The organism is Collinsella sp. AM40-7AC (assembly GCF_003468125.1).
GTDB classification, from domain to species: Bacteria; Actinomycetota; Coriobacteriia; order Coriobacteriales; family Coriobacteriaceae; genus Collinsella; species Collinsella aerofaciens_O.
In genome coordinates this window covers 1-57,671 of record NZ_QSGK01000010.1, presented here as the reverse complement: position 1 = coordinate 57,671, position 57,671 = coordinate 1, and the positions used below count along the sequence as shown (strand labels likewise).

47 protein-coding genes and 1 tRNA gene (1 of these 48 running past the window's edge) are annotated in these 57,671 nt (G+C 59.9%); 18 read left to right on the top strand and 30 right to left on the bottom strand.

Translation table 11 applies throughout. The annotated features are described in order from the left end of the window. Positions 1–1,028: the 5' portion of an arginine--tRNA ligase gene (argS, locus tag DW892_RS08605; protein ID WP_117766929.1), read on the bottom strand. Its footprint begins 826 nt before the window's first position; only the first 1,028 of its 1,854 coding nucleotides appear in the window; it begins with the start codon at positions 1,026–1,028; its stop codon lies beyond the left edge, outside the window. A gap of 342 nt (positions 1,029–1,370) precedes the next feature. Between argS and DW892_RS08600 the strand changes: the two genes are divergently transcribed. Then, positions 1,371–1,856: a CarD family transcriptional regulator gene (locus DW892_RS08600; protein WP_006235480.1), complete on the top strand. Its 486-nt coding sequence runs from the start codon at positions 1,371–1,373 to the stop codon at positions 1,854–1,856. Positions 1,857–1,958: 102 nt separating this feature from the next. After that, positions 1,959–2,558 (top strand): HD domain-containing protein, encoded by a 600-nt coding sequence (locus tag DW892_RS08595; protein ID WP_117637809.1) that lies wholly within the window; start codon positions 1,959–1,961, stop codon positions 2,556–2,558. Between the two features lie 59 nt (positions 2,559–2,617). On the opposite strand, the gene DW892_RS08590 is transcribed toward DW892_RS08595, so the two are convergent. Beyond that, a complete protein-coding gene (locus DW892_RS08590; protein WP_117766927.1) occupies positions 2,618–3,904 on the bottom strand; it encodes a glutamate-5-semialdehyde dehydrogenase in 1,287 nt (428 codons plus the stop codon). A 112-nt stretch (positions 3,905–4,016) separates the two neighbouring features. Here DW892_RS08590 and DW892_RS08585 point away from each other — a divergent pair, with 112 nt between their 5' ends. Then, entirely contained in the window at positions 4,017–5,435 is a 1,419-nt protein-coding gene (locus DW892_RS08585; protein WP_117766925.1) for an alpha/beta fold hydrolase, read from the top strand. A 261-nt stretch (positions 5,436–5,696) separates the two neighbouring features. Here the strand turns inward: DW892_RS08585 and proB are convergent, their stop codons facing one another. The 5 genes from proB to DW892_RS08555 all read right to left on the bottom strand — a co-directional run bounded on the left by proB (position 5,697) and on the right by DW892_RS08555 (position 10,161). Beyond that, a complete protein-coding gene (gene proB, locus DW892_RS08575; RefSeq protein ID WP_117766921.1) occupies positions 5,697–6,824 on the bottom strand; it encodes a glutamate 5-kinase in 1,128 nt (375 codons plus the stop codon). A gap of 79 nt (positions 6,825–6,903) precedes the next feature. Next, positions 6,904–8,409 (bottom strand): nicotinate phosphoribosyltransferase, encoded by a 1,506-nt coding sequence (locus DW892_RS08570; RefSeq protein WP_117641006.1) that lies wholly within the window; start codon positions 8,407–8,409, stop codon positions 6,904–6,906. A gap of 84 nt (positions 8,410–8,493) precedes the next feature. Continuing rightward, positions 8,494–8,934 (bottom strand): hypothetical protein, encoded by a 441-nt coding sequence (locus DW892_RS08565; RefSeq protein ID WP_117635034.1) that lies wholly within the window; start codon positions 8,932–8,934, stop codon positions 8,494–8,496. A 64-nt stretch (positions 8,935–8,998) separates the two neighbouring features. Next, a tRNA-Ala gene (locus DW892_RS08560) sits at positions 8,999–9,071 on the bottom strand. 151 nt (positions 9,072–9,222) lie between these two features. Continuing rightward, the gene (locus DW892_RS08555; RefSeq protein ID WP_117641031.1) at positions 9,223–10,161 is read right to left on the bottom strand and encodes a radical SAM protein; all 939 of its coding nucleotides are present in this window, start codon (positions 10,159–10,161) and stop codon (positions 9,223–9,225) included. A gap of 525 nt (positions 10,162–10,686) precedes the next feature. Between DW892_RS08555 and DW892_RS08550 the strand changes: the two genes are divergently transcribed. Together DW892_RS08550 and trpS are read left to right on the top strand one after the other, a co-directional pair. Then, on the top strand, positions 10,687–11,886 hold the full coding sequence (locus DW892_RS08550; protein ID WP_117641032.1) for an MraY family glycosyltransferase: 1,200 nt from the start codon (positions 10,687–10,689) through the stop codon (positions 11,884–11,886). A 161-nt stretch (positions 11,887–12,047) separates the two neighbouring features. Then, positions 12,048–13,097 (top strand): tryptophan--tRNA ligase, encoded by a 1,050-nt coding sequence (trpS, locus tag DW892_RS08545; RefSeq protein WP_089572045.1) that lies wholly within the window; start codon positions 12,048–12,050, stop codon positions 13,095–13,097. Positions 13,098–13,482: 385 nt separating this feature from the next. Here trpS and DW892_RS08540 read toward each other — a convergent pair whose 3' ends face one another. The 5 genes from DW892_RS08540 to pckA form a co-directional block, all read right to left on the bottom strand. Continuing rightward, positions 13,483–13,803, bottom strand: coding sequence for an MGMT family protein (locus DW892_RS08540; protein ID WP_089572047.1), 321 nt, complete (start codon positions 13,801–13,803; stop codon positions 13,483–13,485). Positions 13,804–13,882: 79 nt separating this feature from the next. After that, positions 13,883–14,737, bottom strand: a complete 855-nt coding sequence (locus tag DW892_RS08535) for a DegV family protein (RefSeq protein ID WP_117641033.1) — start codon at positions 14,735–14,737, stop codon at positions 13,883–13,885. Between the two features lie 119 nt (positions 14,738–14,856). Next, the gene (locus tag DW892_RS08530) at positions 14,857–15,306 is read right to left on the bottom strand and encodes a MarR family winged helix-turn-helix transcriptional regulator (protein WP_022093866.1); all 450 of its coding nucleotides are present in this window, start codon (positions 15,304–15,306) and stop codon (positions 14,857–14,859) included. A gap of 172 nt (positions 15,307–15,478) precedes the next feature. After that, on the bottom strand, positions 15,479–16,198 hold the full coding sequence (locus DW892_RS08525) for a B3/4 domain-containing protein (protein ID WP_117641034.1): 720 nt from the start codon (positions 16,196–16,198) through the stop codon (positions 15,479–15,481). Positions 16,199–16,425: 227 nt separating this feature from the next. Then, positions 16,426–18,096: a phosphoenolpyruvate carboxykinase (ATP) gene (pckA, locus tag DW892_RS08520; protein ID WP_187365016.1), complete on the bottom strand. Its 1,671-nt coding sequence runs from the start codon at positions 18,094–18,096 to the stop codon at positions 16,426–16,428. 379 nt (positions 18,097–18,475) lie between these two features. On the opposite strand from pckA, the gene DW892_RS08515 reads away from it, so the two are divergent. Further along, on the top strand, positions 18,476–20,050 hold the full coding sequence (locus tag DW892_RS08515; protein WP_233524980.1) for a lipopolysaccharide biosynthesis protein: 1,575 nt from the start codon (positions 18,476–18,478) through the stop codon (positions 20,048–20,050). 196 nt (positions 20,051–20,246) lie between these two features. Here the strand turns inward: DW892_RS08515 and DW892_RS08510 are convergent, their stop codons facing one another. Further along, the gene (locus DW892_RS08510) at positions 20,247–21,086 is read right to left on the bottom strand and encodes a metallophosphoesterase (protein ID WP_117629084.1); all 840 of its coding nucleotides are present in this window, start codon (positions 21,084–21,086) and stop codon (positions 20,247–20,249) included. A gap of 253 nt (positions 21,087–21,339) precedes the next feature. Here DW892_RS08510 and DW892_RS08500 point away from each other — a divergent pair, with 253 nt between their 5' ends. Continuing rightward, positions 21,340–22,941, top strand: coding sequence for a potassium/proton antiporter (locus tag DW892_RS08500; protein ID WP_117766915.1), 1,602 nt, complete (start codon positions 21,340–21,342; stop codon positions 22,939–22,941). Positions 22,942–23,267: 326 nt separating this feature from the next. Here DW892_RS08500 and DW892_RS08495 read toward each other — a convergent pair whose 3' ends face one another. The 11 genes from DW892_RS08495 to DW892_RS08450 form a co-directional block, all read right to left on the bottom strand. Next, positions 23,268–23,459, bottom strand: coding sequence for a hypothetical protein (locus DW892_RS08495; protein WP_117583757.1), 192 nt, complete (start codon positions 23,457–23,459; stop codon positions 23,268–23,270). A 27-nt stretch (positions 23,460–23,486) separates the two neighbouring features. After that, on the bottom strand, positions 23,487–24,839 hold the full coding sequence (locus DW892_RS08490; RefSeq protein ID WP_117639679.1) for a hypothetical protein: 1,353 nt from the start codon (positions 24,837–24,839) through the stop codon (positions 23,487–23,489). 93 nt (positions 24,840–24,932) lie between these two features. Continuing rightward, positions 24,933–27,314: a protease Lon-related BREX system protein BrxL gene (gene brxL, locus DW892_RS08485; protein ID WP_187365015.1), complete on the bottom strand. Its 2,382-nt coding sequence runs from the start codon at positions 27,312–27,314 to the stop codon at positions 24,933–24,935. An 11-nt stretch (positions 27,315–27,325) separates the two neighbouring features. Then, a complete protein-coding gene (pglZ, locus tag DW892_RS08480) occupies positions 27,326–30,034 on the bottom strand; it encodes a BREX-1 system phosphatase PglZ type A (protein ID WP_117766913.1) in 2,709 nt (902 codons plus the stop codon). Positions 30,035–30,057: 23 nt separating this feature from the next. Beyond that, positions 30,058–31,026, bottom strand: a complete 969-nt coding sequence (locus DW892_RS08475) for a hypothetical protein (RefSeq protein ID WP_117766911.1) — start codon at positions 31,024–31,026, stop codon at positions 30,058–30,060. A 153-nt stretch (positions 31,027–31,179) separates the two neighbouring features. Further along, positions 31,180–31,638, bottom strand: coding sequence for a hypothetical protein (locus tag DW892_RS10325; protein WP_147346272.1), 459 nt, complete (start codon positions 31,636–31,638; stop codon positions 31,180–31,182). 42 nt (positions 31,639–31,680) lie between these two features. Next, positions 31,681–32,178, bottom strand: coding sequence for a hypothetical protein (locus DW892_RS10510; RefSeq protein WP_187365014.1), 498 nt, complete (start codon positions 32,176–32,178; stop codon positions 31,681–31,683). 9 nt (positions 32,179–32,187) lie between these two features. Next, entirely contained in the window at positions 32,188–34,674 is a 2,487-nt protein-coding gene (gene pglX, locus DW892_RS08465) for a BREX-1 system adenine-specific DNA-methyltransferase PglX (RefSeq protein WP_117766909.1), read from the bottom strand. 66 nt (positions 34,675–34,740) lie between these two features. Then, the gene (gene brxC, locus DW892_RS08460; protein WP_158567048.1) at positions 34,741–38,406 is read right to left on the bottom strand and encodes a BREX system P-loop protein BrxC; all 3,666 of its coding nucleotides are present in this window, start codon (positions 38,404–38,406) and stop codon (positions 34,741–34,743) included. A 55-nt stretch (positions 38,407–38,461) separates the two neighbouring features. Further along, complete coding sequence (locus DW892_RS08455) at positions 38,462–39,154, bottom strand: DUF1788 domain-containing protein (protein ID WP_117766905.1); 693 nt, start codon at positions 39,152–39,154, stop codon at positions 38,462–38,464. Between the two features lies 1 nt (position 39,155). Continuing rightward, on the bottom strand, positions 39,156–39,806 hold the full coding sequence (locus tag DW892_RS08450; protein WP_117637787.1) for a DUF1819 family protein: 651 nt from the start codon (positions 39,804–39,806) through the stop codon (positions 39,156–39,158). Between the two features lie 460 nt (positions 39,807–40,266). Here DW892_RS08450 and serC point away from each other — a divergent pair, with 460 nt between their 5' ends. Beyond that, complete coding sequence (gene serC, locus DW892_RS08445; protein ID WP_117766903.1) at positions 40,267–41,391, top strand: 3-phosphoserine/phosphohydroxythreonine transaminase; 1,125 nt, start codon at positions 40,267–40,269, stop codon at positions 41,389–41,391. A 72-nt stretch (positions 41,392–41,463) separates the two neighbouring features. After that, a complete protein-coding gene (locus tag DW892_RS08440) occupies positions 41,464–42,627 on the top strand; it encodes a phosphoglycerate dehydrogenase (protein ID WP_117766901.1) in 1,164 nt (387 codons plus the stop codon). 350 nt (positions 42,628–42,977) lie between these two features. Here DW892_RS08440 and DW892_RS08435 read toward each other — a convergent pair whose 3' ends face one another. After that, positions 42,978–43,784: a hypothetical protein gene (locus tag DW892_RS08435; protein ID WP_147349863.1), complete on the bottom strand. Its 807-nt coding sequence runs from the start codon at positions 43,782–43,784 to the stop codon at positions 42,978–42,980. Between the two features lie 397 nt (positions 43,785–44,181). Here DW892_RS08435 and DW892_RS08430 point away from each other — a divergent pair, with 397 nt between their 5' ends. Together DW892_RS08430 and DW892_RS08425 are read left to right on the top strand one after the other, a co-directional pair. Beyond that, positions 44,182–45,402, top strand: coding sequence for a M20 family metallopeptidase (locus DW892_RS08430; protein WP_117766899.1), 1,221 nt, complete (start codon positions 44,182–44,184; stop codon positions 45,400–45,402). Positions 45,403–45,442: 40 nt separating this feature from the next. Continuing rightward, on the top strand, positions 45,443–46,132 hold the full coding sequence (locus tag DW892_RS08425; RefSeq protein WP_117766897.1) for a DUF1015 family protein: 690 nt from the start codon (positions 45,443–45,445) through the stop codon (positions 46,130–46,132). Between the two features lie 131 nt (positions 46,133–46,263). Here DW892_RS08425 and DW892_RS08420 read toward each other — a convergent pair whose 3' ends face one another. The 3 genes from DW892_RS08420 to DW892_RS08410 form a co-directional block, all read right to left on the bottom strand. Continuing rightward, positions 46,264–46,899: a histidine phosphatase family protein gene (locus DW892_RS08420; RefSeq protein ID WP_117766895.1), complete on the bottom strand. Its 636-nt coding sequence runs from the start codon at positions 46,897–46,899 to the stop codon at positions 46,264–46,266. A gap of 17 nt (positions 46,900–46,916) precedes the next feature. Then, positions 46,917–47,459, bottom strand: a complete 543-nt coding sequence (locus tag DW892_RS08415) for a histidine phosphatase family protein (protein WP_117583773.1) — start codon at positions 47,457–47,459, stop codon at positions 46,917–46,919. Positions 47,460–47,541: 82 nt separating this feature from the next. Beyond that, a complete protein-coding gene (locus tag DW892_RS08410; protein WP_117563980.1) occupies positions 47,542–48,213 on the bottom strand; it encodes a nitroreductase family protein in 672 nt (223 codons plus the stop codon). 233 nt (positions 48,214–48,446) lie between these two features. Between DW892_RS08410 and DW892_RS08405 the strand changes: the two genes are divergently transcribed. Both DW892_RS08405 and DW892_RS08400 read left to right on the top strand, forming a co-directional pair. Beyond that, on the top strand, positions 48,447–49,049 hold the full coding sequence (locus tag DW892_RS08405; protein ID WP_117583774.1) for an HdeD family acid-resistance protein: 603 nt from the start codon (positions 48,447–48,449) through the stop codon (positions 49,047–49,049). Beyond that, entirely contained in the window at positions 49,050–49,532 is a 483-nt protein-coding gene (locus DW892_RS08400; RefSeq protein ID WP_055252057.1) for a DUF188 domain-containing protein, read from the top strand. 164 nt (positions 49,533–49,696) lie between these two features. On the opposite strand, the gene DW892_RS08395 is transcribed toward DW892_RS08400, so the two are convergent. After that, positions 49,697–50,785, bottom strand: coding sequence for a putative manganese transporter (locus DW892_RS08395; protein WP_055252059.1), 1,089 nt, complete (start codon positions 50,783–50,785; stop codon positions 49,697–49,699). 171 nt (positions 50,786–50,956) lie between these two features. Between DW892_RS08395 and DW892_RS08390 the strand changes: the two genes are divergently transcribed. The 5 genes from DW892_RS08390 to DW892_RS08370 all read left to right on the top strand — a co-directional run bounded on the left by DW892_RS08390 (position 50,957) and on the right by DW892_RS08370 (position 56,778). Further along, positions 50,957–51,925 (top strand): 3'-5' exonuclease, encoded by a 969-nt coding sequence (locus tag DW892_RS08390; RefSeq protein WP_117766893.1) that lies wholly within the window; start codon positions 50,957–50,959, stop codon positions 51,923–51,925. 639 nt (positions 51,926–52,564) lie between these two features. Further along, the gene (locus tag DW892_RS08385; protein ID WP_118377124.1) at positions 52,565–53,686 is read left to right on the top strand and encodes a hypothetical protein; all 1,122 of its coding nucleotides are present in this window, start codon (positions 52,565–52,567) and stop codon (positions 53,684–53,686) included. Positions 53,687–54,075: 389 nt separating this feature from the next. After that, positions 54,076–54,444, top strand: a complete 369-nt coding sequence (locus DW892_RS08380) for a helix-turn-helix transcriptional regulator (RefSeq protein ID WP_117766889.1) — start codon at positions 54,076–54,078, stop codon at positions 54,442–54,444. Between the two features lie 63 nt (positions 54,445–54,507). After that, positions 54,508–54,726 (top strand): cation transporter, encoded by a 219-nt coding sequence (locus DW892_RS08375; RefSeq protein WP_089572082.1) that lies wholly within the window; start codon positions 54,508–54,510, stop codon positions 54,724–54,726. 99 nt (positions 54,727–54,825) lie between these two features. Beyond that, the gene (locus tag DW892_RS08370; RefSeq protein ID WP_187365013.1) at positions 54,826–56,778 is read left to right on the top strand and encodes a heavy metal translocating P-type ATPase; all 1,953 of its coding nucleotides are present in this window, start codon (positions 54,826–54,828) and stop codon (positions 56,776–56,778) included. A gap of 279 nt (positions 56,779–57,057) precedes the next feature. Here DW892_RS08370 and DW892_RS08365 read toward each other — a convergent pair whose 3' ends face one another. Then, positions 57,058–57,447 (bottom strand): metal-dependent transcriptional regulator, encoded by a 390-nt coding sequence (locus DW892_RS08365; protein ID WP_117766887.1) that lies wholly within the window; start codon positions 57,445–57,447, stop codon positions 57,058–57,060. Positions 57,448–57,671 lie beyond the last annotated feature (224 nt).

Below are 57,671 nucleotides of genomic sequence, written 5' to 3'. Positions count from 1 at the left end.
TCGGTGGAGCGGAACCACAGGGCGCCGTCCTTGGTGTAGAGGTAGCCCATCTTGTCGAGCTTCTCAAAAGCGCGGTCGACGGCGGAGGTGCCGGCGGTCTCGCCCTCGGTGTCCTTCACATACAGCGAGCGCTCGGAGTACCAACGGTCAAAGTCGCAGTTGACGGCGTGGCAGAGGTCGCGCATGTTGTCGACCATCTTCACGTAGCCGCGCTCACGGAAGCTCTCCATACGCTCCTGCGGATCGGCGTCGACCCACTTGTCGCCGTCGGTGCGCCAGAACTCGGCGGCCTCGTCGATGATGTAGTCGCCGCCGTAAGAGTCCTTGCCCAAGGTCTCGGCAAAGTTGTCCTGATACGGATGGGTCTCGGGGTGCTCGTCGTTCTCGTCGGCAACAAAGGCGTCACGGTCGGCGATCAGCAGCTTGTGAGCCTCGTCGATATCAACGCCCTGCTTGGCGATGATGTCGGCGAGCTGCATGTAGCGCGTGCTGATGGAGTTGCCGAAAGTGTTCATCTGAGAGCCGTGGTCGTTGATGTAGAACTCACGCTGGATGTCGTAACCGGCGTGGTCCATGACGCGGCAAAGGGAGTCGCCCAGAGCAGCCCAGCGGCCGTGGCCGATGTGCATGGGGCCGACGGGGTTGGCGGAGACGAACTCGACCTGAGTCTTCAGGCCGCCGCCGACGTTGGACTTAGCAAAGTCCATACCCTTCTCGCGGGCCTCGCCAAAGATGGCGTTCTTGACGGCGACGGAGAGGTAGAAGTTGATGAAGCCGGGGCCGGCGATCTCGACCTTCTCGATCGCGGGGTCCTCGGGCATATGGGCAACGACGGCCTCGGCGATCTTGCGCGGGGCGCAGTGAGCCAGCTTGGCGGACTTCAGAGCCATGGTGGAAGTCCACTCGCCATGAGAAGTATCAGCCGGTCGCTCGATAGCGCAATCGTCAAGTTCAAATGCGGAAAGGTCGCCGGCCTCCTGGGCCGCAGCAAGCGCAGCGCGTACCAGCTCTTCAATCTTCTCGGGCATAGATCCTCCTTGTGTTAAAGCCCCCGAGCTCTTGGTCACTCGTAGGGCAAAAGCCAGAGTTTGTAGCACTCTATCACAAGCAGTAGCTACTGTCGCAGGGTAAAGTTAATCGATATTGCATATGCACAAAAATGACTACAGCTCGCACAGGACCATTCAAAGATAGCGGTCTGCCTGCCGATTGTGCACCTGCCGAAAATGCATAAACATGTGCATGAGCTGCTCGGAATATCGAATACTCTTACCTATCGGAGTTGTGTGCTTTTCCTGCATAAAGTAATGGTTTGCGCACGTCAACGTGGTATTCTAGACATACGCAAATTCGTATAAGTTGGAGGTAGCATGTTCTCAATCGGTCAACACGTCATTCATCCGGGCCAGGGAGTCTGCACCGTCGTCGGTTTTAGGGACGACACGCCGCAGCCCATGTTGTTGCTCGAGACCAAGCAGGGACATGCGCAGACGATTCTCATGTACCCCGTGGCGCAGGCCGACCGCCTACATGCCGCCATCTCTCAGCAGGATGCCGAGCACCTGCTGAGCCACTACGACGAGCTGGAGTGCGACACCTTTACCGAGCGCAACAGCTCGCTTGAAGAGACACACTTTAAGCAGCAGCTCAAGCTGGGCGCGCCCGAGACGGTCCGTGTGGCCAAGACGATGATGCACCGCATCCGCCAGGCCGAGGAAGCTGATAAAAAGCCCAGCTCCTACTACATGCGCGTACTCAAGGAAGCCAAGCGCCGCTCCATCGAGGAGTTCGCCGTGGCCCTGGGCGTCACCGAAGAGGCCGCCGAAGCCCGCCTAGCCCAAGCCGCCCTCAACTAACCTGTCAAAAACCACCACAAAGGGGACAGGCACCTTTGTGGTGGTTTTCTTGTTCTAGTAGTATTCAATCTCATCGATACCCACGAGCACAAGGAGTCTGTTATGGCAGAGACGCTTACCGCCGGAATCACCCGCGACCGCGCATTTGAACTGCTCAACGAGCACAACAAGGATCCGTTCCACATCACCCACGGCGAAACGGTCGAGGGCACCATGCGCTACTTTGCGCGCGAGTTCGACCCCGAGAACGAGGAGTTCTGGGGCATCGTCGGCCTGCTCCACGACCTGGATTGGGAGGAGCATGAGGACGACCCCATGAACCACACCATCTACGCTGCCGAGATCCTCGAAGGCGAGGGTGCCTCTCCTGAGCTCATCCGCGCCATTCAGTCGCACACCTCTGATTTCAACACCTCGCTGCCCAAGCCCGAACTGCAGATGGAGAAGATCCTGTTTGCCTGCGACGAGCTTACCGGCCTGATCGGAGCCGCGGTTATCATGCGCCCGAGCAAGAGCGTCATGGACTTTACGACCAAGTCGCTCAAGAAGAAGTTCAAGGACAAGCGCTTTGCCGCCGGATGCTCGCGCGACGTGATTTCGCAAGGCGCTGAGATGCTGGGCTGGGAGCTTCCCGAGCTCTTTGACCGCACCATCGCGGCTATGCAGTCCTTCGCTCCCGATCGCGACGCCTTCCAGGCCTAGCACCAAAACCACCACAAAGGGGACAGGCACCTTTGTGGTGGTTTTTGTTTGCGTGGGCGTTAGGGGCGGACCTGACCGGTGCCGCGAAGCTTGTATTTGTAGGTGGTGAGGGCCTCGGCGGCAAAGGGTCCGCGGGCGTGGAGCTTTTGGGTCGAGATGCCAATTTCGGCGCCCAGGCCAAACTCGCCGCCGTCGGTAAAGCGCGTGCTAGCGTTAGCGTACACGGCCGAGGCATCGACCTCATCCAAGAAGCGCTCGCAGGCGTCTGCGTCCTCGGCGATGATGGCCTCGGAATGCATGGTGCCATAGCGGTTGATGTGCGCGATGGCCTCTTCCTCGTTCGCCACGACCTTCACGCTCATCTCGAGGGCCAGATACTCGCGGCCCCAGTCCTCCTCGGTTGCGGCAACGTAAGCATCGCCCTCGGCAAGACCGGCGGCAACGCAAGCGGCACACGTGGCCTCATCGCCGTGAATCAGCACATCGTGGTCGTGCAGCACGGCAACGACCGCAGGCAAAAACACATTGGCCACAGCATGGTCGACCAGCAGCGACTCGGCGGCATTGCACACGCCTACACGCTGGGTCTTGGCATTAACGATAATGTTGAGCGCCTTATCAAAGTCGGCGGACTCATGCACGTAGATGTGACAGTTGCCCGTGCCCGTCTCGATCACCGGCACGAGAGACTCGCGCACGCAGCGCTGGATCAGGCCTGCACCGCCGCGCGGAATGAGTACGTCGACAATACCGCGGAGCTTCATGAGCTCGCCAGTGGCCTCGCGGTCGGTGGACTCGATCATCGACACGGCCTCGCGCGGGAAGCCCTTGGCCTCGAGCGCATCGGCCAGCAGCTCAGAAATCATGGCACACGAGTGATAGGCCAGCGAGCCGCCGCGCAGAATGCAGGCGTTGCCGGTACGGATGCAGATGCCCGCGGCGTCGGCCGTCACGTTGGGGCGCGCCTCGTAGACCATAGCGACCAGGCCCAGCGGCACACTCACACGGGTCAGGTCCACGCCACTTGCAAGCACGCGGTGGTCGAGCACGCGGCCCACGGGATCGGGCAGCTCGGCGAGCTTTTCCAGGCCGGCGGCCATGCCCTCGACGCGCTCGGGCCTCAGCAGCAGACGATCGAGCAGTCCGGCCGAGGTACCCGCATCGCGCGCGGCGGACATATCGAGCTCGTTGGCGGCAACGATGGAGTCGATACCGTTGCGCAGCGCTGCGGCCATGGCGCGCACGGCCTCCTGGCGCTGTTCATCGCTCGCCGTGGCAAGCGAGGCCGACGCTGCCTTGGCGGCAACGGCAAGATCGTGGACATACGTGGCTATATCGACCGACATGGGCGGCCCTTTCTCCTAGAAGTTTGCAACCATGGTAGCCGATTTGCGCATGGCCTCGCCCGCGGCGGTAGAATTGGTCAACCCGAAACACCGCAACGAATGGAAGCATTACATGGCCCTCATCACTTCGTACCACGTCCCCGGCCTTTACGTCGAGGACCACAGCATCGACGTCCCCCTTGACTGGCGCGGCCTGGAGCCGATGCTCCTGGCCGTCGGCAGCACCATGCGCCGCGGCGCTATGCCGGCGCCCATCGCCGGCGCGCACGAGAGCATCAAGCTCTTCTACCGTGTGGTTTGCGCGCCCGACCGCATCAACGACGATCTGCCGCTGCTCCTGTTTTTGCAGGGCGGCCCCGGCGGCGAGAGCCCGCGTCCGCTGTCGCCCACAAGCGACGGCTGGATCGAGGAGGCCGTCAAGCACTTCCGCGTGGTCCTTCCCGACCAGCGCGGCACCGGACGCAGCAGCTGCGTGGACGGACGCACGATCAAGGCACTGGGTGATCGCGCAACGGCCGCCGGCGCCGATACAGCACGCTCGCAGGCGGACTTCCTCAAGCGTCACCTCGCCAGCTCTATCGTGCGCGATTTTGAGTACCTGCGCCTGGTAGGCTTTGGCGGCAGGCCCTGGGTCACACTCGGGCAGAGCTACGGCGGCTTTTTGACGCTGAGCTATCTGTCGCTCTTCCCCGAGGGCGTGGCGGCAAGCTTTACCTGCGGCGGCATCCCCCACGTGCCGGCGAGCGCAAGCGAAGTCTACGCGCACACCTTCCCGCGCATGGTCGCCAAGACGCAGCAGTATTACGACCGCTACCCTGCCGACGTCGAGCGCGTGGCAGCCCTGGCCGATGCGCTCGAGGCTCAGAAGCCCGTGCTGCCCGACGGCTCGCCGATGACGGTCGAGCGCCTACAGCTCATGGGCAGCGACTTTGGCATGAAGCCGAGCTTTGAGCGCATGCATTGGATTATCGATCACGCTTTTGTTGACGGCGACGGCACGCTGACCTGCGGCACCTCGGTATCCGACAGCTTTTTGATGCGCGCCTTCGAGCGCACCAACACGCGCACGAATCCGCTGTACTGGACGCTGCAGGAGTTCATATACGCCGACGGTGACACCATGCCCATTGGCTGGGCCGCGGCTGAAGAGAAGGCACAGCGCGCCGAGTTTGACACCCTCGCGCGCCCGCTCATGTTTACCGGCGAGGCCATGTTCCCGTGGATGTTCGAGCAGATGCCCGAGCTCAAGCCCTTCAAGCCCGCCATGGACCTGCTGATGGAAGACACCAGCTGGGACAAGATCTACGACCCGCAGCGACTGGCGTGCAACGAGGTGCCCCTGCAGGCCGCGGTGTATTTCGACGACATGTACGTCGACTCGGGCATGCAGCTCGATACGCTCAGCCGCGTGGGTAACTCGCATGCCTGGGTGACCAACGAGTTCGAGCACGACGGTCTACACGGTAGCGTGGTGTTCAAGCACCTCTTCAACGAAGCCCTCAACCGCGGAGACCTGCGCCAAATCTTCTAGCAAAGGAGCGTCCCCACCTGCCGGCACAAAAGAAACATCCCCAAGTGCCGAACAAGTGCCGGCAACGACAATGCCGCAGGTAGAGGACGGAAAGCGAAAACGCCCCTTAGCAGTGGCTTTAAATCGTAGGTCGAACAAAAGAAGCGAGCGCCGCCCAGAGCGAACAAGTTGGCATGAAAAAGGCGAGGCATAGACCTGATGGTCATGCCTCGCCTTTTGAATGACAAATTGTCGCTCTGGGCGGCGCGCAGCGTCGACCCGTTAGGCGAAGACGATTAGATTATCCCTGTGTATCGCGGGCTTCTCGGCCAGGTCTGCGAGCAGGCGGTTGCTGGCGATCTGGTCCTGGCGGCGACCGGCAGCAAGCTCCAGCACGTCCGAATCGGCTTCGGCGATACCGCGGGCGACGACCATACCGCTCGGATCGCACACATCGAGCACATCGCCCTCGGCAAACTGGCCATCGACCTCGCGAATACCCACCGCAAGCAGGGAAGAGCCACGGCTGACCAGCGCCTTCGCAGCACCATCATCGACCGTCACCGAGCCATGTGCCTTGTCGCCCAGCGCGATCCACAGCTTGCGGGGTGCGATGTCCAGACGCTCCGCCGGCGGATCGAACAGCGTGCCCACGCTCTCGCCGCGGGCGAGACGCACGAGCGCATCGGGCTCCTCGCCCGAGCAAATCACGCTCTGAATGCCCGCCGTCATCAGGATGCGGCTCGCGCGGATCTTGGTAATCATGCCGCCCGTGCCCACCGATGTGGAAGAATCGCCCGCCGAGGCAATAATCTTGGCATCGATCTTATGCACGACAGGAACAAACTCGGCCGTGGGGTCTTCATGCGGATTGGCAGTATAGAGACCATCGATGTCCGAGAGCGTCACGCACAGATCGGCAGAAACCAGGCAGCTCACAAGCGCCGCCAGCGTGTCGTTGTCGCCAAACTTGATCTCATCGACGGTGACGGTATCGTTCTCGTTGACGACCGGCACCACACCCAGCTCCACCAGGCGAAGCAGGGCGTCGCGCGCGTGCAGGTAGGACGTGCGGCGCGCCGTGTCGTGACGCGTGAGCAGCACGAGCGAGGTGAGCAGGTCGCGCGCATGGAACTCCTCGTCGTAGGCCGACGAGATGATGCACTGACCGGCCGAGGCGCAGGCCTGCAGGCTCGGCAGGTCACCGACCGGCTTGCGGTCGAAGCCCAACACGGGATAGCCACAGGCGATAGCGCCCGAGCTCACCACAACCAGACGCCAGCCGAGCTTGCGCAGCGCTGCGGCCTGATCGGCAAGTCCGCCGATAAAGGCGCGGTTGACCTTGCCATCGGCACCCACCACCGTGGACGAACCGATCTTTACCACCATCGTTTTATAAGAAGTCGTCATACGTCAAACCAATCAACTGTTCAGCGAACGGCCGAGCCGGCGGCCAGGGAAGCGTGACTCGCCCCTACCGCCCAAGGAATTAGTGGGCCCAGGGAAAGGCAGAGGCCGCGGCCATGTTCTTACGCACGAGCTCGTCGCGCACCTGAGCCAGGCCCTGCTCCATACCCACCACATAGGTCTGCGGGTACAGGAAGCGCTTGAAAGCTGCGTCCAGATGGTCGAGCGCCCAAGCACAGCGCTCGCGCGCGTCCTGGATGCTCTCACGCGGAGCCACCGCACTGCCATCGCGCACGATCGGCACCAGCAGCTCGCGATACTCAAGTTCGGACACGTCGGTCACCAGGGCGGCATCGTTCACGGCCACAAGGGTATTGCCGCGCGCGGCGCCCTCCCCTGCCAGATGGTCCTCGTCATAAATCATGTCGCAAACCGGGCCGCCAAAGCCGTCGTAATAGCGTCGTACGCGCTGAACACCGGGAATTGTGCGCTTGTAGGGCTGCTCGGAGAGCTTCACCACCGGCGTCCACGGGTCCGTCTCACTCGCACGGCGGGCGGAAAGCTTGTACACGCCGCCCAGCGCCGGCTGGTCATAGCAGGTCGCAAGCTTGGTACCCACGCCAAAGCTATCGATGGGCGCGCCCTGGTCGAGCAGTGACTGAATCGTGTACTCATCCAGATCGTTAGAAACCGAGATCCCCACATAGGGCAGGCCCTCGGCATCAAAACGGCCACGAACATACTTGGAGAGCTTGGCGAGGTCGCCCGAGTCAATGCGAATAGCCGACAGACGCTCGCCCACCGCCTCCATCTCCTTGGCAACCGTAATGGCATGCTCGCAACCCTCGCGTACGTCGTAGGTGTCGATGAGCAGCGTGCAGTTCTTGGGACTCGACTTAGCAAAAGCCCGGAATGCCTCGAGCTCGGAGTCGAAGCTCATCACCCAGCTGTGCGCATGCGTGCCAAAGACGGGAATACCGTAGCGGCGGCCGGCGAGCACATTGGACGTAGAGGAGCAGCCGGCAACGTAGCTCGCGCGCGCGACGGCCAAGCCGCCATCGGGACCCTGAGCGCGGCGCAGGCCAAACTCGGCAACGGGACGGCCGTCCGCCGCCAGCACCACGCGCGCCGTCTTGGTGGCGACAAGCGTCTGGAACCCAACGATGTTGAGCAGCGCCGTCTCAAGCAGCTGGCACTCCAGCGCGGGGCCGGTGACGCGAACCATGGGCTCGCGCGGAAAGACGAGCTCGCCCTCGGGCACGGCGTCGATGTTTACATGCGCACGAAAATCGCGCAGGTAGTCGAGGAATCCAGGCTTGAACATCGCGCCGCCGGCCGGGGCCTGGAGCGAGGCGAGGTAGTCGATGTCCTCGGGCGTAAAGCGCAGATTCTCGACCAGCTCGGGCAGTTCGGCGGTGCCGCACATGACGGCATAGGCGCTGCCAAAAGGATGGTCGCGGTAAAACGCGGTAAAACAACCCTGCTCATTGGCCTTGCCGCTCTCCCACAGGCCCTGGGCCATAGTGAGCTCGTACAGATCGGTGAGCATTGCAATGTCGGTGGGATGCGAGATGTCGGTCAAAGCCATGGGGCGACCTTTCGGATGCGTTATGCAGAGGTTGAGGGTTGGAAAAGGGCAGAGTGTTCGGGCATGGCACCCAGCGCGAATGGGCTAGAGCAGGCCCATACTGGTCAGGATCGTGTAGCCCATAAAGATGACAAACGCGATGAGGGCAAGGACAATGATGATTTTTTGAGCCGGCGCCATGCCAGGGATCTCGTTCTCGCCCGTAGGCTCCTTGGAGGTGACCATGCGCTGGGCAAAGGTCATCTCGTCACGGCTCGGCTTGGGCTCGACGGACTTGGAACGAGCGACCTTTTTAGGCTGAGGTTTAGGTGCGGTGGGCGCGGGCTTCGCGGCGGCGGGCTTGGGCGCGGGGGCGACGTTCGCGGCGGCCTCCTCGGCCTTCGCACGCTCGGCACGCAGGGCGGCCAGCTCCTCACGCTCGCGGCGTGCCTCTTCCTGGGCCTCGCGACGAGCTTTCTCGGCGCGGAGCTCTTCCAACTCGGCGCGTTCCTCGGCAGACAGTGGTTGGGACTCAAGCTTGGCCATGGTACAGCCCTTTCTTTTAAAAAAAGCCGCCGACACAATGTCAGCGGCTTATCAAATCCAAGGGTGGAGACGAAGGGAGTCGAACCCTCGGCCTCTGCCATGCGACGGCAGCGCTCTCCCAACTGAGCTACGTCCCCAAGACAAGTTGATATTTTACCTACGGCTCGCCAACTGTCAACGCCCAATACCCAGTCTTTTTGGGACGCGGCTATTTTGACAACTTTTCGAGCAGGCGATCCTCTCGATGATTTTTTAATCCCCGTCCCAGAAAAATCATCGGCGAGCGCACTACTTTGCGCTGGTGAGGACGCCGGTGGTGTCGAACGCCGGGGTGAAGCTCTCGTCTACCGCTCCACCTTCTTGCCAAAACATCGTCGTAAAGCCCAGGTCGTCGGCATGGTCGAGCACCTGCTCGTACTCCTCGCGCGTCACGGCGCGCGCCAGGTCGCCGCCTTGTTCGCGCATGAGGGCATTGGGCGTGTACTGGTTCATGACCGAGATCGGCACGTCGCCCATCGTCTGCCACACCAGGTCCAACACGCGGCACGAATCGTCCGCATGCCCCGGCAGCACCAGATGACGCACGATTATGCCGCGCTTCATGAGCCCGTCCCCGTCTACCAGCTCTCCCCCGCGGCGCTCAATTTCGCGCGCCATCTGGGCCAGACCCGACACAGCCACGCGCGGGTAGTCCTTAATATGAGAAAGCGACTGCGCAAGCCCCGCGTCGGCATACTTAAAGTCGGTAAGCCACACGTCGACCAGATCGCCGAGCGCTGCCACGGCACTCGCCCGCTCATAGCCGCTCGTGTTGTAGACGATCGGGATGTCCAGCCCGCGCTCCCGAGCTGCGGCAATCGCGGCAGGCAACAGGTGCGCATAGTGCGTCGCCGTCACCAGGTTGATGTTATTGGCGCCCTGGTCCTGCAGCTCCAGCATAATCTCGACCAAACGCTCGGGCGAAATCTCAAGACCGAAATTGCCCGTCGAGATCTCGTGGTTTTGGCAGTAGATACATTTGAGCGAACAGCCGCTAAAGAAAATCGTACCCGAGCCGGCCTCGCCCGAGATAGGCGGCTCCTCCCACATATGAAGCGCTGCGCGGGCCACCTTAAGCGTGTTGTCGGCGCCGCACACGCCACGCGTGCCCTCGTCGCGCGCCGCACCGCAACGGCGCGGACACAAATGGCAGGCGGGCGAAAAAAGTTCGGTCAACGACGTCGGCATAAAAACATGCTCCAAAACAATGATTCAGCAGCTCAAACGTAAAGGGACCAACCGCACAGACGGCTCGAGCCCAAGGCGCCGTAATCGTCCGACACGATTTTTATAATGTCAAGACTGGAATCGACAAAGTGCCGCTTTATGATGTAGGTATTCCGCCCCCCGCGGAGCAACTGGGTGAACCGTCGCGTTTATTTAGGGAGCCCACACAGTCGTACCTAGTACAGGTATCCTTCGTTGTTAAGGACGCTGGAACAGTCGATGAGGGCACCCACCTGTTTTAGGTGGGTTCATTTTCGTAACGTGGGGGGTGGTTTTCATTTGCCGAAAACCACCATTACAGCCCATATGGATCCCCGCCGGTATCCCGACAAGCCATCGACAACATCCCAATATCTGGTAAGCGCGTGATTATCGCTGCATGCAATTCCATGCACCCCCCGTGGTCGAGTATCATGGTTCGGCTATGCCCTTTGCGCATGGCGTTCTTCTGACCTTTTCCTTCGACGCTTGGCGGTTTTTAGATTCATGGCTTCATCCCCGAGCTACATTCCGTACCTATGCGTGGCAGCGGCGGCCTTTATCACGACCTTCCTCATGGTGCCCCTGGTCAAGCGCTTGGCAATTAAGCTCGACGCCGTCGACTATCCTTCCAAGCGCCGCATCAACACCAAGCCCATCCCGCGTTTGGGCGGAACGGCGGTGTTTTTGGGCCTGGTCGTTGCCTGTATTGTGCAAATCCTAGGCACCTGGCACCTAGGCTGGCCGCCCGTCCTAGTGCCGCACCCGCGCCTCCACATTAGCTATCCCATGCTGGCACTCTCCTTTACCGTCATCTTTGCGACCGGCGCTATCGACGACGTCATCCAGCTCAAGCCCAAGCAAAAGCTGGCCGGTCAGGTCCTCGCCGCGCTCATCGCCTGTATCGGCGGCCTGCGGATCGGCGTCATCGTCAACCCGTTTGCCCCCGGCGAGATCATGCTCGGATGGCTCGCCTACCCCATCACCGTGATCTATCTGGTGGCATTCACCAACATCATTAACCTCATCGACGGCCTCGACGGCTTGGCCACGGGCATCTGCGGCATTGCGTCGTTCACCATGTTTTCGATGGCCGTTCTCTCGGGCCGCATCGACGCCGCCGCGCTCTCCATTGCGCTCTTTGGCGCCTGTCTGGCCTTTTTGCGCTACAACTTCAACCCCGCAAGCATCTTCTTGGGCGACTCGGGGTCGCTGCTTCTGGGCTTTGCACTGGGCTCCATCTCGCTACTCAACGTGAGCCGCACCGCCGCGCTCACCTCGCTTATCATCCCGCTCATCGTTGCCGGCGTGCCCATCATCGACACGTTTAGCGCCATCGTGCGCCGCAAGCGCGCCCACATTAGCATCGGGCAGGCCGACAAGGGCCACATCCACCACCGCCTGATCCAAGAGGGCTACAACCAAAAGCAGGCTGTGCTGCTCATCTATGCCTGGTGCATTATGCTTTCGGCCGGCGCCGCCGCGATCAACCAGGTCGAGGTGCCCATGCGCGTGCTCATCTTTACCGTGCTCGCCATTGGCTCGGCGGCCTTTGCCAAGCATCTACATCTGTTTGAGCCCGTGCTGCGCCACCATTACAACAAGCGCACGCACGAGGATGAGCTCGTCACCCCCGACGACCCCGCCTTTAAGCAGGAGGAGCAGGCAGCCGAGGAACGTAAGGAAGAGCGCCACCACAAGCTCTAGGGTAAGCTGCCGAGAATGTGCCAAGGCGCCGCCGGCCAAACGCGCAGCCACGCCGCGCCCATCGCACATGCCGCCGCTCTCCCGCCCCTCGCGTACTTACGCCCCGACCCTCCAATAAACGCGTTATCATCTTGACCCATGAACATACGTTAGGAGCAATCATGCCAAACGAGAACAGCTACGAAGTCGCGCTGCAAAAGAGCAACGCCATTCGCGAGGGCCTGGCCAAAACGCCCGAGAAGTTCACCATGCTCACCGGCGACCGCCCCACCGGCCGTCTGCACCTGGGTCACTACTTCGGCACCCTCAAGGGCCGTGTTGAGCTGCAGAACATGGGCGCCAAGACCAACGTGCTCATCGCCGACTACCAAGTCATCACTGACCGCGATACGACCGAGCACATCCAGGACAACGTGTACAACATGGTCATGGACTACCTTGCCTGCGGCATCGACCCCGACAAGACCATGATCTACGCGCACTCCGCCGTACCCGCCGCAAACCAGCTCATGCTGCCGTTCCTGTCGCTGGTCTCCGAGGCCGAGCTGGCGCGCAACCCCACGGTCAAGGCCGAGATGGAGGCCTCGGGCCACGAGCTCACCGGCCTTCTGCTCACCTACCCGGTGCACCAGGCCTGCGACATCCTGTTCTGCAAGGGCAATGTGGTGCCCGTCGGTCGCGACCAGCTGCCGCACATCGAGCTCACCCGCACCATCGCCCGCCGCTTTAACAACCGTTACGGCAAGGTGTTCCCCGAGGTCGACGCGCTGCTGTCCGAGACCCCGCTGCTGCCCGGCCTGGACGGGCGCAAGATGAGCAAGAGCTACGGCAACGCCATTAACATCTCGATGACCGCCGAGGAGACGGCCAAGCGCATCAAGAAGAGCCAGACCGACTCCGAGCGCATGATCACGTTCGATCCCGAGAACCGCCCCGGCGTGTCCGGCCTGCTTTCAACCGCCGCCATCTGCACTGGCCGTTCCGAGGTCGAGATTGCCGAAGAGATTGGCATGGGCGGCTCCGGCCAGCTCAAGAAGTACGTGACCGAGGCCGTCAACGAGTACTTCGCGCCGATCCGCGAGCGTCGTCAGCGCTACGAAAACGACCTGGACTATGTGAAGGACGTGCTGCACGAGGGCAACCGTCGCGCCAACGAGATTGCCGAGCAGACCCTGGCCGAGGTTCAGGACGCCATGGGCATGGTGTACTAGATCGATCTGCTGGCTAGAACTTTCGATTGCTATAGGGCGGGCGCTAGTGCGTCCGCCTTTTTTGGTGCCCGACCGGTTCGGCTCTGCCCATTGCACTCCCCCGACAAACAGGAACAGGCCCGCTGGCAGTTAGTTGCCAGCGGGCCTGTTCCCGAAGTACACCGTTGAATCGCACAGAGGGGAGGAATGCGAATCAAACTCAACAGGGCAGGCTTTTTCATCGCCTATTGCCTGCTCCGTTGCTGAATACAATATAGTTCACCGTGGTTTACTTTGTAGCGTCAATATGTTCCCCCATAGCTTCTCCATAAGTTAGCTCAGGTAAACTAGAACCACCACAAAGGGGACAGGCACCTTTGTGGTGGTTTTAACCACGGCAGAGCCGCTAGAGCCCTGCAGGCCAGCGACAGGCGGCCAAGTCGACGTGCATGTCGTCCTTAAACGCCACACCCTCCCCTAGCAAAAGCTCACGTTGAGCATCGGGACCGCCAAAAGCAAAACCATCGCATATGCGGCCATCGGCAAACACCACGCGGTGACAGGGAATCTCGCCGGGGCGCGGATTGCCATGCAGGGCATACCCCACGTACCGCGCACTTCGTGGACGTCCAGCAAGCAGCGCCACCTGACCATACGTGGCGACCATCCCCTCGGGAATCTGCTCGACCACCTCGTACACCCGCTCAAAAAAGCCCTCAGACGCCATTGCTCGCTCCCTTCCACCCGGAATAGCATAAACCACCACAAAGGTGCCCGTCCCCTTTGTGGTGGTTTTGGCAGGTGGGCTAGTTAACGGGCTGGAAGAAGGCTACGGCTACGGCGCCGGGGCCTACATGGGTGCCGATGGTGGCGCCGATGGTGTGAACGGGCAGTTCGCCCTCGGTGTGGCCAGCCCACAGTGCCGCGCTGTCCTCGATATACTTCTTGAGCACCGCATCCGAAAGGCCCGTATAGCCGAGCGCCAGCGGCATGGAAAAGTCGATGCCGCCCGCCTTTTCGACCTTCTGGTTGAGCAGGTTACGTCCGTTCTTGGAACCGCGCGCCTTGCCCAGCTGCACGATCAGACCGTCCTCGGCAGCCACCACGGGCTTTACGTTGAGCAGCGTACCCACGGCACCGGCCGCAGCAGACAGGCGACCGCCGCGCACCAGGTACTCCAACGTCTCGAGCAGGCCGATGACGACCACGCGGTCGCGCACGGCCTCGACAGCCGCCGCAACCTGAGCCGCGCCCTGGCCCTCGTCCACCAGGCGCAGCGCATACTCGACCAGCACGCGCTCGCCCAAGGTCACGTTATTGCTGTCCACGACGAACATGTCGCCGCCCGGCGCCTCGGCAAGTGCCGTACGAGCACTCTGGTTGGTGCCCGAGAGCTTGGCTCCCACGGTAATAATCACGGCCTCATCGCCGGCCTCACGCGCTTCGGCAATCGCCTGCGAAAAGGCGTACGGGTTGACCTGACCGGTCTTGGGCAGCTCATCGCGCTCCACAAGCATCTCGTAAAAGCGCTGGTGATCGATGTCGACGCCATCCATATACACATCGGTGCCAAAGGTGACGGACAGCGGCAGAACACGCAGAGCGGGGTGCTCCGCCGGCGACATATCGCTTGCGGAATCGGTAATAATGCGGACGGACATAACGAATCCTTTCTTGCGCAGGTCTCGCGCAGGGAATTTTGACAGCAATGTCCCGGCACGGCGTACGCGCTCAAACGGGACGATGCAGTTCTTGGCTGAAAGCTAGCGCCAGCGCGGCTCTAGATCTCGCGCAGGGTGTTGAGGATCGTGCGCAGCGATGCATACATCTGCTCGCGCTGCTCCACGCCCATGGCCTTGCCGGTGGTATCGAGCACCTCGCGAATGATGCGATCGGCCTCGCTCATGCTCTCGCCGCCCAGGGCAGTCAGGCGCACCGGAGCACGATACTTGACGGCCGCATCACCCGAGTCGTCAACCTCGACGTAGCCGCCCTCCTCCAGATGTGCCAGTGTGCGCGAAACGGCGGCACGGGTAACGCCGGCCATGCGGGCGAGGTCGGCGCCAGTCAGGCCGTCCTTGCTGCGCTCAAGATAGTACAGGCACATAACGTCGGAGCCCTTGAGGCCCAGCCTTGCGCCTTCGGACGTCTTGATACGCTGAATCTCCTTGTAGAGGCCGCTGATCAGTCCGACAAAGTCCTCAAAACGTGTCTCGTCGTTCTGCTGCATGGTGACGACCGCCTTTCGCTTACATGATGCTAACGGGTAAACATCTTAGCCGCACAAGGCAACACCCGTACCCAAATATCCCATTTGTTAACCCATCAACATAAAAACCACCACAAAGGGGACAGGCACCTTTGTGGTGGTTTGGGGCATCGAGTTTGATCCGCAGACTTCGCTACAGCCCCACGCAAGGATTGTCGCGGGTCACAAGCGTTTTAACGACAACCGTCGCTCCCAGATAGCGCTCGAGCAGCTCGGCTAAGCGATCGATCGCGGCCTGGCAATCCCCCATCCGCTCGGGCTCCACGCACTCAATCGCCAGGAAAGCATCGGCCGAATCATCGGACAACGCCGTTCGAACGCCATCGCGCCAGTTCCAGCAGCGGCATACGGCGCCCGCATCATCGATGTAGGCGAGCTCGCCGGGCAGCGTCGGGTCATCTGTCTCCTCGCCAAGCGGCAGAAATGAATCGCCACCGTCGGTCACCTTCAGGCAAAGGTCTCCCTCAATCGCGTGCAAATCCTCGCCGCCTACGGGCAGCGCGTAGGACAGCGACACCGTGTTGTAGATGTCCACCGCGGGCGTAATGTGGCCCACCGGCTTTCCTTTGAGCACGCGCTTGAGCAGGTTCTCAATTGAGCAACGCGCGCCCTTCTTGGTCTTGAATAGGCGATATGCCTCGCGCCATGCCTTAACCGGCGCATTCTCGCTGATGGTATCACTCGTCAGGTGACGCTCCGCATCGATATTGGCGCGGTCGAGCAACGCGGCAATCGCATCAACGTCCTCTTGAGGAATCTGAGCCGCGGGCTTCATGCCCTTTACGACCACAACACCGACAGCCGCCTGCGGAAATAGCTCCCAAAACGAATCCTCGGCAACGAAACTCTTCATGTGCTCTCCCTTCATAGCATGCGCCCGAGCCCGGGTGCCTAAACAAAAAGCGCCCTTACGACGGCCACCTTCAAAGTCCTACGGTGCCGCCACAAGAGCGCTTACGCTGCCCCCATCCGGAGAAGGGGGCGATATGTCAGGCGTATTGTAACCCGAGTCATTCGCCCAAGCAAAACCGCCACAAAGGTGCCTGTCCCCTTTGTGGCGGATATGGACTCGCGGCGACGCTAGTGTCGGAGTCCCAGCAGGCCGCGGCCGCGATGACGGGCGTCGGCGTGCACCTGAGCGTGCGGACCGGCGGCCTTCACGGACTCGGGCAGGTGCGAGTACTTCTTCTCGAAGTTCTCCTCGAACATCACGGCCAAGTTGTGCGCCGCCTCGTCGTAGCGCGCGGTGCTCTGCCAGTACTGGCGCGGCACCAGGATGCCGTCGGGCACGCCGTGGCACGTGGTGGGAATGTCAACGTTAAAGATATCGTCATGCACGAATTCGCTGTCCTCGATGGTACCGTCGAGGGCGCGGGCCACCAGGGCGCGCGTGTAGGCAAGCTCGATGCGATGGCCCACGCCGTAGCCGCCGCCAATCCAGCCGGTGTTGACCAGGTACACACGCGTGCGGCCGTCGGCGATGCGCTCACCGAGCATCTTGGCATAGACCATGGGGTCGAGCGGCATAAACGGCTCGCCAAACAGCGAAGAGAACGTGGGCGTGGGCTCGGTGACGCCGACCTCGGTGCCGGGGATCTTGGCCGTAAAGCCCGTCACAAAGTGATACATGGCGGCGTCGGCCGTCAGGCGCGAGATGGGCGGCAGCACGCCAAAGGCGTCGCAGGTCAAAAACAGCACGACGCTCGGAGTGGTGCCCATGCCCTTGGTCCACGCGTTGGGAATGTGCTCCACAGGGTAGGCCACGCGCGTGTTGTGCGTGACCGAGACGTCATCGTAGTTGGGCTTGCGGCTCTCGTCGAGCACCACGTTTTCGCAGATCGCGCCAAAGCGGACGGCGTTGAAGATCTCAGGCTCGTGGAACGCGTCCAGGCCCTCGCATTTGGCGTAGCAGCCACCCTCGATGTTGAAGATGCCCATGTCGGACCAACCGTGCTCGTCGTCGCCGATCAGCAGCCGCGTGGGGTTGGCCGAAAGCGTGGTCTTGCCGGTGCCCGACAGGCCAAAGAACACCGCGGTCTCGTGCGTGACGGGATCCATACTGGCCGAGCAATGCATGGGCAGCACGTCGTCCTCGACGGGCAGCAGGTAATTCATGACGCTGAAGATGGACTTTTTGATCTCGCCGGAGTAGCCGGTACCCGCGACCAAAATCACGCGCTCCTGGAAGTTGATGACCACGGCGGCGCTGGAGTTGAGGCCCTTGATGGCGGGATCGCACTGGTAGCCCGGCGCGGCGAGCACACAGAAGTCCGGCTCGCCGGTGCGCGCGATTTCGCGGGCAAGCGGGCGGGCGAGCATCTGCTTAATGAAGAGTGCCTGGCTGGCGCGCTCGCAGGCGACGAGCAGTCGGCGCGTGTGGTTGCGGTCGGCGCCGGCCATGCCGCGGGTGACGAACACGTCGCGCTCGTTGAGGTAGTCGACGATGCCGGCCTTGATGGTCTCGTAGCTCTCGATCGAAAGCGGTCGGTTGACGGCGCCCCAGGCGATCTTGTCGTGCACGTCGGGCGTGTCAACGATAAAGCGGTCATTGGGGGAACGACCAGTGCGCTCCCCCGTCTCGATCACCAGCGCGCCGTTGGATGCCATGCGGCCTTCTTCGCGGCGGATAGCGTGCTCGATGAGCTCCGCGGCGGGTAGATCGACCAGCAGACGGGGCTGATTCTCGGCGGGATCTTCGACCAGCGTAATACCAAAGTTGGACAAAACATCTGCAGGGGTAACACCAGGCATGGGGCCTCCTTTAAAAACGCGACACGAGGACACGACGCGCACTTTACTCACGTAAAGCCCGTTGTACCCGATATGCAAAAACGTTTTTGCGGCAAGGGCGGCAAGCCCGCCCAACGGTCAAAAATCGCAGGCAAGCGGCCTAGTCATTGGGGACGTTTTTAAACGACTAATCGTTGGGGACACTCTTGAACAGGCAACAACCAAGGAGCGTCCCCGGATGCCGGCACTCGGGGACGTTCCTAAAGTGCCGGCACATAAGGAACGTCCCCGAGTGCCGGCTACTGAATGGCGCCGCCGAAATTATCGAACAACCTGTTCAAAAACACGAACGAACACCGTCGCGTCTATACTAGAGCGCAGCAATAGAAAGGACTCCGCTTTGAGCATCACGCCCATCGATAGCATTCGCCGCGCCATCGCCCGCCGCAATGGCGTCGCCGACCCCACCGTATCGGACGGGGCGCACGGGCAGGGCGGACGCATCGAGAACGGCCTGTTCCCCGCATCGCACACCGCCGAGGAGCTCGCACGAATCCAAGAGCTAAGCCAGCGTAACGCCGGCGGTCCCGACAGCAGCCAGGCCACACGCCGTCGCCGCGAGCGCGATCGCCAGCCCGGCCCCATCCACCGCATGGTCAATGCCTGGTGGAACCGCCTGCTCGGAGCCGTCTACGGCGGCGGCTTCTCCACGCAAGAAGCCGAGTACGAAGATCACGCCACCCGTCGCGACTACCTTTGGAATACCCTGGGCACCGCCGTATGGGGCATGGCGTTTCCGCTGCTCACCATCGTGTCCACACAGCTCGTGGGCGCCGAGGAGGCTGGCAAATTCTCCATCGCCTTTGTCACCGGCACGCTCATCATGATCGCGTGCAACTACGGCGTGCGCAATTTCCAGGTCTCGGACATCGACGAAAAGACGTCCTTTGCCTCTTACCAGCTCAACCGCTGGATCTGCGGAGCGCTCGCGCTGGCATGCGGCCTGGTATACAGCAGCGCCCGCGGCTACGATGCGCAGATGGCCACAATCGGCCTGGGCGTCTACCTGTATAAGGTGATCGACGGCATTGCCGACGTGTACGAGGGCCGCCTGCAGCAGGCCGACAAACTCTACCTGGCCGGCATGAGCCAAACGCTACGATCCGTCGGCGTCATCGCGGTCTTTAGCGTGGTACTGTTCCTCACGCGCAGCATGCCCATCGCCGCCATGGCCATGGGTGTTACCGCGATCGCCTCGCTCGTTCTGGTCACCGCGCCGCTCGCCCTGCTCGAAACCGAAAAATCGCGCCGCGTGAGCCTGCGCGAGGTCGGTCACCTGTTTATCCAGTGCGCCCCGCTTTTTGGCGCGCTGTTCCTGTTCAACCTTATCGAGAGCATGCCCAAGTTCGTGATGGAAGGCACGCTGGCCTACAAGTATCAGCTGTACTTTAATGCCCTGTTCTTTCCGGCGCAGGCTATTTTGTTGAGCATTGGATTTATCTATAAACCGCAGCTTCTGCGTTTGTCGAGCATTTGGGCTAATCCTCGCAAGCGTCGTCGCTTTGACCTGATTATTGTTGCCGTTATGGCACTGATCGTGGTCATCACCAGCGTGTGCGCCGCATTTATGGCAGGTCCCGGTATTCCCCTCATGAGCTTCATGTACGGCCTCAATTTTGAGCGCTACCGCACGCTGGCACTGCTGATGGTTGTCGCCGGCGGCGTCACCGCGGCCATCGACTTTCTCTACGCCATCATCACGGTGCTGCGCCATGCCGGCGACGTCACCAAAATCTACCTGATCTGCTTCGCCGTAAGCGTAGTGCTGCCGGTGATCCTGATCAACCTGCTGGGTCTGATGGGCGCCGTGGTGAGCTACCTAGCCATCATGGCCCTACTCCTGGTGCTGCTGATTATCGAATACGCCCACATCCGCCAACGCATCGAGCGCGACCGCAACCCGTACGGCGTCTAATTCGAATCAATTTGAAGAAAAGAAACGTCGATGTTTTGGCACCGACAGCGAGCAGTCTCAAAGTGCCCCAGGTTGGCGCGAAAGAGGAGCGACGCGTACTTCCGTACGCGAACGACGGTTTGAGCGACAAGATGGGGGTGCTTCGGGGCTGCGCAGCATCAACGTGGCCGCCGTTCGGTAGAACGGCGGAACAAAGTTATTCCCCGGGGCGAATATTCGCGTAGAACTCCGCCCCATCATCGAGCCGCAGGATGCCCACGCGACCGAACTCGGAGCCGGTGGCGGCAGCGCAGTCGATGTCGATGCGATCGGGCACACCGGCGGCATCCTCGCCGCCCAGGCGCACGATCTGCCCGCGGCCCGACTCCTCATCGAGCCCCGCAAGACCACCGACCTCGCAATAACGCCCGAGCGACACCGTTGGCGTGTGACCGCTCACCACGACCGGACCCTTGCCCTCGGCAGAAAGCAGCCCGGTCGGCGCATCCCAATAGCCGTGACGAATCCACAGCAGGTCATCGGCCGACTGCACCGCGAGCATCTGCTGCAGCAGCTCGCGATCGGCACCCACCGCTCCAACGCCATCGGCACAATCGACGCCATGCTCAAGCAAAAACGCGCGCGCCGCCTTCATCTCGATTCCAGCATGTACCAGCAGATACGGGCGCTCCTCGGTCTCGGCCACCGCGTAGAGCGGCAGCGCGGCCATCCATCGCACGAGCTCCTCGTATGCGTCAAATTCCATGTCGTTGAGCTGCTCGCGCGTCGTCCAGCCACCGTTGATATCCCAGGTCTCGGCATCGAGCGGATCCTGGCCAATGATGGCATCGAGCATGATCTGCTCGTGATTGCCCTTGAGCACGCGGGCGTTGGGCAGCGAGCGCACGAGCTTAATAACGCCGACCGGATCGGGCCCGCGATCGATCATGTCGCCCAGCACGTACAGCGTGTCGTCGGACGCCAGCGAAATCTTAGACAGGGCCTCGTCAAGCGCACGCACGTGCCCGTGAGCATCAGATGTCACATAGATCGCCATGGTACGCCTCTCCTTGCATTGCGGCCGAAGCCCGGCGCCGCAACTAAAACTTCAAGTTGAACTTAAACGTTACCCATTGTACTCCGTTGCAATAAAGCTGGAAAGGGTTTCCAAGCAGAGGCAAAGACGGCAGCCGTCTATGACGATATCGCGCACGCCCGCAATCCAACCCCATAAACCCACCATCTTTGGGTACAAATAACCGCAGACAACTGACCGTGCCACGCCAACCACCCAGGAGCGGACACCATCCATGAACCAGATCCTTCTCTTTATCGGCCTCGTTATTATTCTGTGCCTGACCATCAAGCCCGTCGGCAAAAAACTCCCCTTCCCCACCCTGCTCATCTTTATCGCGCTCGGCATGCTGTTGGGCGTCAACGGGCCGGCGCACATCGAATTTAGCGACTACGCGCTCACCGAAACCGTCTGCAGCACGGCGTTGCTGTTCATCATGTTCTACGGCGGCTTTAACACCAATATCGACCGTGCCAAACCCGTTGCCGTGCCCGCGGTATTGCTGAGCACGCTCGGCGTCGTCATCACTGCTGGCATCACCGGCGTGTTCGCCCACTTTGTGCTGGGCTTCGACTGGATCGGCGGCCTGCTGCTGGGATCGGTCGTGGCGTCCACCGACGCGGCCGTCGTCTTTAGCGTGCTGCGCGAGCACAGCCTTTCGCTGAGGGGCGGCACCGACTCGCTGCTCGAGGTCGAATCGGGCTCCAACGACCCCGTCGCCTACATGCTCACCGCCGTGCTCGCCACACTCGCAGCCGGCGGCGACATCAACATTCCCGCACTGCTGGCCAAGCAGATTATCCTGGGCGCGGGCCTGGGCCTTGCCATCGGCTGGGCGGCGGGCCGCCTGATTGAACGAGCGCACGCAACGGCCGAGGGCGCGCAGACCATCTTTTTGTTCGCCGTGGCGATCGTCGCCTACGCATTGCCGAGCTATCTGGGCGGCAACGGCTTTTTGGCCGTGTACCTGGCCGGCATTGTGCTGGGCGCGAGCGACATCACCGGCAAGGTCGAGATGGCGCACTTTTTTGACACCCTCACCGAGATGGCCGAGATGACCATCTTCTTTTTGCTGGGCCTGCTCGTCACGCCCGCGCGCCTGCCGCAGATGCTGCTGCCGGGCCTGGCGCTCATGGCGTTTATGCTCTTTGCGAGCCGCCCCATCGCCGTCGGTCTGCTGCTGGTGCCCTTTAAGACGAACCCTCGCCAGGTTGCACTCGTAAGCTGGGCGGGCTTGCGCGGCGCGGCTTCGGTCGTCTTTAGCCTCTTTGCCGTGGTAGCCGGCGTTCCCGGTGGTCACGACCTGTTTGACCTGGTGTTTGTGATTGCCGTATCGAGCATTGTGGTGCAGGGTTCGCTACTGCCGGCGGTGGCGAAGAAACTCGATATGATCGATGCGGCCGGCGACGTACGCCGCACCTTTAACGACTACCGCGACGAGGACGGCATGTCGTTTGTAAAGCTCAAGGTGAGTGCGGGCCATCCGTTTGTCGGTCGCTCGCTCGCCGATATTGGCAGCGCGACGGACATGCTCGTGGTCCTGGTGCTGCGCGACGGGGCGCATCCGGTACTGCCCAATGGCGACACCGTGATCCAGGAAGGCGATCTGCTGGTGATGGCAGCCCCAACGTTCGAAGAGCGTGCCGAGGTTACGCTGCGCGAGGTCACCGTGACGCCCCACGGTCGCCTGGCCGGTCAGCGCCTGCGCGACGTGCCGCAGGGCAAGCACCCGTTTATCGTGGTGATGCTCAAGCGCGAAGGCCAGACGATCATCCCCGACGGCGACACCCTCATATACGCCGGCGACGAAGCCGTCATCGCCACGCTGGCGTCGTAGTGGCTAGGGGTAGCCGTCCCGAATTGACCATATTTGAGCATAAATCGCCCCGGCTAGGATCTCGTTGCGGACAATTAGCGTCTCTCAAAACTAAGTGAGTAGACTTTTACCGAATCGCCGACCACGTCACCAAAGCACAAGTCTGTGACCTGCGAGTTTGTTAAAGCAAATTTGTCGTGTGCTCAGGATTTCCAATAAAGCCTACTCACTTAGCCAGCAGGCAGTCAAAATAGAACGGTCGCGAGCTCATTAGACTCCATTGCGACGGTTTATCGTTCATCTTCGCGCAGCCGCGGGTGCAGACGCCCCGTCTCAAATTAGCTACCCTAGTCATCGTCGACGGCAAAGTCGCGGAGGTCGAGACCCTCGCGTTCGGCTCGGGCTAGGAGCTCTTGGGGCGACTCGTCCTCGATATCCATCACGTCGAGCATGGCAGCGGGAAAGCCAACGCCTGCCGCACTCCCCGCACGATCGAGCTGACTCTCGCGCAGCTGATCTACATCAACGTCGATCTTCAAGATGAAACCTCCTACCAGACCAGGACCCTACTCACTAGCACCGAGCGCGTCCACGGCAGCAACAAAAGCCGCAACCTGCTTGTCGTCCATCTGCGTGGCCAGGCGCCCCACGGGTTCATCGTAGGCGAACTGCACCTTATCGATAAAGCAATCCCAAGCACGCTCATCTACGCGCACGGCGGCCTCGCAGTACTGGCTGAGCTTTTTGAGTCCATACCAAAACGCATTCACATGGCGCGCAGGATCCTCATCCAGCACCCCATCGTAGCGCCGTCCGTTAAACTCACGCATGCGCGCCACGGCAACCTCGAGCGAGTCGCCGCCGTCGGCCGAAGCCTCGTCCACAAGCTCGGGAATCGCAACCTCGCGCCGGACATTGTGCCTGGTAGCACCGTCGTACTCGCCCACCAACACGTCTTCGTCAAACCGATCATCGTAGTCGAAATAACTGCTACCCCGGCAAATCCCATGCAGCGAACCGGTGCCAAAGGCACGGAACAACCCGCCATCGGCAACAACGCACCTATAAGTCTCAAACGACTTCTTAACCTGAGAGAGCAACTCGGAAAGCTCTCCGGCATCGCACCCCGTCTCGCACGCGACGCAAGCAGACTTCGGCAACGATACCGGCTCCACCGTGCTCCCTGCAACGCGGGCAGCGCGTTCGGCCCGATACGCTTGGGCTGCCAAGTGCGCTCGCTGCGCAGCACCGCGCACATTAGTAAGCTCGCGCTCCAGCGCCACATCGCCAGCCACATCGCTCGCAAACGCGTCAACACCCTGCGGGCCGGTCGCACTCAGCTCGGACTCAAACGTCGCCGTGATCATGCCGGCAAGGTCCGTTGCGTCGGCGGCACAACGCAGTTGCTCCAACTGCGTGCATAGCAGATTGGCATCCAAGGGTGCGGCATCCACAACGCGCACGTCGCTCAGACGCGCCGCGCCCTGCAACACCAAAGCCCCCGCAGCATCGTATGCCGCACGAACCCTGTCCGCCGTATTGGCAAGCAGCTTTACCTCGATAAACGCAAGCGTCTGCTCCAAGCGGGCCAACAGCTCGGCCTTGTCCTCCATACGCAAAAAGGCAGCGTAGCGCCGCTCCATCTGCAACGGGCCCACAACGCCTACCTGCTTGCGAGCGCGCGCAAGAGAATCAAATTCAACGCGGCGTACATACCCGTCAACGGCCCGCACGGCAGACTCACGCGCAGCACGCTCGGCAGCCTCGACGCCCCCGATCACGGCCAGTAGCTCGCGGGAGCGCGCCTTGCGCAATAACTCCCCGCGATCGTACTGCTCAAGCGCCGTCTGACGCTTGGCTACCGACTCAAAGCCAAACAGCTCATCGAGCAGCTCGCCAACAGAACGTTCTTCCGCCATGGCAAGGCCTCCTCACGCGCAGCGCGCCACCATGCTCGCGGGCTCACGTGCGCATCAAACGCCTCGCGCACGCAAGCCCGCACGCTCGCATCCCTATAGATCCAACGCCTTCTTCGCAGCATCGACCGGGTCGCCATCCATGTAGAACACCGGGCTCAACCCCGAGATAATCTCGGACGAAACGCTCTGCAGGCCCGCGATGGCGCTCAGCGGCAATATCACGCGCTTGGCGCCGGCGTTTTTGGCCACGCGCATGATGTCCTCGAGCCCGCGGATCTCATCCATAGATCCCGACATGCGCAAGATTCCCGGAACCGCCAGCGCGGACATCACCGGGCGGTTGCACGCCGCGGAGCACAGGCCCACAAACTCGGCAAGCGAGACTTCTTCGGACAGACCCTTGCTCTGCAGGTCGTTATAGAACAGCAGGTAGTCCTTTGAGCCAATGTGCATGCCCGGCGCCACACGGTTCGCCAGGTTCACAAAGTTGTCGAACGCGGCCTCCAGCGTATCGCGTACCGGCTTGTTAAAGGCAACGCCCTCGTGCTTAAACTTGCACTCGCCGGCAACGGCCTTGTTCTCCAGCTTGTACACGGCAACCTCGCCGCCCTGCGACCTGCCCACGCCAAACACGTGACCGGACAGCAGCGGGCCATCGGGAATCAACGTATCCTCGGACTGCTCGGGCACGCGCACCACGTGCACGTCCTGCGGATTGTCGGCATCCATATAGCCCAGGTTGACATCGATAAACTCGACGCCCGCCATAATCTTGAGCTGTTCCTTTACACGGCGGCGGCCCTCGATGGCGTAGTCCAGCAGCCAGCGAACGTCGTCCTTGTCCATAGCCTCGTCGGGGAACAGCAGCTTGGCCAGGCCGCTAAAGGACTTGCGCACGGCGATCTCGTCACGCTTGTTAAAGTCGCTGTTAAAGCGGAAGTAGCGGTCGATATGATGCGTAAAGTCCTTGCGGCGCATCTCCTTGCAAAACTCCGATAGGCAGTCGGTGATTAAGCCGTAATGCCCGGTCAGCAGACTCGAGCGCATCTTGGGAATCTCCCAGCCCGGCAGGTAATAGTGGATACGGTCGAAAAAGGCCGAATCGTTGTTAAACTCCGGCGGGAACGGATCAAACAGGTGCGTGGTCTTAAGGACGTTTTGCACGGTGTCGTTGATGTTGCCCTCAAAGACCATGGAGGCGTCGGCGTTGATCTGGTCGCGGCCACGCGCGTAGCTGCCACTCGCCATATAGTCCTTCATGATCTGCACGGCATTGGTGTCCTTAAAACGCATGCCGGCGACCTCGTCGAACGTCACGCAATCCCAATGGCCCACCAAGCCCACGCGATCGGCGCGCATGGAGTTCATACGGCCGAACAGGTTGGCCGTGGTGGTCTGCCCGCCCGAGAGCAAAATGGCGTAGGGCGAAACCTCTTTGTAGATATGGCTCTTGCCGGTGCCACGGGGACCAAGCTCGCACAGATTGTAGTTGCGCTCGATCAGCGGCACCATGCGCTCGATAAAGTGCAGGCGCTCCTTCTCCGAAAGCTCGCTGGGCTCATAGCCGGCAGAGCGCAGCAGCATGTTGAGCCACTCGTCGCGCGAGAAATACTGACGCTCCTCGATCATTGCGTCCAGGTCCAGGTTGGGCATCTGGATGGGCGTGAGCGACGCCACGCTAAACGGAGAGTCCTCGGGTCCGCGCTTTTTGCGCTTGGCCTTGGAGCGGCGCGGCGCATCGTCGCCAAAGACTTCCATGCCAAACTCGTCTTCCTCTTCCATGGGACGACGATACTCGATGCTCATAATGCACCAAATACCACCCTGAAGAATCTTGGAATAGTCGCGCACGTACTCGGCCGGCATCACAAACGGCTCAATGGTCAGGTTGGCAAACGACGCCACGTAGATGTCTTTGTACTCGTCGAGCTTGGCCGTCACCTTATCGATGATGGTAAAGCGACCCAGCTCGCGGATCTTGGACTTAATGCGCTCGGACTCGTCGGGACGCACGTAGTTATCGGTGAGAATCTTGCGGATGCGCTGCAGACCCTCCGCCACGGCATCCTCGTCGTCGGTTGAGCAGTACATGCCCAGCAGGTACTCCAGCACAAAGGTAGGCACGTTGGCGCCACGCTTCATAAGGGCCGTGAGGTCCTTACGCACGATCTTGCCGCCAAAGTGCTCGAGCAGCTTACCGTCCAGTACATCCATGTCGTAACCGTCGTCCTCGGGAGCGTCGGCCACGGCCTGGGCATAGCCATCGGTCGAGGACTCGTCCTCGGCGGGCGCCGCAACCTCATCGGGTACCGCGGCCACCGTCGGCTCCGGGGCAGGCGCGGCAGCCACGGCCTCTGCAGCAGTCTCAGCCTCCGGGGCGGGCATGGCCTCCTCCGCAGACACCGCAGCCTGCACCGGCGCATTCACATCAATCGAGGGAACTTCCCACAGATCGTCGTCATTGCTATCAAACATAGGGCACACTCCTAAAAACCAAAGTCAGCAACAGGGGCAAACGAAACAGCGATGGCGTACGTCTCGCGCCAAACGATCTTGCCCGTTTCGCGCTCGCGGCAGACCAGATAGTACGGACCCTTGGCCGAGAATCCATCCGCTGCACGCAGCGCAAACTTGGCATGCACCACGCGCTCCTGCGAGTTAGCAGAAGTCTTGTTGGCATGCGCCTTGACCGTATCGCTCACCTCGTTGCCGCTTGCGTCGGTAAACACCAGCTCGTACTCACACGGCAAAACCTTGCCTTGGGCGGGTTCTTCCTGGATCAAGTTGACCGAGAAGAGCGAGTTGGTCACTCGACGTCCCTCACTTAGCACGCGCAGCGTCGCTGCGCGCGTATCGACAAAGTCCTTGGAACCCGAGCGCGCACGCCAAAATCCGATAACGGGCACGCAGAGCTCCTGCAGGCTCATGCCGCCGTGGACGTAGTTGTTAGTGCCGCCGGGACGCTTGAAGTGTACGTTCTCGCGCGGGGCAAACCCCTCAAAACCGGCGCCCAAACGTCCCATGTCAACATTAACAAACACCTCGCATGCCTCTTCCGAAAACTTGACCACGGCCTCGTTGGGCACCACCAGATGACGCTTGCCGTGCATGACAGGAGCGTCAAGGAAGGGAAGGTCTGGCTTGCCGAGCATCTGGCACTCGTTGAGCTCACGACGCGTGTAGATAAAGCCGTGATCCGCCGTTATAACAACACGCGCGCCCGGGGCGTCAGTGCACACGCGGCGCGCCAACGCGGCAAGTTCCTCCACGGTGTCCGCGCAGGCATCGAAAACGTCATCCTGCGTAGCGGCCTTCTCGCCCGTGGCATCGATCTTGTTGTGGTAGAGATAAACGAGCTTGGAATCTTTGAGCAGCGCTTTGCGCTCGGTTCCCGCCATGTTGAGGTATGCGCTCGAGCGCAAAGCGCGGGCCGTGGGCTCAACGTGGGTAAGTACGGCCTCGCGCTGCGGAGTCGTCGCAGTGGGCATGCCGTCAGCCAACACAAACGAGCCATCCGCTGCAAGTTCAAGCGCTTGGTGCGGCAGCAGCGCGGGCATGCCCACCTCGGTGATGGAGGGAAAGACCGCCTGCATGCTAGAAACCCTGACGTTGCCGCCGCGCTCGCGCTCGAGAAGCGCCGCGACATCACGGGCCACCTCATAGCGCAGCGCGTCGCTTACGATAACGACCGTCGTTTTGGCAGACCCCACAAAGGTGGGCAGCACATGCCAGTAGAATTCATCCTGCCGTGCAGGGCCATCGATGTAGCCGCAATCGGCCCACTCCCCTTGCGCAGCGGATGTCCAGCAGGCATTGGCATCGGCCAAAAACCAGTTGCTGTAGAGATTCTCCGCCCAGTCCACCACGGCTCGGGCAGGCTCCTCGAGCACATCGCACTCGACAGAGCGCGTCCGCAAATACGCGGTGCACATATGGCGATAGGCAGCATCCATGGAATACCAATCGGACGTATAGGCATCCCACACCCGCTGGGGTTGCGCCAGATGGAACCCGCCCGCATGTGCCTGCCTAAATGCGCACATGTCGGCCACAGCGGCAAGCAAGCCAAAGTAGCTCTCGACACGGCGGCACCAGCTTAGGTCGCAGCGATGCGCCGCAAAGGCGCGTGCGTCCTCAACACGGTCTGCACCCTGGGCAAACGAGCTGAACAACTGCGAGAGCACAGCCTCATTGACGCACGGGAACACATCAAGCGAGGCCAGCACATCGATCGGCAGAGCCCCAAACCGCACAAAGAGTCCGCGGGCATCCTCCACCAAACGACAGATCTCAAATAGGTCCTCGCTCGATGCCTGGGTATCGGCGGCCTGGTCCCACGTGCGCACCGCCTCAAGGCAATAGGGGCCGTAGGCGGGAGCCACATAGCTTTCGAGTCCCTTGAGCGCTCCCTCGGGAAGCGCGGTAGACGCCGCTGTAAGGAGCACATGGGATGAAAGCATAAGCAATGAGTCGCGCTCATACAGCGGCCCCTCAAATCCATAGCAGCGAAGCATAAAGGCAGAGAGCACATCGCGCACGCAGTACTTGCCCATCAACTCGGCCAGCGCCTCGGGACCCTCGTGCAGCAGCGTGGTCATACAGCCGCGCAGCACAAACGCGGGTCGCGCGTCGCCAAGCTCTTTACCGCCAAATATCACCGTAAGAATGCCGAGTTCGATATCGGATACGCCCGCGGCATGCGGAACACACGCGGCAAACTTAGCGCAGCGGGTCTTGGCATCAAAGAACGTCTTGTGCTCGCGCAGACTCTCGCGCACGGCATCGATATTCTCGATACCCAACTGATCGGCCAAAAGCGAAAGATAGTCAGCCTGGAACTGATCGGCATACAGCTCGACATCGGCAAGCCAATCGCCCTCAAGCCTGCCGCGCGGGCAACGACGATACAACAAGATATCGCTCGCAAGGTCATCGCGGTTGATAAGTTTCTTGACCGCAAACATGCGGCCCTCGCAAGCCTCAACAAACCGCACCGGGCGCTCAAAGTCCCCGTGAGCGGGCATGACGCTGTCATCGGCCCCCGCGCCGTCGAAACCCTCGGCGGCCAATCGCTCAAACTCAGGGGCAAACTCGCCGTCCGCATCGTGCCAAACCACCACACGACGGGGCATGCATGCGGACAACGGCTGCAAAAACCGCAGCTTAAGCTGTTCTTCTACATCGATCTTGGGCATGAATATCCTTACCGTATCTGCAGTTACTTGATCTTTGCCAGTACATCCTGAAACTTGGCGTAGTTGACCTTGACGCCGTCATCCAGGTCGATCTTAATCATCTGGTCTGCCAAGTGGTGCAACTTCTCCTCGTAGCCGATGGTCTCTTTAAGCTGGTCATTGAGCTTTTTGACACGCTTATCCAAGCGCACGCGCTCACCACGCTCAGCACTGGCAAGGGCATCGTTGGCATAGCCGATCTGCGAGCGATAGCGCTCCTGCTGCTCATGCACATAGTCGGTTCGGATGCGAGCCAACAGGTCGGGCTGATAGCGATGCATGTAAACAAGGCACTTGAAGCCGTTCTTTTTGCCGCTGTCGAACAGCCAGTAGATGGGGCGCTTCTTATAGGTCTGGCAGTGGTCCTTAAAGAAGTCCTTCAAAAAGTAGGTGCGGATGACCTCGCGCGAGGTGCCCTTGCCGCCGAGCGCCTCGGCAATAAAGGCCAGGTTCTGCTCGAGCGTCTCCTCGCCGTACACGGTGCGCACAAAGTCGATAAAGTAGCGCACGATGTCGTCGTCAAAGTACTCGTCGTCGGTAATGGGCAGCACGTTGTCGGCATCGGGCATAAAGGTCACATGCGCGGGATCGGGCATCTTGGCCCGATAGTCGTCGACCGTGGCACCCTGATCGGCCAGGACCAAGCCATCCACGTCCAGCGAGTAGCGGCCAAACATGCAACCCACGGCATAGCTTATGAGCGAGGTAATCTCGTCGCGCTTGGTGCGCACGTATTTGTTGCCCTTATAGCTCTCGGGAATCTCGTCAGCAGTGTCGAAGATGCACGCCACCGAGACGTACTTATCCTCGACCTCGATGGGCACCTCCCCCTCCATGTTGTAGATCTTGGCAAAGATTCGGTTGAGCTCTTCCTCGTTAGCGCGAAGCTGCTCAAAGCGAGCATTGACCTCGGCCTTGCGGGCTTCGTATTTATCGGCCAAAAGCGTTGTCATTGTGCCGCCTTCCGTTTCCCATGGTCTTTCAATTAATCGGTCGCCGTGAAGGAATCAGGCTCGAAGCTCAGCCCCATGCACAGCGCGATGCCGGTGCATCTCTCGCTCGAAAGCAGCTGATTCGTCTTAATTGCGCGATATGAAATCGCTCTCCTATCCAATGGAAGCTTTCAAATCGACTTCATGCCACACGTATTTGCCAAACACTCCCAATGCTGGACTAAACTCAAATGCGCTTTCTCGAGATTCGCTCCCTTCCGAAATTACAAGGAGCAATCGAGATCCCCCCAACAGATCGCGAGCGTTCCCACAGCGACAAATCGCGTGATAATCCTGCGGACCGACTGTATTCTCGGTAATCAAAAATGAAAGCGTCGCCAAACCAGATGGATCAAAATAGGGGGTACCATGAGCGGGAACGTCACACATGTGTGGCTCCCTACACTTTATTAAATCGAGCTGCAAAATCGCATCCATAATCGCAAAGTCCTCCGACTTTTCCTGATCAACGCACTTCAGCTCAATGCATATTTCTCTAGTCTCACCACGCAGAAAACGATCAACCGCCTGTCGGTCGTAATTTTGAGGTTCATAAATACAACAATTAGACATGGTTATTACCTTTCGAAACTACAGCCTCCTTGCGGAAGCAGCTTATCTTTGGATAATTTGATCTATTGCGCTTCCGGCAATAATACCCACGGCATCGGCAGTCCACTTCAGCGCCGTAGGCGTCTCTTTTAAAGCCTTGTCATGCTGACCGCGGCCAATCAAAGCAAGGCCCTTTTTCGTTATTTGTAAGCCAACGCTTTCTTGTGAAAACGCCAAATAATCGGCATCTTTCAACGACTGAATGCACCCAGCAACATCGACTGCCGGAATACCCCAAGCAGAAACGTCGATTTCGGAAATACGCTTGTTTTCAAGCTCGATAATCTGCCACAGCAGCTCCCTAATGATGTATGCATCTATAGGACGCTTCGCATCACAGGGGATGATCCACCTGAATGGGAAGGAGGTTTCTTTTACCGCACCAGAAATCAAATCAGCCCTACACCAGGCGGAAACATCTCGTTTATCGGCATTCCACTTTTCAGCACACTCCGCTGTAGTTCGTTTCGTCTCTTCGACAAGTTTGTAGGATTTAGCCACAACGCTCACCTACAACAGCGGATGACGTTTGAAATCCCAAGAGGTTTCAAACGAGTCGCAATCTAGCCTTGAAATGCCCAGACAATAATCCACCAAACCATCAACCGTCCCATGCTCAGCAGGCTCAATAGCGATGGGAAGCTTGGCGATATCACCGGGTTGGGCGTTTAGCGTGGGAACAAGGAAGGACGTTGCCGTTGCAATAACGGATGAGTTAAGCAACCCAAGCAAGTACTTCATATCGCAGACAGGAGGAAACATAGCCACGGCCGCAGAGTCAAACAAAGACCCGGAAGGCTGCATTCTAAATGCAATCTGCCCAGACGTAATTCTTGAATACGTGATGCACGATAAGAAGGCAATTGAATCCTTTATCCTGGATGCGCCAGGTGCCGCGGAAAGAGAGCGGCCATTCTTGGCATATTCAATAACGTGATCCCTGTTGCCATACCATTTCCTAAAGGAACCACCCTTATTGTGCGGATACCATTTTGCATCTAGGCTCAAACTGGATTCAGCAGAGTTACAAGCGACGCTCATGTCCCCAAGAGAGCATTCAAACCAATAGCGCAAAAAACGATCGTTATCACTTGTCTGCAAACCGACCTGCGGCTTGGCAAACAAGCCAAGCTTTTCCTTATTCGTAAACGCATCCAGAAGGGCATCGCTGGCCCAGTAGGCTATGGGGGTGCCGGGGATTTGTTTGAAGGTGTCGGCGTCGCGACGGTAGAACCAACCACAGTCGGGGTTCTGGATGGCCTCTAGCGCCTTGGGAGCCTGAACCGCGGGGCCAGTAAAATCGGCAAGACGAACGTATCCGCCTTTATAACCATCGATATGCGAGTTGTGATAGGTAAACGTGCAGATGGGCACGGTTGCCCCTGCAAAGCCAGAATACTCGAGCTGAATGAGCGTGGTTAGGGTCTTGTCATCGATAAGCCTATTTCGAAGCTTCTCGTAGCTACCGATAAACATCCAAACAAATGGAGTCATCATTCCGACTTCGCCGTGCTCGCCAGCAAAGTCCATAATGCGCACGATGAACGAAGAGAACAGGTCGCTCTTCACGTCGGGATAATTTCTCTTGACCCACTTGCTCATGAATGGATTAAAGCTGCTGCTGCCCATATACGGAGGATTCGCAACGGTGCAGGTAAAACGACGGGACAGCTTTTCACAGATGACGGCAGCGCTTTCGAGCTTTGTATTGGTCGTAGCGGCAAAAAGGTCATCGGAACAACTCGCGGCGGCAGCCTTGAGCTCGTCGATCTCGTCCTCTGAAGGATTGAGCAGCGAACCAATCTCGCTCAAATGACTCAGCTCCTCGGCGAGCTTCTTGTTACCCGGCAGCTCGTCCTCCCCCAGCGGGATACTCGAGAGCACGGTAACGTCGGCGCGAACGCCACGCCTAAAGAAGCGACGGTCGTGCTCGCGGGCGCACATAGCAAGCGCCAGCTCCGCGATCTGTGCCGCGCGGGAATCGATTTCCATACCTGCAAGGTTTTTAGTAAGAATGAGCTCGGGAATCTCGCGCTCACGATAGCCGCGCTCCTCGTACATATGGAAGAGCAGCTCAAACGCATAGACCAAGATATGGCCCGAGCCGCATGCGGGGTCGCAGAGGGTTATCTCCTCGGGACTCGAAATGCGGATGAAGTCCTCGTGCTCAGCATCGGGCTCGATGTAATACTCCATGCGCTCGCGTAACGAACTCCCCGGATTGTTGAGCATCCACAGACGGCCGAGCGAGTTCTCGACCATATAGCGTACGATCCACTCGGGGGTGAAGAGCTGCGTGGCGGGCGCGATGTCCGCCGCCGCTGCTTTGCGTTTTGCCTTGAAGAACTCGTCTTTGACGTCAGCGTTGTAGTACTGATACATCCAGCCCAGAACGGTCACGCCCTTGCGCCAGTCCTCGTCAGCGAGGATGGTGTTGAGTTTGCCCACCACGCCGTCGGACATCATGAGGCCCTGGGGCAACAGCAGCTCCATGGCTCCGCCCACGCGCTCAAAGACGCCCGGCAGGCAATCGGAAAGCTCCTCGCACTGAGCAACAAACAGGTAGCGCCACAGTGGTTCATCCAAGCCCACCATCTTGAGCTCGGCTATGCGATCGGTATCGGCCGTCGCTATCTCTACGTCCAGTGCGTTCTCCACGGCCTCGCTGCCATGGCTGCCGTCCGCACGACTCAGCATGCGCATACGGCTGGGAAGCCATCCGCGTGCATCCATAAAGCGAATAGCCACGATGCGATTGAACCAGGTGTAGGCCGCACGGTCGCGCAGCGCCTCGTGACCCACCTCTGCCTGCATGCGCAGCAGTTCGTCGCGTTGCTCAATCTCAGCCGGACTTAGGGGCAGGCCGTTGACGGTCTCGGACCCAACGGGCGCGGGTGCAGGTTCGGTGATGCCGTAGCGCACCATCTGTGCCTCCACGCCTTTGATGAGCTCTGTACGGGCCCAGGTGCAGAAGCTCTTAAGAGCAGAATCGTTCATGGTTGATGAGCCTTTCTAAACGCCATAAGCCACCGGTGCGCGCTTTGGCACCGGTGGCTCCGCGGGTTAGTTGATACGGATCTCGTCGTTTGCAGCGAGCTCCTGCATAAGGCGAGAGCGCAGGTCGTCCACGTAGCGCTCCACGTCCCCTGCGGACAAGAGACGACTCGGCTTGGCCAGATCGGCGCGGCGCACGGTCTTGATCTTGCGCTGGGGCACGGGGGTGGGCGCGGGCACTGACGACTCAGCGCCCTTGTTAGTGATCTTCTTGACCACTTCACCCGTACTCGTGACCTCGGTGGCGCGGCGCTCGTTGTCCATGCGCATGCGGGCCGCATCCACAGCGTCGTACATCCCGTTGGTTGCCGCGCTAAGCCAGTTGCCCCAGTTAGTCGCGGCAACGCTCAGCTCGTTGAGGCTTTGAGCACTGTGGGCACGGTTTTTGAACGACTCATATTTGGTGCCGGCGTCTGCTATGGCATCCTTTGCTTGCTTGACAAAGCCCTTTTGGCTCTCGGCCTGTGTCTGAAGGTCTTGGAGATCGCTCTCGATGCGACGCAAAAACTCATTGCGGCGGATGCCCAACAGCTTTTTCATGTCGTCCTCGACGGGATCCATAAGCGGCTGCAGGTCTTTAATGCGACCGTAGGGCTTGGGATCCCTGAGGATCTCACGCACCTTAGCTACATTGTCCACCGCGCCGGGAATGTCATCGGAGGCATACTCGATACCCTCGGTGCGGTTCAAGAAATCCTTGGCGTGATCAAACGCCGTGCGCTGGTTGGAATCGAAGAACTCAGTTACCCTGTCAAAGTCTTCCTTGGCATCGAGCAAGCGGTCTTCGTGCTTGGTGAACGTGGTCAAGAACGCCTCGGCCTCATTCTGGTCCTTAAGGACGTCGGCCACCTCCGAGCGCATCTTCTCGCACTCGTCCTCACCGGGATACGGGTAGGCTGGCTTGATGCCCGTGTAGTAGTCGCGTGCTATGACGAGGCACGCCTCACGCAAGTCCTCGAGACGTTCTTTGAGCTCAGCCACGAGTTTATCCTCGTTGGAGGGCACGGTCTTGAGATCAAACAGGTCACACATGAGCTCGCCCGTGGCCTGCAGCAACCGGTCGCTCATGCGCATACGCAAGCGCACCTGGGCCTTATCGGCATCCTTGCGCAGGAGTGCCACCATGCGGCTGTCGTTAGCTTGAACCGTCCGACCGCCAAACAGCACCTGCGCGCGCTGCTCCACCACAAGCTGCGCCACCACATTTGCGATGTCGACCTCGCGCCAGCCAAAGGGCCTTTGCTGGTACTGGCGCTGGATATCGCCCATAGCGGTATCCAGGTGGCGCTGATGCTGCACTTTGAGGAAGTCCTCGACCTCCTTGAGCGCACGCGTGTTACCCGCGTCCATGCTGGCAAGCCCCGCTTGAACGTTGCCCGCCAGAGTGGAGCGGATATCGGAATCGCTCGTGACCGGCGCGCCGATGTAGTCGGCCTTTTCAAAGACCGCATCGCACAGTTGCGCCAGCACCTGTTCAAAGACCTGGGCGGGTTTGGCCGCGCGGACCTCAACCGTGCGGCCGTTGACCGCGCAACGTGCATGGAGCACGGCCTCGCTCAAAAGGGCATCGGCCTCTTTCTCGTTATGGGCTGCCTCGCGCATCTTGGACTCGACGATCTGGCGCGTACTCGGTTTAAGCTCCTGGAGATTTCGCGTCTTGGCGTACTTGCGGATCTTGGCGGCGTTGACGAGCGTCTCCCAATAATCCGCCTCGTCGCTCAAGGCCACGATGGCCTTGCCCGAAGAAGCCAAGGCCAGCTCAGTATCGTCCGCACGGCCCAGGTCGCTCGCCATAGTCGCCACGTAAAGCTCCATGCCGCCCATGCTGCCACCGTGGATTGAGCCGTCCACATAGCGGTCAAACGGGAAGTCGTTGGCCCCGCGGTTGAGCTTGCGCGCGGTATAGATGCTGTCGAACAGGCGCTTTTTGATAGACTCGATCACCTGCGCGTTATCGATCGGGGTGCGTGCGATCTCCTGTGCTATCTCCTGCTCCTCGTCGGTGAGGAAGCTATAGGTATCGCCCTGGCGCGCCACGTAGTTCTCGCGCTCCAGGCGGGTAAGGGACTCCTTGACGCGGTCCTTAAGGGCGCGTTTGTCCACGTCGAGGCCGTCAATCATGAAGATGGAGATGTTCTCGACCGTGGCCTTGACGTAGCCGATGTAACGAATCAGGTACAGGAGCTTGAGCACCTGAACATCGTAGGGTTCAAGGCCCTTTGCGTCCTCGGCCGCGCGGGTCGCTCGGTCGACCACCTGGTTGATGCCGTGCTCAAGGTCTTTGGAGATAGTGTCGAAGAAGCGCCAGAACGGCACGAGCGCGCCAGTCTGCTCATGCTGGATGGCCTGGGCACTCTCCTGGAACGCGCTCAGCATGGAACGCTCGCCCGTGGACATGTGCTTGGCCTTGACACCGTGCTTGCGCACCTCGGTCATCACATCGGGCAGGAGCTTAAACTGGTAGCCCACAAACGGGTAGCTGGCCACAAAATCCTTGGAGTTGGCGTAGCCGGCAAGGTCGGAGCGCGAGCCGCCCTCAAAGGTAAAATTGTTTTTGAGCACGGCCGCGTCTTGCTCGTAGACCTGTGCAAGCATATCGGCCGCCGGCGCGGTCTTCTCGAGCACACGGCGCTGGATGACCTCGTCCACGCTGGAGCTGGAGAGCGAAAGGCGGGTGTCGAAACGACCTAAAATCTTGGAGAACTTGCCCGTATCAATCCCGCCCGGGAGACCGAGATTGTAAATGTCCTCTTGACTCGAAACCATTACCCAAACGCGACCGCCGCAAACCGATCCCAGCTCCTCGACCACCGTCTGAAGACTTAGCAAGCGATCCGAGCCGTTGTCGTTAGCAATAAACTGTCCAACCTCATCAACCATGAAAACAAGGCGAAAATCGCCACCATTGGCGGCTGCTTGAGCATCAACGTATTCTTTAACCTTTTGGGCGAACTCATCGGGTTGAAGAAGCTCGTCATCAGGGCTAGTAATCCAAGCTTTGATTTCATCGTCGCTCATGCCCAAAGTATCTTTAAGAAGCCCGCGAAAAGCTTTGTTATACCTGTAGGTTTTACGATTATCGACCCATGATTTGCCCGTTAAACGCTCGAATTCATCGCGAAACTCTTGAGTCTTGCCAATTTCGTCAATGTACTCCTCAAGCTGAGCGAGCTTAGGTTTAATGCCGTAAAAACCTCGGGCCTCGTAAAACACACGCTCAAATCCATAAAGAACAGCAACGGATGACTTATCACCCTTCCATGAGCCCGCTTTGCTGTCGATATTAAAGAGAAGAGTCTGCGTAGGAATGGAACAGGCGCGCTCCATTGAAGCAAACACCATGGGATCGGCAATCTTGCCGTCAAAATAGGAGATAGCGCACTTGCCATCAACGTTGAGGTTCCCAAGCAAATAGCTCGCAATTTTAAGGAAATGCGATTTACCGGATCCGTAGAAACCGCTGACCCACACGCCCATCTTATTGGTCGGTGAATCTAAAGAAGCGCTATAAGCATTGAAAAGAGTAGCAAAATGCCCCTGCAGCTCACGTGTCACCACGTACTCGCTAAGCTCTTGCCTGATTGACTCGTCTTTCTTATCGTCAACGACAACAACCCCGTTAATGGAACGGTTGATATCTTTCGAAAAGAGATTACGGACAATTGTTTTATCCATTTTAAGCTCCTTAAATTTGGAGAACGACAGCCAACAACGCAGGGTCGAGGTCGACTTATGAGATATCGATCGCGCGGTAATAGTTCTCTGCTGCAAGCCTGTTAAACAAGGTGACAGACGAGCCATTAAAGCTACCGGGATAAGCCGCGATAACCGGCACATCATGGAAGTCAGACTGCATAGAATCAAACAGGTTGTGAACTCGCAAAAAGGGATAGACTTCGCCAACCCCTACAAGCAAAATCACATCGCCCGGCTCGTGAGGTTGAGTCAAATCCAAAATCAGGTCGGAGACAGCATCCGGCTGGCAATAATCCACCACATCATCGAACACAGCTTCTGATCCAAAATCACCTTCTTGCTCTTGCATAGGCTCAAGGACATCAAGATCTTTAAGGATCGCCAGCACGGCGTCGTAGAGGTTTACGACCTTGAGCGTGCACGGGAGCTTGCCGGCCTCGGCATCGCGTGAAAGGGTGTCAAACAACGCGCGCGCCTCAAACTCCAGCGCAGGGTCGTAGCAGAAGGTATGGAAGCCGATCTCGTTACCTATGCCCTTGTTGGCCAAAAAGTCCTCGCTGCACAGGCACTCACGCAGGAGCTGCGCGCGGCGCTCAAATTCTTGGCGGGCGCGCTCGGAGCGGGCATGCGCCGCCACGACGCTCTGGCGGGAATGGATGCCGATATTGGTGGTGATGTCCGTCGCCGGGGTGATTGCGGGGTCGACGGCGCTGTTGGCGGGAACCACGCTACATCACCTCCCTACCGGTAAGGGCCGCGATAAGCGGCTGCTCACCCAGCTGAACCAAGGCTCGCTCGACATCGGAATCGAGGAAGAGTGGTGACAGGCGCTCAGACTCCGGGCCCATACCCTCGCCGATAAGGCCGGCATGGCGGAGCGTCTGGCGAATCGAGCCCTTAATGCGCTTGACCGTGGCCTCGGTCCAGCGGGCCGCGTCCGGATACTCCGTGGTAAAGCGCGTCATAAAGGCGTTGAGGTCAGCCGCCGTGAAGGCATAGTCGAAGTTTTGCAGGCGCTCCCCCACCTCGACGAGCACGAACTCGCGCACGATATCGTAGCGGCAGATCATGCTGTAAAAGATGGCCTGGTCCGCCTGCGTGGGAGTACCGGATGCCATGAGGCCGGTTAGGGATAACGCAGCCTCGACGGCGGTTTTGGGGTCGATGCCGCGCGCGGCGCATGCGGCGTCCGTGGGCACCATGGCGTCGAGGCGGCGAAGGCACACGGTTGCGCGGTTGGCGACCATGCGCTCCGTGGGATATTGAAAGAGGTTTTCGCTCTTTACGCGTACAATGACCTGCTCGTCGCTTACGCCCTGCGTACGCAGGCCAGCGACGATGCGCATCTCATGCGGGAGGAATTGCTCGCGGGTGAGCACCCCCCCCCCGAACGCTTTTTGCGGTTACATCCACAGTGCACGCTCCAAGGGTGTCAGAGGCTGTCACGAATGCGCCGCGGCCCGGCAGGCAGGCGCGGCGCACATGACAATAATCATACCTGTTGGTAAAAAAGTTACCACGCCCAGAGTGTCAAATGTTGAGCAACAATATTAAATCCGGTTAACGGTTATTTTCGCAGCTCAGAAGCTTTGACGAGGTTGCCCCAAATCACACTTGCCAGACAACCGCGCTTGTGAATCTGTCCCCGCCCTCCGCTACACTCAACATAGAATGAAGGCCGAGGCGGATCGTATGTGAGCCTCGAGGCAACCCTCCCCCATGTAACCATCCTGTAAATCATAGCGGCGCACTCGAGTTTTACCGTGATGCGGTCGCACCCGGCGCTGCACTGTGCTAAAGTATCCCGAACGTTCAAACGACTACGAGGGGAACTAGAAGATGGCACGTGTGCACAACTTCTCAGCTGGCCCGGCCGCACTGCCTACAAGCGTGCTCGCCGAGATCGCCGACGAGATGATGGACTACCGCAGTTGCGGCATGTCCGTGCTCGAGATGAGCCATCGATCTAGCATGTACCAGCAGATCATCGACGACGCCGAGGCAACCCTGCGCCGCCTGCTGAGCATCCCCGATAACTACCGTGTTCTGTTTTTGCAGGGCGGCGCCACGCTGCAGTTTGCGGGCATCCCGATGAACCTCATGCGCCGCGGCCGCGCCGGCTACGTCGTGACCGGCAACTTCGCCAACAAGGCGTACAAGGAAGCCGCCAAGTACGGCGAGGCCGTGCTGCTCGCGAGCTCCGAGGACGCCAATTTCGACCGCATTCCCGCCATGGCCGACATCAACGCGCGCATTGCCGCCGAGGCCGCGGGCGGCGGGCTCGACTACGTCTACATCTGCCAGAACAACACCATCTTTGGCACCATGTACCACGAGCTGCCTAACTTCGGCGACGTACCGCTGGTCGCCGATGTCTCGAGCTGCTTTTTGTCGCAGCCGCTCGACGTCGAGCGCTACGGACTCATCTACGCCGGCGCTCAGAAAAACGCCGGCGCCGCGGGCGTCACCGTGGTTATCGTGCGCGACGACCTGATCACCGACGGTCCAGCCTTTGCGCAGACGCCGCAGTACATGGACCTTAAGACCCAGGCCGCCAAGGGCTCCATGCTCAACACGCCCAACACCTTTGGTATCTACGTGTGCGGCAAGGTGTTCCGTTGGGTTGAGCAGACCGGTGGACTTGCCGCCATGGCCGAACGCAACTGGGCCAAGGCCAACCTGCTCTATAACCTGCTCGAGCACAGCGTGCTGTTCCACGGCACCGCACAGACAGACAGTCGCTCCATCGCCAACGTCACGTTCCGTACCGGCGATGCCGACCTCGACGCCGCCTTTGTCGCAGGCGCGGCCGAGCACCAGATTCAAAACGTCAAGGGCCATCGCCTGGTGGGCGGCATGCGCGCCAGCGTCTACAACGCCGTAACCATGGAAGACGTGCGGGCACTGGCCTCGTACATGAAAGACTTCGAAGCGCAGCATAGTTTGAGCCCGCGATCTAACTAGCCCGCAGCACGCGGGCCGACCAGCCATCTCAAACCACCCTGTTTAGATCAAAACCTGCTAAGGAGTTTTTCCATGCGTAAGATTAAGACCATCGACGACATCACCAAAGACGGCAAAGTCGAGTTTGGCGAGGGCTACGAGTTTGTGGGCACCGCCGAGGAGGCCGACGCCATCCTGATGCGCTCCACCGACCTGCACGGCTACGAGCTGCCCGAGGGCATCCGCGCCATCGCCCGCTGCGGTGCCGGCGTCAACAACATCCCCGTCGAGGAGTACGCCAAGAAGGGCGTCGTCGTCTTTAACTCCCCCGGTGCCAACAGCAACGCCGTCAAGGAGCTCGTCCTGGGCATGCTGGTGCTTTCGAGCCGCGGCGTCGTGCAGTCGATGAACTGGGTGCGCAACAACGCCGACGACCCCGAGATCCAAGTCGACGCCGAGAAGGCCAAGAAGGCCTTTGTGGGTCGCGAGCTCAAGGGCAAGCGCATTGGCGTCATCGGCCTGGGCAACGTGGGCTCCAAGGTCGCCAACGCCTGTGTCGATCTGGGCATGGACGTCTACGGCTACGACCCGTTCATTTCCGTCGAGCACGCGTGGGTGCTGAGCCGCGAGGTGCAGCGCGTGGGCACGCTCGAGGATCTGTGCCGCGGCTGCGACTACCTCACCGTGCACGTGCCCAGCAAGGCCGATACCATCGGCATGATCAGCACCGAGCAGATCGACCTGCTGGCGCCCGACGCCGTCCTCATCAACTACGCGCGCGAAACCATCATTGACGAGGACGCCGTCGACGCTGCCCTGCGCGAGGGCAAGCTCAGCTGGTTTAGCTGCGACTTTGCCACGCCCAAGACCGTCAAGATGCCCAACACGTTTATCACCACGCATTCGGGCGCCGGCACCGGCGAGGCCGAGGCCAACTGCGCCGACATGGCCATCAGCGAGCTCAAAGATTACCTGGAAAACGGCAACATCGCGCACAGCGTCAACTACCCCGCCTGCAGCATGGGCAAGGCGCGCGCCGCAAGCCGCATTGCTTGCCTGCATGCCAACGTGCCCAACATGATCGGCCAGATCACGGCCATTCTCGCCAAGGACAACGCCAACGTGCAGCGCATGATCAACGAGTCCGCTGGCGAGAACGCCTACACCATGTTCGACACCGATGAGCACCTGGACGGCAGCACGATCGAGGCGCTCAAGCAGATTCCGTCGATGTATCGCGTGCGCGTGATTAAATAGCGCCGGTGCCAAGCCTGCCAGACAGACCACGACGCCCATTCGCCCCCCCCCGTTTTCACGAAACGGGGGGGCGATTTTGTTGCTCCGGACGACTTTAAAATGATACCCAGAACAAGTTTTTTCAGATAATCGATAGTGAGGCTCCAGTCGCTAAGCACACCCGCTTTGATAAACAGCTTTATCAGGGACTTTAGTAGGTAAAAATCGGTCTCTATGTGCCGAATGTAAGTTGACTGTCCATTTTCCGAAACAACTTATTCTAGGTAGCATTTTTAAGGCCCGTCCAAGGCAAAATATAAGTATTATGCGACCAAAACTCTAGTCCGCGCGACCATTTTCCGCCCGCGCGGCTACATTCCCGCCCAATCGATAAAAATCTCCTCACGAAGCCGCCGTTCGAGCTCCTGCTGTCGCGGCGTCTTGTCTTTCAGCGGCACATCGAGATAGGACATGATGAGCTCCATCACCACGCGGAAGGCATCGAAGTCGGCCAGCTGACCATAGGTCATCAGAACGACGGGATATCCCATGGCTTGCAAGGCCGTCGTTCGATCGGAGTCCGAGATCTTGGATTCAATGGATCCGTGAATGGCTTTACCTTGGCATTCAACCAGACACTCTCGACTGCCGTCCTTATTTGCCAGCAGGATATCGGCATAGCGCCTATCAAGCCCCGAAATCAGGCGGGCGCTGCGCGTCATACGAATCTCAACGTTATTGGTAAGGCTCAGCCCTTCGCCGCCGCGCAACCTCGTAAGGCCAAACAGCATCGAAGCCTGGACCTCGAGCGGCGATGCTGCCACCCCCGTAATGCATTTCGCGGCTCGTATGAACGTTTTAGCGCCGCGGAGCCCCCGGACCTTATCGACGAACTCTGTAAGCTCAGAGAGCTCGATCAAGGGAGGTCGTTTCCACAAGTCCGTTGGATTCCCCGAGACATCCTTTACGTTTTCCCAGCCCGACCGTGCGTCACTCCATCGGCTCCCATATGCCTGCTCAAGTGCCGACTTTACCTGAGGCGCAATCTTGCACACGGCAAAGGTGCCGCACATCTCATACATGCACATGATTAGACGCTCGTTTGAGACCGAGGAAGCCAGAGTCAGCAGGGTAAAGAGTGGGGACGCAACATCGAGGCCAAACTCCGTCTGCCGCACAGAATCAAACGGCCTCTCCCCGTTCCAAACATGCCTGACAATGCGATCGCCCTTACGTCCGCAGCTGCCCTGCGCCAACACGTGTAACGGGGTGCCCAGGAAATGCGTGACGAGCGGATGCTCACATAGGTGCTCCCTGCGCGGATCGTCCGCAGAATCGGGCAGGTCCGGCATTATTGCCAAGACCTGTGGAGGTATCCGGTGATACCGAAAGGCAGATATGTCGCACAGCATGTCGTCCATGAAGGGTACGTACCCGCTGCGTCGCTTGTGAACCCGCTCGGACGGCAAACGCGCTGGCTCGGCCTGCGAACGGTAAATACTGCCACGCCCACGTCGCGGATCTCTCAGGAGGCTTACAATCGGTTTGGAAAGCAAACTGATTGTGAGGTTGCATATGGTTGATGAGGACTTTGCCTGGCGGCTTGCGCAGGAGCTTGTGCGGATCAACAGCTCAGACCCGGGCGCGTATGAGGATGAAATTGAGCGGTATATCAAAGCGCTGGTTGAGGCTCAGCTGGAGCGGTTGAGTCATCCGGTGCTTCATGCCGTGCAGGTTGAGGAACTCGAGGTGCTGCCCGGGCGCCGCAACCTTAAAGTCACCGTGCCGGGCCAAAGCGACGAGCCGCGGCTGATCTATATCTGCCACATGGATACCGTCACCTTGGGCGATGGCTGGGACGCAGACATCGCACCGCTTGGGGCGGTTGTGCGCGACGATAAACTCTATGGCCGCGGTGCCTGCGATATGAAGGGTGGCCTGGCCTGCGCCATTGCCGCACTGGTCCATACGCTCGAGCGCGTGGCGGCGGATGGCGCGCTGCCACGCCGCGGCTTTTCGCTCATCTGCTCGGTCGACGAGGAAGACTTCATGCGCGGCTCAGAGGCCGCGATCGATGCTGGCTGGGTCGGCTCGCGCGAATGGGTGCTGGACACCGAACCCACCGACGGACAGATCCAGGTGGCGCACAAGGGGCGTACGTGGTTCGAGATCGAGATGGCCGGCGTCACGGCTCATGCAAGCCAGCCTTGGAAGGGCGCCGTCGCCGTCGCCGCCATAGCCGAGGTCGTGCGTTCGCTTCGTCGCGCGTTTGCGGCGCTGCCCGCGCACGATGAGCTGGGGCCTTCGACCATCACGTTTGGCCAAATCGAGGGCGGATATCGCCCCTATGTCGTGCCCGACCGCGCCAAAGTCTGGGTCGACATGCGCCTGACCCCGCCGACCGATACGGCCGCCGCAATCAATATGGTCGAGCATGCCATCGCCGTCGCCGAAGCCACCGTTCCCGGTTGCCATGGCAGCTACACCGTGACGGGCGACCGCCCCGCCATCGAGCGCGATCCGGTCTCTCCCCTTCTAGCTGCACTCAAGTGCGCAGCAGACGATGTAACGGGCACGGACACGACCGTCGGCTTCTTTACCGGCTACACCGACACTGCCGTCATTGCCGGCAAGACGGGTAACCGTAACTGCATGAGCTATGGCCCAGGCTCGCTCGCGCTCGCCCACAAGCCCAACGAATATGTGCCCCACGCCGACATCGTTCGTTGTCAGCAGGTGCTAATCGCGCTCGCCGATAACGTGCTCTGGGACGCGAGCGGCCAAGTTGGGGCATAATAAGCCGCGAACAAACCGACTCGTGCGTTAGGACCTCCCCATGAAAGCACTTCCGTTTCCCTGCATCCGCCCGGCTCAGGACCGCGTGCTCGAGGCACTACCTGCAATGGGCAGCATCCTGAGCGGCAACGATGCTCTGCGCGGAGCCATTGCCGATGGTCTGATGCTCAAGGACCCGGGTGCGGCGTATTACGTGTACGAATGCTCGGGCGAGCCGGGACGTGCGACGGGCGTCGTGGCGATTTGCCCGGTTAACGTGCTGACGGGCGGCGACGAGACTGCCGCCGAGAGCATCGACGCACTCGCCACCGCGCGCGCGATCGCCGAGCTCAAGGTGCAGCCGCGCCCCGTGTCGCTCGCCTACGAGGCGTCGCCCGTCATGGATATCATTTTGAGCGCTGCCAAAGAGGGCGCATCGCTCTACGCCGTCACCGATCCCGCGGGCGTCACACATCGCGTGTGGGAGGTCAAGCGCGAGGACGCCGTTGCCGCCATCCGTGCCATGCTCGATCAGGCGCCCGACCCGGTGTTCGCCGGTGACTCCGCCTATGTCGCCGCACTGGCTGGGGCATCGCAGATTCTGGCCGACGAGGCCCGCGCTGCCGGCGCCTACTCTGGCAAAGAGCCGTTCAACTTTGCTGTAGCCGTGCTGTTCCCCGCCGCGCAGGTCAGCGGCAGCGCGCCGCAGGTTCCGACGGGTCTGCTCACTCACCAGGTCTCACGGTTCTAGCGAACTCAAACGCTAAGCTGGAAAACCCAGCATCCAAACAAACAAGGGGCGGGGAGGGAAAGCCCCCGCATGCATCCCCGCCCCTTTCGCATCAAACAATTTCGCCGGCAAACCGCGCCGCAACGTCAGCGCTACCCGCGCTGCGGGCCTACTGCCGCTACAAGCGGTTCAAGCCCCAGCTCGCGCGCGTAATCCTCCTGCGTAAAGACTTCGACCAACTCAAACGTGTCGGATTCGTCGCCAAACGCAAAGTGCAGCACCGAGCAGTTGCCCGGCACGCGATCGCGCTCGTCGGCCGCCGCACCCTTCACGTGATCCATAAACTCCTTGATAGCCGAGCCATGGCTTACCGCGAGCACACACGTATGGTCCGGACGCTGCATGAGTTCGGTCAGCGTCGTCACCATGCGCTCGCGCACCTGGATCTGGCCCTCGCCGCCAAATTGACGATAGAAATCGCGCCACGGGCGCTCGGGCATAAGCATCACGCGCTCGGCCTCAAAGTCGCCAAAGAACCACTCACGCAGGCCGTCCAGGCGCTCGTACGCCAAGCCCGGCCACAAGTTGGCGATAGTCTGCTCGGTGCGATGAAGCGTGGAGGTGTAGGCATGATCGGGCTCAATGCCGCGCGCACGTAAAAACATGCCGGCGCGCGCCGCCTGGTCGCAACCCAACTGCGTAAGCGGCGAGTCACTCCACCCCTGAATGATACGCTTAAGGTTGAATATCGTCTGTCCATGACGGACCAGATACAGATCTTTATTCATAGGGGTCCTTTCGTTCGTTACCAACCCAAGAGCGAAAACGCCCCGTCGCAATAGCCAAAATGAAGCACGGCACCGTTGTCGGGTAGCTCTCCCCCGCCAGTCACATACTCAAGAAACTCCTGGCAGGCTGAGCCGTGGGAAACCGCCAGCACGCAGTTGTGCTGCGGCCGGGCCATAATACGGGACAGCGCCGCGACCATGCGCGACTGAAGCTGCACTTCCGACTCGCCGCCAAAGGCCACCGGATAATCGCCCCAGGGCTGCGGAGGCATCTCGCGATTTGATGTGCCCTCCAGCGAGCCAAAATGCCACTCACGCAGGTCATCGACCAGCTCAATGGAACGGCCCTCGCCAACGATAAGCTCGGCCGTATGCCGCGCCCGGCCCAACGGCGAGGAATACACATGATCAAAGGCCACGCCACGCGCCGCAAACGCCGTACGCGCCGTCAGCGCCTGCTCGCGCCCGCGCGCCGTAAGCGGCGAATCGTGCCAGCCCTGCAAAATGCTCTGCACATTGAGCTCAGTCTGCCCATGCCGCACCAAATACAGATCTGCCACACGCTCTCCCCTCGTACCACCACAAAGGGGACAGGCACCTTTGTGGTGGTTTACCGTCTGATCACGCCGCGGTGACGCTCAGCTACACCAGCACGTCGGCGAGCGGGCGCTTGGGTACGTGGTGCACCTGCGCATCGTCACGCCAGTAATTAATTGAGCCGTCGGGGTTGGAATCGATCGCATCGATCATCTGCGTCTCGGCCGGCACGCCAAAAGCCATGATCAGCTTGAGCTCATACTTGTCGTTATCGAGCCCCATAGCATCGATCGCGTGGGGCGTAAAGGCCTTGAACATGCAGGCTGCCACCTCGGGCGTGGCGCTGCGAGCGGCGAGCATCATCGTCTGCGCGGCAATGCCCGTGTCGACCTCGGTGATGGGCGCGGCGGGCTTACCCGGAACAGCGCGCTCGGCAAGAATCGCGATGTAGCCGGTCGGACGCTCGCCCTCGGCAGGACCCGACCAATCCTTAAGCGCGCCGGCCCATGCAAGCTCATCAAATACACGCGCGCAATCCTCGGCACCGCTCACCACATGAAAACGCAGACGCTGAGCATTGGCGCCGCAGGGAGCCAGGTGCGCCAGTTCCGCCAGCTCGAGCAAAAACTCGCGCGGCACGCGCATGGACTCGTCAAAACGGCGGCACGTACGGGCGCGGCGGACCAGCGCGTCAAACGTGTCCAGGCCAAGCTTTTCGCAACCCTGCTTTGCCATCGACTCGGCGCTTACCGGCGCCGCGGGAACAGCTTCGTTCATAAGACCCCCAATAAAAGCCAATTGTTCTTAAGAAAATCTAACCTAAAACGTAGGCAATTACACACAGCGGCGCAATGTTCCACACCTGTTGAATATTCCGCATCCAAACGGGAACAAAGGTAACAATTCGGGAAGATGAGGCTCCCATTCGCCCTTCCCGCCCCACGCGACGGCGCCCTTGGGCGATACTGGTTGCAAGAGCTACGGCTTACGCCGCACGGAAAGGAGACATCATGGGCATCTTTAAGAACGATGACAAGCAATCGAGCGCGTTTGGATTTGACGAGAAAAGCATGGCAGGCAAGGCCGTCAAGGCCGTGCGCTGGATTTACGCCATCACGGGCGTCTTGGCGCTCGTCGCCGGCATCGCACTGCTGTTTGCGCCCGCCAAATCCCTCGTCTTCCTGACGACCGTCTTGGGCATCTACTTTGTGATCACGGCCGCGATCAGGCTGTTTACCGCTGTTTTCGAGCCGCTGCTGCCCACCGGCTGGCGCGTTACGAGCATCATCTCCAACCTGCTCATCATTCTGGGCGGCGTCATAATCCTGCGCAACCAGGCCTTCTCGACCGCGACGCTCACCACGCTCGTGGTGGTCGTCGCCGGCTTTGGCTGGATCGTCGAGGGCGTCATGTCGATTCTGGAATCCGAGCTTTCCGCCAACCGCGCCCTCGCCATCCTGAGCGGCGCGCTCTCCATCATCGCGGGCATGTTCGTGTTTATCTATCCGCTGTGGTCGGCCAAGATGCTCGTCATCTTTAGCGGTGCCGCGCTGCTGGTGTTTGGCGTGACGCTCATTGTTCGCGCCATTCAGTTTGGCAAACTGGTGCGCTAGATGCCACGAACGCTCTTTATTGATGCAGACGCCTGCCCGGTCACGCGCGAGTCGATTGACTGCGCGCGGCGGGCGGGCGTCGCCGTTGTTATCGCCGGCAACAGCACGCAAAACCTGGAACGGCACATTCGCCGCGACGACCCGCGCGATGCCGAGCACGCGCGACGCGGCTTTTGGGTCACGACGCTCGACGTGAGCGTGGGCGCCGACAGCGCCGACTTTGCCATTGTCGAACGCCTGCAGGCGGGCGACGTGGTCGTGACGCAGGACATTGGCTTGGCGAGCATGGTGCTCGGGCGCGATGCCGCCGCTATCGGTGTGCGCGGGCGCGTCTACGACAAAGCAACCATCGACATGCAGCTGTTTATTCGCCACGAGGAAAAGAAGGTACGCCGCGCCGGCGGACGCACTCGCGGTCCGGCAGCATTTACCAGCGAAGACCGCGCCCGCTTTAAACGCAACCTCACCGAGTTGCTGCACTAACCAAGGTAGATTTTTGAGACATGCCTAAAATCTACCTTTTTGTTTTGAGCGGTGTGAGCGCTCGGAATCCATTGCTCAACAAAAAACGGGCTTCAAAATGCCATGCGTCGCCGCATTGCGCAGGCGCTGAGCATGGCTATTTGAAGCCCATTTTTTAGGCCTACTTAGAGGCCAACGGCGGAGAGGATGAGGCCCCAGCCAGCGCCGATGACGTACATCATGATCAGGAACACGGCATTTTCGCGGGCGCTGCGGTTGGTGCGGAACAGCACCAGATAACCCACGCCGGCGGAAATGAGCGTGCCGGCGAGCATCGGCGCCAGTTGCAGCGCGCCTTCCAGATACAGCTGTGTAATGACCACGCTCGCCGAGCAATTGGGAATCAGCCCGACAAGCGCCGAACCCAGGACAGCGAGTGTCTCGTTGCCGCGCAGGAACTGCTCGATCGCGGACTCGCCGAACGTCTCGAGCACGGCGACCAGAATCAGCGTCACCAGAAAAATGAATACCGAGACCTGCACGGTGTGCGAGATCGCACTGCGGATGATCGACAGGACAGGCGTCCCTTCGTGGGAGTGAGAGTGACCGTGACCGTCATGGTGTTCATGTTCGCCCTCATGACCGTGATCGTGGCCATGTCCGTGTTCGTGCTCGTCCTCGTCTTCATCACAACCGCAATGGTCGCGCTCGCACAGCTCGTGGATGTGGTCGGCGCTCACGCCTGCCTCGGCCACCTCGTCGATGATGTCACCGCCGCTGTGGTCGTCGTGCGCGCAGTTCACGTGGGCCGGGTTGGCCGCGGTTCCCAGCACGGTACGGCGAATCGCCGCGTGCGCGCGGGCGTTACGGCGCAGGCCGCGAATGGCAGCGTCCACGATAAAACCCGTGACCAGTGCGATCAGCGCTTTCGAAGCCAAAAGCATCGCCATAGTCTGCACGGGAACCTGCTCGGCAAGCAACAGCGGCAGCATCTCATCGGAGGTCGAAAGGAACACCGCCACCAACGTGCCCAAGGTCACGACACGGCCGGCGTACAGCGTTGCTGCCATGGCCGAAAATCCGCACTGCGGCACCATGCCCAGCAGCGAGCCAACCACGGGACCCGCAGCGCCGGCGCGCTTGATAGCGCCGTTGACGCGGTCGCCCGCAACGTGCTCAAGTGTCTCGAGAGCAAGATACGTCACCAACAAAAACGGCACCAGCGACAGCGTGTCCTTGCCGGCGTCGAGCAGAATATCAATCAGTAAATCCATGACGGATGGAACCTTTCGTGTCTTTCGGCAGCATTGTAAAAGTCCTAGCGGTCAACTAGGGTATTGTAGTTGTCCCGGGCGCGGTGCCAATAGTTGCCTATGGTAAACTATCATCTCGCCATAACTCAGTAACCTCGAGCCGCACAACGCGGCCCGTCCAAGGAGTAGCATATGAACGTATCGCAAGCACTCGAATACGAGCGCCAGCCGTTTATCCCCATGTTTATCTACGGCGACCACGGCGCCATGGAGTCCGAGCGCCAGAAGGGCGAGGAGGCCCTCAAGGTGCTCGAGACCGAGTACTTTACCGCCGAGGGCGACCCCGGCTTCGACTTTGCCACCGTGCGCGACCTGGCCGACCGCAACCGCGACCTGTGCGACCAGATTGGCGAGGCGCGTCTGCGCAACGTGACGCCCGCGACGCTCTCGCGCGGCCTGTCCGATGCCGACACCTGCGCCGCCATCGGCAAGATGCAAAAGCGCACCGCCGCGTCCGTTATGCGCGAAATCCGCGGCGACCGCGACGCGCTCGGCGTGGCCTACGCCCGCAAGCCCATCCAGGGCACCGTGCTCGGTATCGACATCGAGACCACCGGCCGTGCACCCGAGCGCGGCTATATCATCAACGTGGGCTGGGAGATCATGGAGCTCACCAGCGACGCCGTCCCGCATGACGCCGAGGCACACTACTGCGGCCTGCCCGACATCTACCGCGGCGAAGATGTGCCGCTGTCGAATATCCACCACATTACCTGGGACGACATCGACGGCAAAACGCCCTTCCGCGAGAACAAGGAGCTGCAAAAGCAGCTGCTCAAGCTTATGAAGAAGTACCCGTACATGGCGCATAACGCCGCCTTTGAGGACAGCTGGTTCAAGATTCACCTGGACGGTTACGCCGAGGCACGCCGCGCGGGTAAGATCATCGTCATCGACTCGCGCCAGATCTGCCGCAGCCTGGACGCCGACGTGCGCTCGCTCCCCCGCGAGTCCGCCCCCGCCGCGCTCGAGAACTGGGCACGCCGTCGCGGCACCCTCGCGCCCGACGCCAACGAGCAGCATCTGGGTCTGGACGACACCGACCTCATGCTCCGCACGGTACAGGCCGAGTTCAACCTCAAGAACCTGTTTGCGAAATAACCGATCCATCTGCGGGAGCGCCTGCCAGGCACAGTGCAATCCGTCTGGACGCACCGGCACGCAGTAAACTAGGGCGCAGTCTTATGGCTGCACCCTAGTTTTAATCAAAACGAGCAAATACGCATGCTTCACATAGTCGGCAGATTGGCCCACCTACTTTTTTCGAGTTGTTCGGCCAGCTGAACCACTAGTCGAGGCCCCTTGAACCGCAATCGAGCGCTATAGTCGCCCCAATTTCGCAACCAAGCCCTATAAATCTACCTGAATCAATTCGAATAAGACGTTGCGATCACACCATTCGTATAGGATAAGGCCGAATAACTCAAATTATGTTGGTGAGGCATCTGAGCGGTCGGCAAAAACGCTTAGAAGCTACGAATCCGCAACTAAAGTTCACCAAAATGGGGCAGCCGACAGAAACCTCCCCAGCCGAAGCTGCCCCCCTCAATACGACAGCTCAAAAACCCACCGTTCGCAGAAGATAAGCCGCGCCCCAATACCGTTGCCCGAAGTTTCGAGCGTATATGGCGTCCGCTATGCCATCATGCGCGTATGGGAATCGTTCTGTCACATACCACGGCACGCGCTGTATACCAAACAGTCAACTCGCTCGCAAGCCACGCGACCGATCCCATATCTATGGAAAAGATCAAGGTGTCTGCGCCGACCACGTCCAACCTGGAAGCGGCGCGAGCATGGCTCAACAGAAAGAATGTCGATTCTGAAAGCATCCATGTGCTGACGTTTTCCAATAATGCCAAAAGGCACCGCAAGGGCTGCATCTGCCACTGCACGCGCTATACGTTTGATGCAGAAAGCTACCTAGAACTCGAGCCGAACGTCTACATCGTCGACATCAAGCTGTGCGCGTTAGAAGCAGCAGCCGACCTCAACCTTTCGGAGCTCGTTGAGTATTACTTTGAAATCTGCGGCTCCTACGCGCTTGGAACGTCCGACGAAACTCAATATCGCGAGCGCCCAGCCCTAACCAGCGTTGAAGAGCTCAGAGCCTTCTTTTCAGAGGCATCGGGGTATCGTGGATCTAATAAAGCACTTAAGGCACTTTCTTATGTACGCGAAGGCTGTCGCTCCCCACTCGAAACGGCGTTTGTCATGATGCTGACAATGCCCAAGTCAATGGGTGGCTTAGCCATACGCGCTATCAAAACGGACTATCCGATCCCAGTCCCCAAAAGATACGCCGCCCTAACGCGACGGACGGTTTTCTACCTCGACGCGCTGCTCGAAAATTCGATGACCGATATCGAATACAACGGCTTTTACCACGACGAGCCCGAACAGCAATCAATTGACGAGGAACGCCGAAACACGCTGCGAAACATGGGATATGCCGTTATCACAGTTAGTCGTCATTCGTTTTTCAAGCAGTCCGCTTTTAGGCGGGTCATGGAAGCGATTCGCATTCGCGAGAAGATATGGCCCGGTCGACTCCCGGATAACTTCGCCATCCTGCAAGAAACTCTTCGTCAATTTGTCTTGCGGCGCTACTTCGAATACGGTCGCCGCGTCCTGGAGACACTCAAAGAAGAAGAGGCCGCCAAGCGCGAAATTGCAAGCCAATATCCGCAAGCTGATGACCCGAGCATCAACGATGTGCCAGAACCCGACGACATGCAACACGTCGGGGCCCTTGCTGAGGAAATCAATGGGCCTTGGGAATGCGACATGTTCGCAAAAATCGATGGAAACCGCACGGAAGACGACACGATTATTGATCTAATTGAGAATTCGCTCTTCTAAAGGCGATCTCTGCGGATGTCCACCTACATTTTTCGACTTATTCGGCCACCGATGTGCCAGATTGGCTGCAGCAATGCTCAATATAACTTTAGATAAAACTGATTCTGCAGGAACTCCCGTAGAGGAAGAACTGATTCTCGCTGTATTTAACACGATAAAGTACAAATATGAACAGTCCTAAAGCTTCTCAAGGTGGCTTTCTTAGCATGCTGGCCGAACATCTCGAAATATGTTGGCGAGCATTGCGTCGATGTCTCCCAACCCGCAGAAAATCGCAGGGGCGGCAAGCAGTCATCGAAGTTAACGTAAATTGTATTGACATATGAACATGCGCTCATATAATCGGAAGTAATTTATATGAGCGCATGTTCATATGAAAGGATGTTGCAATGACCGCACCTGTCGATGAAACAAAGGTCGACGTCGAGACCAGCATCGAGCCCGCAATCCCCACCACCTGCTCGCCCGAGGACCTTCCCGACGAAGAGCTTCTCTACGACCTCGCCGACCTGTTCAAGGTCTTCAGCGACACCACGCGCATCAAGATTCTCTATGCCCTCATGGGCCGCGAGCTCTGCGTGGCAGACATCGCCGAGGCGACCGCAACCTCGCAGTCGGCAGTATCGCACCAGCTGCGTACGCTTAAGCAGTCGCACCTGGTCAAGTTCCGCCGCGACGGCCGCAACATCCTCTACTCCCTTGCCGACGATCACGTCTACACCATGCTCAACCAGGGCATGAGCCATATCTGCGAGTAGCAACCAACCACGGTATCAACGCGACCTGCACCCAAGCCGCAAAAACAGGGAAAGGAACCCACTATGAAAAAGCAGTTTAAGCTCGACGAGATCGATTGCGCCAACTGCGCGCGCGAGCTTCAGGACGAACTTGCCAAGCTCGAGGGCGTCAAGTCCGTTTCGGTCAACTTTATGACCCAGAAGCTGACGCTCGAGGCCGACGATGCCAAGTTCGACGAGGTCCTGGACCGCGTCGTTGAGTTCACCGCCGACGCCGAGCCGGACTGCGAGATCATTCTCTAACCCGCGCATACGTTGACCTGCGAGGCCGCGCTTGCCGCGGCCTTTGCTCGCGAAATTATATGAGCAAGTGTTCATACACTCAAATGGGAGGTTTGAATCATGGCGGCCGCCGATTCCAAAAAGAAAAAGAAGAAGCGCAAGAAGAAAGAGTCCCTTGAGCACAAGCGCAACCGCATCCTGGTAGCACTGGGCATTTTTGCCGTTGTTTATGCCCTCGACGAGCTCGGCGCCCTCGCTATCGCATTTGGGGAGCCCGGCAACATCTACGCCAGCTTTGTGCTGTTCCTCGTGCCGTTTTTGATTGCCGGCTACGACGTACTGCAAAAGGCATTCAATAACATCCGCCGCGGCAAGGCCTTCGACGAGAGCTTCCTCATGGCCGTCGCGACCATCGGCGCGTTTGCCATGGTGCTCTTCCCCGACACCGACCCGCACATGGCCGAAGGCGCCGCTGTCATGCTGTTCTACCAGGTCGGCGAGTTGTTCCAGGCATACGCCGTGGGCAAGAGCCGCAAGTCGATCAGTGCCATGATGGACATCGCGCCCGACTACGCTAACGTCGAGCAAGCCGACGGCACACTCGAACAGGCCTTTCCCGATGACATCGCCGTCGGCACCGTGATCGTGGTCAAGCCCGGCGAGCGCGTGCCTATCGACGGCGTCATCGTCGAGGGCGAAACCCAGCTCGACACCGCCGCACTCACGGGCGAGTCGGTCCCCCGCCCGGCCAAGACCGGCGACGATATCATCAGCGGTTGCATCAACATGACGGGCCTCATCCACGTGCGCACCACCAAGCCCTTTGGCGAGTCAACCGTCGCGCGTGTTCTGGAGCTCGTGGAGAATGCCAGCGAAAAGAAGGCGCGCACCGAGAACTTCATCACGCGCTTTGCCCGCGTCTACACCCCCGCCGTCACTGGCGCTGCCGCGGTGCTCGCGCTTGGCGGCGGCCTGGTGACTGGCGCTTGGTCCGATTGGATCCTGCGCGGCCTGACCTTCCTGGTCGTCAGCTGCCCGTGCGCCCTCGTGATCAGCGTACCGTTGAGTTTCTTTGGCGGCATCGGCGGCGCGTCCAAGCTGGGCGTTCTCATCAAGGGTTCCAACTACCTCGAGACGCTCGCCGATGTGGACACCGTCGTCTTTGACAAGACGGGCACCCTCACCAACGGCACGTTCTCGGTGGTCGCGGTGCACCCCGAGGCTGGCTATACCGAGCAGTCGCTGCTCGAAGTCGCGGCCCTTGCGGAGTCGTTCTCCGACCATCCCATCGCGCAGTCGGTGCGCGCCGCCTTCCAGGGCGAACTCGACCCCAAGCGCGTTAGCGACTCCGCCAACGACGCGGGCCACGGCGTGACGGCAACCATCGACGGTAAGCACGTCGCCGTTGGCAATGCAAAGATGCTCGCCGCGGCCGGAGCAAAAGCGCCCAATTGCGAGGTCACCGGAACGATTCTGCATGTGCTCGTTGACGGCGTGTACGCCGGTCACATCGTGATTGCAGACACCGTTAAGGCCGATGCCGGGCAGACTGTCCGCGACCTGCACGCCGCCGGTATCAACCGCACCGTCATGCTCACGGGCGACCGCGAGGAGGTTGCGGCGTCTGTAGCCAAGCAACTCGGTCTCGACGAGTTCCACGCGCAGCTCCTGCCGGGCGACAAGGTCGAACGTGTTGAAGCGCTGCTCGCGGCCGAAAGCGGCAAGGGAAAGCTCGCCTTTGTCGGCGACGGTATCAACGACGCACCCGTGCTCACCCGCGCAGACGTTGGCATTGCCATGGGCGCCATGGGCTCCGACGCCGCGATCGAGGCCGCCGACGTGGTGCTGATGGACGACAAGCCGTCCAACATTTCCCGCGCGATCCGCGTGGCGCGCAAGACCATGTCGATTGTTTGGCAGAACATAATCTTTGCGCTGGGCATTAAGCTGCTGATCCTTGTGCTGGCAGCGCTGGGTATCGCCAATATGTGGCTTGCCGTCTTTGGCGACGTAGGCGTGGCGATCATCGCCATCCTGAACGCCATGCGCGCGATGGGTGTCAAGAACCTGTAGCACTCGTGGTCCCTCCGGCCGGGGTCGGGCTTGGTTTTGAAAACGTCCTCGCGCATGAGGCCCGTCTTTCCTGCTCCTGCGGAGCAACGGAAAGGCGGGCCTCGCGCTGCGGATTGTTTTCAAAACCAAGCCCGACCCCGGCCTGCAGTGACGTAGCTGGCAGTTCTTGGGCATCGCTTGCTGGCGGTGTTTCTTTGCTGAAATGGACTTGGCCGAAAAGGCCGCTGGTCCCGGTCGCTGGTTCGCGCCTTGCGCGAACTCCGCGCTACTGAGGATCTGTTAGGATTCCGAAGTTGAATCCGTCGCCTCGCCCCGGCCCAACATCGACCTCAACTTCTCGAAGCTCTCCTCGCTCAGGCAGTGCTCCATGTGGCAGCCCTCTTGCGACGCGACCTCGGGCGTTACGCCTGCGTCCTCTAGCAGCCCTACAAAAAAGCAGTGGCGCTCCCACATTTGACGGGCAACCTCAAGACCGCGTTCCGTCAGATGCACGTCGCGTTTGCCCATCTCCACGTAGCCGGTGCTCTCCAAGGCCGCCATGGCTTTAGAGACGCTTGCTTTGGTTACGCCCAAGTATTCGGCAACGTCGATCGAGCGCACGATGCCCTGACGTTCCGATAGAACGTAGATCGATTCGAGATAGTCTTCTCCGGATTCACGCAGGGCCATGGGCCGCCTTTCGCGATGGCTTCTAGTTAGCCTTTGGATACTTTTGCTTGATTTACTTTACCGCAAAAGTTTCCCATGTCTTACTACTTTGCCTAAAAGTTAGCCGTGTTTCACAAAACATGCGGGACGAAAACAAAATGGGGACGCCCCGCAAGGAGTGTCCCCAGCTGCCGGCAGAGACGATATGAGCAGGACATAAAAACATTGAGAGCCCCTGCTGCATG

Excerpts from the sequence above, each read along its gene's own strand:
- proB (WP_117766921.1), bottom strand. The coding sequence starts at position 6,824 with ATGACGACTTCTTATAAAACGATGGTGGTAAAGATCGGTTCGTCCACG.
- brxL (WP_187365015.1), bottom strand. The coding sequence starts at position 27,314 with ATGTTTGATAGCAATGACGACGATCTGTGGGAAGTTCCCTCGATTGAT.
- pglZ (WP_117766913.1), bottom strand. The coding sequence starts at position 30,034 with ATGCCCAAGATCGATGTAGAAGAACAGCTTAAGCTGCGGTTTTTGCAG.
- DW892_RS08600 (WP_006235480.1), top strand. The coding sequence starts at position 1,371 with ATGTTCTCAATCGGTCAACACGTCATTCATCCGGGCCAGGGAGTCTGC.
- DW892_RS08420 (WP_117766895.1), bottom strand. The coding sequence starts at position 46,899 with ATGAATAAAGATCTGTATCTGGTCCGTCATGGACAGACGATATTCAAC.
- DW892_RS10325 (WP_147346272.1), bottom strand. The coding sequence starts at position 31,638 with ATGTCTAATTGTTGTATTTATGAACCTCAAAATTACGACCGACAGGCG.
- DW892_RS08390 (WP_117766893.1), top strand. The coding sequence starts at position 50,957 with ATGAACGTATCGCAAGCACTCGAATACGAGCGCCAGCCGTTTATCCCC.
- DW892_RS08535 (WP_117641033.1), bottom strand. The coding sequence starts at position 14,737 with ATGTCCGTCCGCATTATTACCGATTCCGCAAGCGATATGTCGCCGGCG.
- DW892_RS08475 (WP_117766911.1), bottom strand. The coding sequence starts at position 31,026 with ATGACAACGCTTTTGGCCGATAAATACGAAGCCCGCAAGGCCGAGGTC.
- DW892_RS08590 (WP_117766927.1), bottom strand. The coding sequence starts at position 3,904 with ATGTCGGTCGATATAGCCACGTATGTCCACGATCTTGCCGTTGCCGCC.
- brxC (WP_158567048.1), bottom strand. The coding sequence starts at position 38,406 with ATGGATAAAACAATTGTCCGTAATCTCTTTTCGAAAGATATCAACCGT.
- DW892_RS08365 (WP_117766887.1), bottom strand. The coding sequence starts at position 57,447 with ATGGCCCTGCGTGAATCCGGAGAAGACTATCTCGAATCGATCTACGTT.
- DW892_RS08565 (WP_117635034.1), bottom strand. The coding sequence starts at position 8,934 with ATGGCCAAGCTTGAGTCCCAACCACTGTCTGCCGAGGAACGCGCCGAG.
- trpS (WP_089572045.1), top strand. The coding sequence starts at position 12,048 with ATGCCAAACGAGAACAGCTACGAAGTCGCGCTGCAAAAGAGCAACGCC.
- DW892_RS08440 (WP_117766901.1), top strand. The coding sequence starts at position 41,464 with ATGCGTAAGATTAAGACCATCGACGACATCACCAAAGACGGCAAAGTC.
- DW892_RS08380 (WP_117766889.1), top strand. The coding sequence starts at position 54,076 with ATGACCGCACCTGTCGATGAAACAAAGGTCGACGTCGAGACCAGCATC.
- serC (WP_117766903.1), top strand. The coding sequence starts at position 40,267 with ATGGCACGTGTGCACAACTTCTCAGCTGGCCCGGCCGCACTGCCTACA.
- DW892_RS08425 (WP_117766897.1), top strand. The coding sequence starts at position 45,443 with ATGAAAGCACTTCCGTTTCCCTGCATCCGCCCGGCTCAGGACCGCGTG.
- DW892_RS08400 (WP_055252057.1), top strand. The coding sequence starts at position 49,050 with ATGCCACGAACGCTCTTTATTGATGCAGACGCCTGCCCGGTCACGCGC.
- DW892_RS08550 (WP_117641032.1), top strand. The coding sequence starts at position 10,687 with ATGGCTTCATCCCCGAGCTACATTCCGTACCTATGCGTGGCAGCGGCG.
- pckA (WP_187365016.1), bottom strand. The coding sequence starts at position 18,096 with ATGCCTGGTGTTACCCCTGCAGATGTTTTGTCCAACTTTGGTATTACG.
- DW892_RS08405 (WP_117583774.1), top strand. The coding sequence starts at position 48,447 with ATGGGCATCTTTAAGAACGATGACAAGCAATCGAGCGCGTTTGGATTT.
- DW892_RS08500 (WP_117766915.1), top strand. The coding sequence starts at position 21,340 with ATGAACCAGATCCTTCTCTTTATCGGCCTCGTTATTATTCTGTGCCTG.
- DW892_RS08510 (WP_117629084.1), bottom strand. The coding sequence starts at position 21,086 with ATGGCGATCTATGTGACATCTGATGCTCACGGGCACGTGCGTGCGCTT.
- DW892_RS08370 (WP_187365013.1), top strand. The coding sequence starts at position 54,826 with ATGGCGGCCGCCGATTCCAAAAAGAAAAAGAAGAAGCGCAAGAAGAAA.
- DW892_RS08375 (WP_089572082.1), top strand. The coding sequence starts at position 54,508 with ATGAAAAAGCAGTTTAAGCTCGACGAGATCGATTGCGCCAACTGCGCG.
- DW892_RS08585 (WP_117766925.1), top strand. The coding sequence starts at position 4,017 with ATGGCCCTCATCACTTCGTACCACGTCCCCGGCCTTTACGTCGAGGAC.
- DW892_RS08530 (WP_022093866.1), bottom strand. The coding sequence starts at position 15,306 with ATGCAGCAGAACGACGAGACACGTTTTGAGGACTTTGTCGGACTGATC.
- DW892_RS08570 (WP_117641006.1), bottom strand. The coding sequence starts at position 8,409 with ATGGCTTTGACCGACATCTCGCATCCCACCGACATTGCAATGCTCACC.
- DW892_RS08385 (WP_118377124.1), top strand. The coding sequence starts at position 52,565 with ATGGAAAAGATCAAGGTGTCTGCGCCGACCACGTCCAACCTGGAAGCG.
- DW892_RS08525 (WP_117641034.1), bottom strand. The coding sequence starts at position 16,198 with ATGAAGAGTTTCGTTGCCGAGGATTCGTTTTGGGAGCTATTTCCGCAG.
- DW892_RS08490 (WP_117639679.1), bottom strand. The coding sequence starts at position 24,839 with ATGGCGGAAGAACGTTCTGTTGGCGAGCTGCTCGATGAGCTGTTTGGC.
- DW892_RS08595 (WP_117637809.1), top strand. The coding sequence starts at position 1,959 with ATGGCAGAGACGCTTACCGCCGGAATCACCCGCGACCGCGCATTTGAA.
- DW892_RS08410 (WP_117563980.1), bottom strand. The coding sequence starts at position 48,213 with ATGAACGAAGCTGTTCCCGCGGCGCCGGTAAGCGCCGAGTCGATGGCA.
- DW892_RS08555 (WP_117641031.1), bottom strand. The coding sequence starts at position 10,161 with ATGCCGACGTCGTTGACCGAACTTTTTTCGCCCGCCTGCCATTTGTGT.
- DW892_RS08395 (WP_055252059.1), bottom strand. The coding sequence starts at position 50,785 with ATGGATTTACTGATTGATATTCTGCTCGACGCCGGCAAGGACACGCTG.
- pglX (WP_117766909.1), bottom strand. The coding sequence starts at position 34,674 with ATGAACGATTCTGCTCTTAAGAGCTTCTGCACCTGGGCCCGTACAGAG.
- DW892_RS08430 (WP_117766899.1), top strand. The coding sequence starts at position 44,182 with ATGGTTGATGAGGACTTTGCCTGGCGGCTTGCGCAGGAGCTTGTGCGG.
- DW892_RS08540 (WP_089572047.1), bottom strand. The coding sequence starts at position 13,803 with ATGGCGTCTGAGGGCTTTTTTGAGCGGGTGTACGAGGTGGTCGAGCAG.